Genomic DNA, 55,038 nt, shown 5'->3' with positions numbered 1-55,038 from the left:
TCTAGAAGATACTTAAACCTACCTAATTGGGATGGTCTATTAGAACAATTTTCGGAGTTAGTTCCTCGAAGTTATGACTATTATGTCTCAACGGCAAATAAAGAACTACCTGAAGTTGCAAGACTAATAGCTCAAGATTTCCACCCGATTTGGTGGGATGATGATAAATACCTAACAAGCAGAGAAAAATTTAAAGGTAAAATCAATACTATAGAGAGCCCTCTAAAAATTGAGATTGCCCAATATCTAAGGGGTATTACCTATGAATACGGTAAAAACGAAAATAATGACAGAGAAATCGATGCTTTAAAACAAGTTGTGATAGACGGCATTATTACTACTAATTGGGATACTTTTTTAGAGCAGGTATTCGTAGATTCCGATATAAAAGCATATATTGGCCAAAAAGAACTTTTATTTTCCCAACCTTTTGAAGTCAATGAGCTCTATAAGATACATGGGTGTAGTACTAACCACGAGTCGTTAGTACTAACTTCTAATGACTACAAACTTTTCAATCAAAAGAACCCATACCTTGCAGCCAAATTATTAACAATTTTCATAGAACACCCTGTCATTTTTCTCGGTTATTCAATATCTGACCCTAATATTCAACAAATTTTAGATTCTATTACTGCATGTTTAGATCAAGAAAACATAGATAAACTTAAAGATCGGTTAATTTTTGTGGAGCGTGCAGCTGGTGCAACAGACGCTTTTGAATCTTCTTCTTTTACAACCAGTAACCGTGTTACAATTCCGATTACAAAAATAAAAACTGATAACTACGAATTAGTTTATAAAGCACTATCGAAAAACAAAAGAAAGTTCAGCATGAAAACTATGCGTCAGATTAAATCACAAATTTATGAATTAGTAAAAACGAATGATCCAAGTGGAAAAGTAGCAGTTATTGATGGAGAAAATCTAAATGCTGCAGACATTGAATTTGTTATAGGTGTTGGGGTAACTAAAGCAGCGGAACAACTTAGGGCGGCTCGAGATGAAATGCTGGATACAGGTTACTTAAATTCAATAGGGTACCAGTCTATTCCACAAATAGATATTTATAAAGAAATTTTAGCTGATCCACCTTCATATGACTATGATGCATTAATTAGCCAGACATTACCGCAATTGTTAGGAACAAATCATAGACTTCCTGTTTTCAAGTTTATAAAAGAATGCGGAATTGAAACTGAAGAATTACCCGTACAGTTAAAAAGGAAACTAGGAAAGAAACTAACCATGAATTACTTTTTAACTCAATCACAGAGAGATATCAAAAAGTCGCAATTACGTTTGTATAATAATATCCCCGAAACAATAGAGGGATACGCTGATTTTACAAAAGCCCTCCAGTGTATTCCTCATTTAGGAGCAGATGGGATTAACCTCGATGAATTACATCATTTGTTAAAACAGCATATAGATAAATTGGACGCAGATACACCTGCGTCCATGGAACTAAAAAGACTAATACGAATTTATGATTGGTTAAAATACGGGAAATCATTACTACCACCAGCAACTAAGATTAAACTACAAAGACGTCAAGGTCAGGCAACATTGAAAAAATAATACTTATATGTAATCTAAAAGCATGCTCCTATATAGAAGCATGCTTTTAGATTATTTTTGTTAATCAAGCTATTATTTTGTATAAAATCCTTTGAATCCATTAGCATTTATCCATGCTATTTTGTAATATATTTTACTTTTCAAATTTCACATATCCACCTGAAACCCACTGATCACCACCAACATTATACCAACCATCTTTACATCCCCACGATTGATATTTTTCACCTTGGTACACATTTTTTACGATACCATAGTTAGTTCCTGGACCAGTACGAACGCGTAAAACATCAGCTGTAATAGTTACTACACCAATACCATCATTTGAAGTTTTAGAAGGTGCTGGTGCATTTCCTCCTGTATAACGAATATATGATGGATCATTATATACCCACTGATCACCACCTAAGTTTAGCCACCCATTTGACTCACCCCATACTTGATAGCATTCTCCTTTACCTAACTTACGAATAACTGCATATCCAGTCCCAGGTCCTTTTCGTAAATTCACGTTATCACCGTTAATATAAGCAACTTCTGTACCATCGTTTGAAGGTAGAGTAGGTTTTTGTATTACTGGATTGTTACTTCCGTTATATGCATTTTGGACTCTTTCAATAAAGCTAGTCCAACGTTCTTCTGCTAACATACGATGAGGACAATACTTTCCACTCCATGATTGGTGTGTGCGAACTTTACTAATTGGAATATTGTACTGTTTCATTAGTTGAGCTACAACGATAGTTGCATTGTCTTCCGCTTTGTAATATCTCTCTCCACCACTTAAAGAATAACAGATTTCTACACTAATAGACTCTCGATTACCCGAACCGTTTCCATCACCACAAGCCCATGCATTACGCTCTAAAGGCAGACCTTGTACAGCTTCTTTATCATCTACCGCAACATGAAATGAAACTTGGTTATCATTACGAATCATATAGGCTACTTCATTTTCTGCTGTAGCATCATTATACGTATTATGAACTGTAATAAATTTTGGATTCATTGTATAAGGACACTTTATACCATATTTACTTGGGTCAACTAATTTTTTTCTAATTTCCATTACTCAACATCTCCTTTTAGTGTAAGTTATTTTTTTCTAATACATCTTTTTGTTGTAATCCTTTGTTGCTCAAATAGTTGTTCTTCCAAGCCATATACAAAGTAAATGCTCCTGTAATTACGGCTACTAAATCGTTTGTAATTTTGTCATCAATCGTTTGGTATCCCATCAGATTTAAGACACTATTAATCACAGCAATTACTAATACGACATAACGACTAATTGAAGCTACATCAAAGTTCCCCATGCTCTCACCCCCTCTCATTTAAAGAAATTTAAAATATTAAATAATAAAAGGACTGCCAATGACAGTCCTGAAATCCACATAGATATATGAGCTTTTTTGTTACTTTCCAACTTTTCTTGCGCTAGTTTTAAGTCTCGTATTTCTCGATCACGGAACTTGAACATTTCATCAACTTCAGTCCTTTGCATATAATTTTTTTGATTGTAGTCTAGCTTTTCCTCGATTCGTTTAACTGCGGCGTTCATTGTTTGAAGATGCACTTCTAATTTCGCAATACGTTCGTACTCTTTTTGCTCCACCGCCATCACCCCTTTTAGACAATAAAAAAAGACCAGCTTATGGCTGCTCCGGTTTCTCGTTTATTAATTTTTGAACTATATCTTTCAGCTCAGCTATATTGGTTTCGAGCGTTTCAATCCTTCTTTTTGATTGTGCGCTTTCTTCTTTCAATAACTTATACTCATCGTAAAACTGTTGGAAAGCTGCAATAAATATTGAAACAGTATTATATAAATTTATGGCCCGTTTCTCTTTATCTGTAAATATATCTTCCGTATCATCTGCAATCATACCGAAATACGTTTCAATTTCTTTTGTTGTATATGGTTCTGTTTTTTCTTCCGGCTTGTTTACACGCATTTGATACAGATCATACATATCATCCTTGAAGTTGTACTGTTTGATAACTAAACTCATGATTTTATCAAGAGCTGAGAAAGGAATATCTTTTATATTTTCTTTCATATTTCTAGCTGATGTCGGATTAAATGCTTTCGCCCACATTTGACCATTAGCATTTATATTTTCTTGCGCTCGTAGTGTTCTTAATTCTATATCTTTCCATCCTTTGCCCATCATATCTTTAATCTGTAAGCCGTTGTTATAACCTTGTACAAAACTTGATCTTATCATTGCATTACCCATGATTAAATCATGATCGGTGGCGCCGTTTACGAAATGTATTTTATAGTCACTGCCTTTTCTTTTGAAAGTAAACTGACCCGAGTTATTTGTAAAAATATGCGGCTCAGTTGTAGTTACAGAGAAGTAACCATATCCTGGAGCCCATCCTTCAGATTCAAAAATAATATTATTCAAGTTTTGAAAACGAAGTTGTCCATCTGAATATACGCTCAGATGTCCACCGTCATTATGCATTTGAATATAGTTTGACCAAATATTAGTTCCTTCTGCATTTTCTCCTTTAGAAATCCCAAATTTTGCATATGCTTTAGAGGGTTGATCGACTCCATTAATTCGCGGCATGACTTGATAAATATAAAATGATCCTGTACCAGCGTATTTTCTATTATCAGAACCAAGGACTAATGAAGGTTGAATACTTCCATCATTTGTTTCCATAAATCCTATATAACCACGTGGCTTATCTGCATCGAAAATCTTCATGTCTTGCTTATTTATTTCAACAAATCTGTTTCCACTCGTTTTAAGTGTTACTCCTTCTAAAACTTTCCCTTTGATATGCTCAGCTGTTACATATCCTATAAGATTAATTCTGGACCCCTGAATTAGAATTTCCTCAGCTGATTGATTAATCTGGGATATAACATCGCCTTTTTTAACCCTAGAATTAATATTTTGATTTGTTAAACTAAAAGCCGCTTCCATTTCTAAAACATAAGCAAATTTTTTGTCGGCATCCGTCTTTGAGTACACTTCAGTCGCTTTAGCACGAAAACCTATTTCTTCAGTATTCTGCCGGATTTCTGTCTGCATGTTTGTAGTTACTGTATCAAAATCACTTTTTGCAACCTTGTCCGCTACTAAATCCACTAATTCTTTATAGTTGGTAATGTCTTTTGGGTTTGGTATGTATACAGATGGTTCTTTTCCTTGCTGTAGCTGCGGTTGAGATACCCACATTGTGCCATTACGGCGTACCCATATATCTCCTTGCAAACGAGTTACAGGAACGTCAGGAGCTTTAATGGTTACACTAACTAGTATCCAGGAGCCATTAACTAATAACTCTTTTATTTCAGTTTGCTCATAACCTAATGCGATTGAACCATTAAAGAATTGAAGCTTAACGCACGCTCCTTGGTCTAATAAGTTTTTATCTACTACATAGACCCATGCAGACAATACGTAGTCACCGCTATTTTGTGAGGCTCCAATACTTTGAGCAATACCAGTCCAGCTATTTGCTGTAACCCCCGCATTTGCAATTCTGACTGAGTTATAACCGTCATGACGTCTGTCTGTTACTGGTGTTACTGTAGCACCTGATACAACTCCTGCTACTGTCCATTTATCGGTACTAGCAACTTCATTTGTTATATTGCCATTAGCATCAACTGTTTTTTTCTTAAACTCTGTATTGAAAAATTGATTTATACTACCAAGTGCCCCTACATAAGCTTTCATTTGCTTTTCCGAAATCTTTGAACTTAATGAGTCTTTTGTTTGCGTAATTTCATTCTTGTTTTCTTGAATGAGCTTTCCTTGATTTGTTTGTGTTTCTGTTAGCGTTTTAATATTAAGAGAATTCGAATTTGTGGTCTGCTTCACTTCATTTAGAGTTGTTTGCATTGTACCTTGATCTTGTTGTACTTTCGAGATTGTTTTTGAGTTCGTATTTACTGTTTGTTGAATTTCATTAGTTGTTTGGGTAAAATCTGCTTTAGAGGTAACTTCATCGTTAGAAAGTTGCCATGTAGTTCGTATGTTACCCTCTTCAAATTTAGCGTGATGTGAGTTTAAATTACCATCAATATTACGACCAGAATAATAAAATCTAATCAGAGTTATGTCCTTATCTTTTGTTTTGAACGTGACTGATAGAGGTTCATCTTTATAATCCACATTAATCTTTAATTGCGAGTCAGCACGTACAGATTGCCATTCTTGCTCTCCATCTGCATACGTTATCGCTGTTTCTACGCCAAACCAAGCATTTGTATTGATTTTTGTTATTTTACCAATAAACAAAAATGAGATAGTAAAAATTTTATTTCTATAGTTGACCTTATCCGATAAAGTCATTTGTTTACTGTCTGACCAGGTTCCAGTCATGTTCTGTTTATTTAACCCTGTTTCTGAACCGCTAGCTAAATTGATTGAACCTACAGAAATATTATTTACAGTAGTTTTTAATTCTGTAATGGTGTTAGTGTTAGATTCGGCTGTCTGTTTAGCAGTATTAGCAGTTTGACTTACTAGTTTAAGATTATCGTTTAGAGTTGTTATCTCCGTTTTCTCTGCTTTATTTTTAATTTCTTCAGCTGTACGTTCAGCAGTCGTTTTTGTTTCATTTAATACTTTTATATCACCTTTACGGTTTGTTTCGTACACTTGCTTTCCAATAAGGTTTTCGTTTACCCAATCTTTTGTATAAACACCCTCTTTGTTGGCCTTTCCTTCAAGTTGCTGATTTAACCAAGTCTTATCAGGTATATCTTCAATTGTCTCTTTTAAAGTATCAATTTCTGTTTGTGCATTCTTTATATCTTTTTGTAATGGTCCTGTATCCGGAACAACCGATTCCCAAGTTGTACCTGTCCATATTTTTAAAATACCAGGCTTTCCATTACTAATATCACGCCATAGCGTTTTGTTTGGCTTAAGATCAGTAGTTGGTGGTTCTTTACTTTCTATAATGTTAACCATATTATTTTCAATATTTTTTTTTAGTTGCTCTGATATATCTTTAGCCTCTTGTGATTCCTTTACAGCTTTTCCCGATTCTTTCTTTGCTTCTTCGGCCAACTTTTCTAGTTGTTCTAACAGTTCCTTGTTAGCCTTCCCCTCTAACCAAGCACGCATTTTGTTATATAATTTTCGTAATTCCTCGTTCGAATCTATAATCTCTCGATAGTCTCCAAATACATATTTATCTTGCGAAGGATCCGTATATGATTCATCACCAGCGATTGCCCTTGCTTCAAGGTATAACTTAGGTGTAAAGCCTGTATCTTTGATTCGGATTGTATCGCCTTCATTGATTAGTTCATGTGCTAGTCCGAAAATGCGACCGATTGATTGTGCCTCTACTTCATACGAAACTGAAGTATTGACACGCTTCTTTAATTCCGTCTTCATCAAAGTCATTAATCGTTTTGGTGTCATATTTTGGTCTTCTGTTTCTGGAGTGTAAAAACCAAATTTATGTTTACCATGTGCATTCCAACGTTGAAAGGCATCACTATCTGTAATATAAACAAGTCCGTTATTGATGCTCTCAACCGTGATAATTTCATCACCTTCACCTCGTACAAATCCGACTAAGGCGGTACAAATATCCCTGGAATGCTCAATGCGTCTAACGCCTACTAAGTCTTTTCCCAGGGTTACTTCCTTCCCTGTTTCTCTCCCTCGTTTATTTATCATATCGACGTACCATCCAGTAATTTGAGAACCAGATACTTCAACTCGATATTGGATTTCCAATTCAAACAAAGCTGCAATTTTCTTTAAAAAAGTAAGGGGATCGATGAATTCATCGATCGTCATCGTGTGGAACGAAGAATAATCCGTTATTCCACGTTGCCATTTTGAATCGGCAAGAGCGATATCAATAAACGTATTAACTGTTTCGCTCTCTATACGTTGAGGTTTAATAATCCCATCTTTGGCGATTTGAACCCAGGCACCGGAAGAGTGTACAGTTAATGATCTATCCTTTGAATCTTTTTCTACTTCATTATTAATAACATACGGAACAATTCGACCATCACGTACTTCCTTTAAAACCAAGTTCTGCTGTTGTAATGTAATTGCATGTGGAGTACCGTCAAAAATTTTGAACTCAAGCATATCAATGTTATTCTTGATTTCCCAATGACGCTTATCTTCCCAGTAGTCCTTTGGTTGAATAGCGGATAGAATTTGATCTGTTTTGAAATCAACAACATGAAGTAATCCGCTTGGTGTTCTCATCGAAATCGCTCCCTATATTTAACTTTTGCTGTTCCGATATTTGCTGGCATAATTTCAAGTTTATTCTGGCCCTTAGTAATTTTAGGATAATCACTGAATAATTCCTTCAGATTAATTGCACTTGAACCATTAATACTAACTAGACTTTTAGCTGTATCGATTTGCACTTTATCTCCTTTTCCAACAATATATGGAGGATTATTACTTGTATTTTGGTTAACTTTCCAAATCTTAATATCATCAACTGTCATAAGTACAGCCGGATTATTATTCCACCATTGACAGATAGAAATTTGTACCTGTGCAATTTTATTCATCAAAATCCCATCTTTGTCTACCCAACGAGCTTTTGCTCCAGCATCATCAATCTCAGTACCGTACGCAAATTTCGCAATATAAAACTCCCATTCATTCCCAATACGGTAAACACATAACTTTCCGTAAAAATTATTCCACGTCCAAGGATACATACCGCGCGTATGGATCATCATTTGTTCAGCTGGATGCCCTGGATAGGCAATCTTAGCAACACCAAAGGTTTCTTCAGCCTCCCAATATACATCGTTTAGCGACAATCGAACTACAGGTTTACTAGTCTCATCCAGTAGGGCCACTTCTACTTGCCCCATTTGTACATAACTACTGCAGTTGAACCTTACATAAGCATCCATTATAAAATCTTGTAATGGTCCGCTAGGAATGCTTTTTTTAGCAATCGCTCCATGATTCCCTTTGTAATTCTGATCACCATAATCTTCTACATAAAATTGATGTCCATTAGATTTGAATGTACCTCCACCTTTAGTGTTTTCAAACTGTGATACACTTGTCCATCCAACTGTAGTAGACATTTCATCCCACATTACACGTTGTTTCCACTCTACTGGAAGTTGGTTTACTTGTAACGGGTAACCAATCCGAAAATAATCTTCTTTGTTTGGAAGATATACGCTCTTATTCCGAACATCTAAAAATGTAGAAGGGTTTTCAACTTCAATTTCGATGATAGGTTCTGACTCCGCACTGCCTTTATTTTGAATGTTGGCTATTAACCCTCGACCGTCATTTTCAAAGTCCACCGTTTTCTCATTCCCTAACTTATACGGCATTGGACATATTAGTGTAATAGTTGCTTGATGAATATTAGATTTTTCTAAAGTCTCCTCTACAGATTCCTTAATCCCGTAATACACAATATCCGGTTCGTCTGTGAAGCTAATTTTCACAGGTTCTTCTGTATCTAATAAACCATTCAATTCATCTATCCGTTTCCTTAGTTCAAAAAGAGAGACTCCCTTAAGAGAGAAATCTACTTCTAATACTCTCTTGGGAGTCCTTTTATTTAAAAAATATGAACCTGGGCGGTGAGGTACCGTTAACTCATTAATTTCGTCACTTAAAATTCCGCGACCTCTTATATCGTTAACCATAAAAAATCCTTTTTCGTATTTTTGCCCGAAATATTCTTCTAAATTAATCCCATTAAAAACTAACAATCTACCGCCCTCCTTTAAAATACTTCTTTCCGTTTTTTCACAGCCTCTTGCTCTCCAGTAATATCATCAACGAACCTATTAAACTCTTGTCTACCAAGCTGTATATTAATATACGCGGGTTGTCTTTCACTAGCTGTAGAATTTGAAGCAATTCCGGAATCCTTATTTCCTGAGCTTGCTTGTGGTCTAGCTGTCTGGTACGCACCAAGTCCTCTTGGCATTCCGTATACAGTCTCTACTTGTAAAGCTTCTGGTTTCATCCATTCAGTCATTTGTTCGGTTGTTCTTTGTATAGCACCTTTCATTGCATCAATACCATTAATCCACCCTTTCATCATATTGACACCAATGAAATCCCTGAACCAACGACTCGGTGAGTGAATCGATAAAAGTCCTGAAATTTTATCTTTAATTCCATTTCCGATGTCCGTAATTTTGTCCCAAATAGCCCCAGCCATAGAGCTTATACCGTTTAAAAGCCCCTGCATCATATTTTTCCCTATGCTTCCTAAATCGATTCCGCTTAGGAATGACTTTACATTGCCAAAAATTTGAGTCACTGTGTTATAGATAGAATTTAGGATGTTAGATGTCGCTGACTTAGCCGCATTCCAAATTGAGGAAATGATGCTACCTGCTGCATTCATAACAGATGAAATAACCGAGCCTATCCCCGAGAAAATTGAGCTTACTAGAGAACCTATCGCTGATAGAACACTAGAAAAAATAGATTTCACTAAATTTAGCCCACCAGTCACGACCGCGGAAATTAAATTTATCGCCCCTTGGATGATATTTCCGATTAATGACATTACACTCGACGTAATGCCTTTCACCGCGTTCCACGCACCACTCCAATCTCCTTTTAAAACTGAAGTGAAAAGCTTTATTATGTTGGTGATTATCCCAATAGCAGAGGTTATTACGCCCATAATAGCTGGAAAAACTGCCTGGACAATCGACAAAATAAATTGAATCGCCGGGATCACTACGCCTTTTATTATTGACGCTAGACCTTCAAGTATCGCAGTGGCTACGGGAATCGCCGCTTGAATTATCGAAACTATTACCGGGAAAACCGCCTGAACGATTTGTAAAATTAAAGGGATAACTGTAGTCGCTATGATAGAGATTACCTGGCCTAATAATTGAATAACAGGAATCGCAACGGAAATCGCAGCAGCTATAATCCCAGCTATTACTGGGAAGACCGCTTGTACCGCCTGGAGAATAATCGGAATTACTGATGTCGCTATGATAGATAGGACCTCTCCAAATCCTTGAATCAGCATTCCTGCTATACTAAACACCGTCTGGATTACTTGTAAAATAATAGGGAATGCCGTTTGAAAAGCTTGAGCGAATATCGGTAAAACTGTAGCTGCTAACTCAGTAAAAATTTGAGCTACTTGTTGTATAGCCTCCGTTATCACTGGCATAATTTCTATTGTCGTATCAGCAAACATCTGAATTAATTCAGTAATCATAGGCATTACTTCTTGTATCACTTGACCGAAAAGTTTGAATAAATCAGATGCTAAAGGTACCACAGCTTGTATTGTTTCTCCGAACAAACGGAATAAATCGAGTGCTATCGGTACTACAGCTTGTACTACTTCACTAAACAAACTAGCTATTGTAGAACCTAACTCACCAAAGGCCGCGCCTAGCTCAGAAAGAGCAGGTCCAAGTGTGGCAAAGCTTTCTGCTATAACTTGTCCTGTTTTCGCAAATTCAGGAGCAAGTGGTGCAAATGCTTGTGTAATCCCTTGAGCTATTGACTGAACAACCGGCAAAATCGCAGATATCACAGAACTAAAAATCGATTGTATAGACTGCCAAGCCGACATAAAAGCAGACTTCACTTGATCATTTGTATTGATCAATTTAAATATCGTAGCACCTAAAGAAGCTACAATAGCGATTACCCATCCTACGGGGCCTGAAACACCTAAAAACGATAAACCTAAACGTACAATTAATGGTGTTAAAGTGGCTATCGTATTTCCTATTGAGGAAAAAGACATTTTGATAAAATCAATTACTGGAGAAAGAGCTGACCCAATTCCGGCAAATGCTGAACCAAGTCCTGATATTGCTGAACTAAATGCACCACTTATCCCCTGACCAAATTCGCTAAATTTCGATTTTATTACAGTTAGCGAAATCTCTACAGCTGTTGCAAAACCAGAAAACACTTGACCCGCTTTAATTAACCCTGCCTCTAATGCTGTGCCGATTGCTGTACCCATTGCTGAAAATTTTTCCGGTATTGTCCCAAGATAAGAACCTAAAGAATCAAAGGCAGATTTCATAGCTTCAACGGCCGCTACTGTCCCACTTTTTATTGATTCCCACGCATTATTAACGGCATTTCGAAAAGTCTCATTATGTTTGTATAGTTGAACTAGTGCTACCCCCACTAAGCTTAGAATTGCAATAGCCGCACCAACCGGTCCTAACAATAAAGCAAATCCGGCTCTCAGTGCTGACAAAGCAGCCCGCAGCATTACCGCACCTTTTGATGTTCCCGACATCCATAGCATAAGTTGACCGAGAGTGATAATTGCACCGCCGATTGCGTTAATAACAATACCCGCTACCGTTGCTATAACTAAAAAAGCCGTAGTAAATGCTACTACGGAAGCAATCACCGTCTGCACAGGAGCTGGTAATTTCATAAACGCATTTGCTAAGGTTCCAACTACTCCAGCTACAGCCATTAATGCAGGAGCTAATGCATCAGTAAACGCACGTGCTGCAGCATCAAGAGAGGACTCCATTTTCGTCAGTGCTCCGGCCCATCCTTCAAGCATGGAGTCCGCAGCTTTTTTAGAAGCACCGTCCGAGTTCACTAAGGATTGTGTTAAAGCATCAATCTTTTCAGGCCCCGCTGCTACAAGTGCCATCATACCTGATACAGCTTCTGTACCAAATATTGTTGCTAACGCCGCACCTTTTTGTGCACTTGTCATGCCTTCCATTCCCGTTTTTAATTCACCAATAATTTGAGACAATGGTTTCATATTACCTTGTTGATCCGTAATAGATACGCCAAGCCGTTTTAACTCATTTGCCGCTGCTTTTGGCGGCTTAACTAAACGTAGTAAAGATGCACGTAATGCTGTACCAGCGGTCTCCCCTTTAATACCGCTATTTGACATAATACCAACAGAGGCCGCTAATTCTTCCATCGATATGCCTAATTGAGCTGCTGGACCCGCCGCATATTTAAAAGCGTATTGCATATCCCCTACACCTGCAGCCGTTGCGTTTGCGGCTGTTGCTAGAACATCAGCAACATGTGTACTTTGACTTGCCTCCATACCAAATGAGTTTAAAGCTGACGTAATCGTATCAGCAACCATCCCCAGGTCTTCGCCTGACGCAGCCGCTGCACTCAACACACCAGGTAATGCGGACGTTGCTTGAGCCGAATCGAAACCTTTCGCACCCATTTCAGCGAAAGCCGCTGCTACCTGCCCTGTTGAATACACAGAATCCTTTGCCATATCAAGAATCGCTTTCTTTACTTGACCGTAGTCACCTGCAGTTAAAACTGCCGCTTTACGAGTTTGTGATTCAAATTCTCGTGACTTTTGAATCATACTCCCTAAAGCAAAAGCCGACGCTGCAGCTGCTGGACCAAATGCATTTTGCATTGTTTGCCCTGTTTGCTGTACACGTCGGCCCATTTCAATTGCTTGATTACCTACTTCTTGAAATCTAGAACGCCACCCTGAATAATCAGGAGGCGGTGGTGCTGGTGGCGCTGGCGGTAATGGTGGAGGTGACGGTGGTTGCGGTGCTGGTGGGATAGGAGGTGGTCTACTAATCTGCTGAAAAAATGTATTCCATGCTTGTGTAGCTCTTCCAAGGTTACTTATTAAATTAGATATGTCTGCAATCACCTGAGTTTCTACCTTGTTCTGGCTCATTCACCTCACCTACCCTTCCACTTCTTGTATTTGACTTCTAATCATTGATTCTATTTGATCAAAGAACGATTCGTTTCTTTGAATTTTTTCAACTACTTCTTTCCGTTCATTTGCTTGTTTTTCAATATCACGAACACTTTCTGGACGGGTATATATATCCGCTAATGACTTGATTTTTTCACTTTGAGCATTTCGATTAAACAAAGCTTGTACACTTGCAAACTCGTACTTATCAAGTAGTTGTTCCTTATATCCGTTCAACATAAGGTGATACTCCTTAAGACTAATACGCCAAGATTGCAAGGTGGTCATATTAAAAAAACGAAAACATTCACCTTGCAATTCATCAATATTTATGCGTACAGGTTCTCGAACGATTTCTGTTGTTCCGCTGTCATTGTCCCTAGAAGTTTCTTCACTGTCTTCTGGAAGAAAAAACTATTTAGCACAACTGCTTTGTTGTACTTTAGAATTTCATCAAGGTCTAGTTTTTCAGCATTAAACATATTTTCAATCTCTTTCTGTACAGCTTCATACGTGATTCCCTCATTTGTATGAATCAGTGCGTAATAAACCACATCCGTAAAATTAGTAATTCCGCCCTGCATGGTTTGGGAAACGAATTGCATCGGCCCACCGTTTTCATCTAATAACCTCAGTGCCTGTAAACAGAATTTCAGTTCTTGTTCTTTACCATTAATTACGAAACGCGTATATGATTTTTCAGCCATAATAATTACCTCCAATTATTTTTTGTTCAAAATAAAAAAGCGTCTATATGAACGCTTATTCAAATCTTAATTATTTATTTTCCACAAATTCATCCATTGTTTTATTAAGCAAATTAATCATTGCTTCTCTTCGCTCACGCGGGGTTGTATTATCGTATAACTCATTGTGAATATCACTTACTTTGGCCAACTTCTGAGGATCGACATAATTAGTTACCTCTTCATGCCCACCAAGCATCATAATTGTATTGCCTATAACGACCGCTTGCTCTTGTTTGCTTAATTTCATTTGTTATCACCTTCAATAGCGAGTTTATCGGCTCTAACCAAAATCCGTTCTACGTTTTGATCCACAACTGAAGTTTTACTATTGTTGTTAATGGTCGTTATTAGACTATGTTTCATCCCCTCTTCATTCCCTTGCATTTTTTCTGATAAACTATCAATAATTTTATTTAAAACACTAATTGTCGCTTCACCACATTGTCTCGCTGTTGAATTTCGAGTCGATTCCTCACATAATTCTGATAAGCGATTTAAATCAACGTGAGGAGCCAAAGCATCCTCTCCGAATGTTGAAAGAATTGAAGATGCGATTGCAATTTTTTCGATTTTAGATATATCCAAAAATCCCCACCCCCATAACCATTCTTAATTATTAATAAATAGACTTACTATTACGCTCCTGGTGTAGCTACATCACCAGAAGGCGCACCTTCAGGTACTTTATTAAGCGTCCCTTTAGAAATTTTTCCATTTAATTTTAAGCCAATAGAATACTTTGAGTACTCCTCATTTTCATGAGAAAGTTCCAAACTATTCAACATGTATGTTCCTGATTTAACTTTAAACTCAGAAGCGGTTGCACTACGTAGGTTAACTTCATGAATTCTTACTAAAACTTTATTAAGAATTGCTTCTTCTACATAATCAAGTCCCTCGTCACCTTCAGTACAAATCCCTTCAATGCTAGCTGATTGTGTTACGTCACCGTAATCAGATCCACTCTTATCTTTTGTTTTCAACTCGATTTCTCCAGCCTCAATTGATCGTGAACCTGACGTTTGGTTAAAAAATCGAACTGTTTTTGTAGTTTTCCCATCAGGTTGCGGAATGTCAATCAAGTAAAGCGTTTCGGCACCTTTAAACTCAGGTGCATTACTTTTTTTCACTTCTGCCATTTTTAGTCCCCCTCTAATTTCTGATTGTTATAGTAATAAAACTCAAATGTTTCGCTGTTAAAATCTCAACGTCTTTTTGAGACAGTGGTTCAAAATCCTTTACTTTTGCATTAAAAAAACCGATTCGTTCTGGATTCTTTTTACTTGTATCGTACAAGTCAATTGAACCCTTTTCGAATCGGTTAATTATTCTATCTTGCAAATCGTTCCTATCAAAAATTTTATCTGCATACACACCTACTTGTATCAGATGATTACGTGAGAAATTCTCCTTTGAATACCTGCTAATTGTTCCTGACAAATCCTCAATGGTAATGAAGGGTTTGTCTTTTCCTGATACAGAAACACCATCGTATATCCATGTAGTAGGTGCAAAAACATCCAGCAATTTTTTTAATGAATACATTACATCATTCAACATAATTAATGCCCCTTCGCTACACGTTGAACAGTTTTGTTTATATCCTCAACAAATGGTTGCTCACCTTCAAAAGCTATTTTACGCATAAAACCTTTTTTTGTTTTGTGCGTAAATTCTTGTACCGCCGCGTAAATAAGAGGAGATCCATACGTACCAATAATTCTCGCACCGACTACCATCTTTACACTTGCAGGAATACTTTCAGATAAAGGACCGTGTAATATCGGTGCTCGATTAGAGGCTTGATTAGCTTGTAAGCGTGTATGTTTTTCTACCGTTTGCTCAATTGGTGTTTTGTATCTATTGGGATTATGTGCTTTTAACACATTTAATTTTCCTTTAACAACAACTCTAATTCTCATCAAATTACCCTCTTTACAATGACCTCACGACGATTTACGCCACCAAGCCCTCGTTCATCGATAAGTTCGATAACGTAAAAAACACCTTTACGTTCAATTTTTTCAATGTTCTCTAAGTCCACATTAAGAGAAAATGTAACAAGCGCCTCTCCTTTTTTAACATCAAGATCAGCGAACTTCGTCTTTTCCACTGACGTGAATTTCTTCCAAACTAATTGAACAGTTTCTTTTCGGGGGTCACCTTGGATTTCTTCTCCTGTAATTGGATCCTTTTCAGAAACCCCTTTAATGTATAAAATCACCGGTTCTCTACGTCCCTGCTCAATCATTTCACGATTTTCGCGAATCTCTTTAATATCATCTTCAGTAAGCAATTGCTACACCTCCTCGCTTATTAAGTAGTTCAGCCGTGACGAACATTGTGGATGTGGGCTTATTAATTGATTCATAAGGCTTTCCGGAATATTTTTCGGATACTTTCCAGCCCCTAAACCGTATGCATCACGTCTCGCTAGCTTGTAACACATATGCTTTGAGTGGTATCTGTGGCGATGGCCATTATCAATAATTTGATAACCTGTCACAATTTCACTTTCTAATCCATTCTGTATAGTAGCTGCTCGGTACGTGTTAGTACTCTCAGAAATTGCTACACGCTCAACCTTCCATTTCTCATTGTCGTGTACTTCCTTTATCTTTTGAGAAATCATTGTAATGCTCTCGCCCCTTAATACAGATGGACGAATGACACTACTTAATCGATCTCTCATATCTCCAGATAAATTCCATACACGATCAGACAGAACTAAGCCATCTTCACCAGGTCTTTTTATAACCCCTTGAATAATTTGCTTATTTACTGTAGTTATAGATTTCACGTCCAAACCTGCTTCTGATAATTTTGATGTGGTCCATTTCGACGTGTTTTCAATCAATGTATGGAATGACCGCTCTGCTTGTTTACGAAATTCTTTTTCGTATAAAGTAAGGTCTCGTAATAACGCATTTAACCTACTGCGCTTCACGATTCCATCCTTTTGATAGTCATTCAATAAATCAACTAAAAACAAACGGATTAGGATAATGGCCTTTACAGTATCAGAAACTTGTTTTTCATGCTCCTCTTTAAATTCTCCGGAAATGGCATCAAGTACTTCATCCATATTTTTTTGAGAATCGCTCATGTAATCATCTCCCATCTGCTCGCTTAGCAAATGTTTGGTGAGTACCTTTTCCACGTCTATATTTTCTATATTTTTTAAGCGCATCTGCTGATAATTTCTTATAGTTAGCAAAGACCATCGATTTATCAACCGATTCTTCACCATCTGTATAAGAAAAATAGCGCGCTGCGTCTGCCGCAATCGATTCATAAGCAAATGACAGAGCAAGATAAAAAACAGCATTTGCGTTTAATTCTTCGGTTAATTCTGACTCAGTTTCGGCTTCAGCTAGCCAATTTCCGATGTCTTCAGGAGTTACTTTTGGAACTTTTGCTAACCGACTCTCCAGCCTTTCCGACACCTTCATTTGGCGTCACCTCCGTCACTGTATTTTGTTAAGGCATCATGATTCCTGCAGCTTTTAATTTTGCAATAAGTGCATTTAAGTCTTTCACTACACCCGCTACGTCAGTCGCTGTACTATCTGGTTGTTTATCAACCTTTTTGGGTATTAGAGCTACTTTTTCTTCAAGACCTTTAATAATATTGCCAAGTGATGTGTCTTTCGCAATCGGCATCGATCTGTTTAAACGTTGTGCTTGATTTTCAGAAATAGACATGCATAAAACTCCTTTTAAGCCATTGTTTTAGAGATATTTTCAAGAACAGCAATAGACTCTTTCGCATTCTTAACTTCAAATCCAAATTCCCCACGAATGACACGAGAGAAGTAGTCAGCACCATTTGGTGTAGCATCTTGATCATAAATTGGAGTTAAGTAACGTGCCTTTACTTTTTCCGTATCAAGAAGTAATGCACGATCTTTAGGCATATTTAAATCGACTACCACACTAGAAATTGCTCCACCGGGTAAGTCGGAAACAAATGATAAGATTTGGTAACCTGCTGCGGTATCTTGGCGTGTAGTACGAATTGTATCGCCACCAAGCTTTGTAATTTGTCGCGCGATATTTGGTCCACATAAAATTGTGTTTGCTGAACCGCCTCGCGTAAACACTTGCTCTACAGCGTCATTCAGTGGTTTAGCCGCGATTTCGTTCCCTTTAAAATCTTGCTTATGAGAACCTTCAATACCTGTAAATGCAAATAAACCACCTGTAGTACGCGGTTGTGTCGGAGAACCGCCATTTCTACGGCCATAAATTAAAGACGTGTTCGCTTCACGAATCATCTCTTGTAAACGCAGATTTACTTGATAATCTAATTCGTTTGATACGCCGTATGTGTTCACTTGTTGTTGTGTACGTGAAACAGATGCGTATCTTGAAAAAATTTGTGAGAAGTTATGTGACACTAAACGGTCATTGATCTCATTCTTACGGAAAGCATCTTCACCTTCTGGTCTCGGTCTTGCGATGACTTTTAATTCACCACCAGCTGTAATTGCCTCCGCTTTCGTACTATCGTAACCACGTTGCACAGTGATTTTATCCGCGTTTTCATCGACACTTACTACACGTAACACTTCTAAGCCGTTTTGTACCAGAGCATTTTCAGTGAATTTACGAGCCTCGCCTTTTTCTAAAACTAGGTCCGTATCCCCAACAGCTGCGGCAGTTTTTACAATACCTGTATCAGAGTTTAAATAGTCGTTCTGCCATTCAAATTTAGTTTGTGTTAAAGCGTCTCCTACACCAATTAATCCGAAAAGAACAGGTGCTTTCGTAAGAATTAAATCCACATTCGCTTGCATTTGTCTTACTTGTTGTTGAAATTCGTACGTAGTTGGTACTGGCATATTTGTAGCCCCCTCAAATTTTTTAAATTAAAAAATCGCTGACTTTTAATCAACGATCCGTTATTTCTTCGATTTTGCTTCTAACAACTTGTTATAAATACGAGTTACCTCGCCCGCATACTTTGAATCTTTTAACGCTTTTGTTTTCGCTTCTTCCAGCTCTTTTTCTAAAGCAAGAATTTCATTCGCTCTCGGATTTGTTCCTGGATTCGCGCCACCAGCCGCATCTGCTCCCACAACTTTCTTGAACATCCAAGGTTTGCTTTCCTTTAGCGCATTAACAGCCTCTTCAACTCCTTGATAATTTCCATTCTCATCAATTTGAATGGTCGACTTATCTAAAAGCGCCAATACGTCACCTGGATCATTCGCATCTAAAGTACGGGCAATACTCTTAATTTCAGTGTTCAAAATACGAGCATTTGCTTTTTCCTGCGCTTGTTGTGCTGCTTCGGAAGCTTCTAGTGCCTTTTTGTCAGCTTCTTCTTTTTCAGCCTGCAAACGTTCGATTTCCGTCATTTCTTGCTTTTTACGCTCTTCTTCAGCTTTTTCGTATTCTGCTAATTTTGCTTTAACGTCATCGTAGTCGCCGTATTTTTCAGCTGACTTTTTACGTTCACGTTCTAAGCGTTTCTTAACAAGTTCATCTAGCTCTTCTTGTGATTTAGGTAGATTGGTAGGATCACCAGGGTTGTTATCAGGATCATCCTCAGGACTACCACCATCAGAGAAAAACTGTAGGTCTAATCGAAGTGGGAACTTAGGTGTTTTTTGTACTTGTCCTACAAAAAATTTTAATGCTGTAGCTTGTTTTGCGTATTCCATTTGCAAATCCTCCATTTTGAGCCTGTCGGCTATAATTTCCGAAAGTTTATAGCGCCATTTCGTAAGGCAAGTATTACTTTTCGTTATACGGATCCTGAGATTGTCTTTTCAACATCCGCTCTTGCATAATCTCCATGAACTTTTGTTCCGCATTTTCTTTACCACTTCTCGTAATTGCACCTTTAATTGATTCGATTTCGTTAGAAATTTCATCACCAAGCTGTTCGATAAGTGCTTTTTGATCTTGCGGTAACGGTAAACCGAAAATAATCTTACTAGCATAATAGTTATCTACTTTTGCTAACATTTCTTTATCGTATTTGAATTTGGAGTCATCCTTCCTAGCTTTCATATAACGTAAAATATACTCATTTAAGGTTTGTAGACGAGACTGCCATATCACCCATGAGCGTTGTGTTTTCGAGATGATGTTACTGAATAAAAGCTGTACAGCCATATCATTTATACCGCCCGTATTCATGTCCGCAGTGTTCACCATCGGTACCTCTGCTTTTTCATGTAGGCGTTTCTGCAATCGGTCCAGATACGCTTCAATAGTTTCTTTAAATCTAAATCCACTTTCCAATTTCTTAGCACTTGGTTCACCGGTCTCTTCCGAACCATCACCTAAATCCCATTTCGCACCTGGCGCTACTTGAAGTGGATTCTTAGGATCTTCATCTACATTCGTTAACAACGTAATAGCAAACATTTCAAAACGTAACGCATCCGAGTAATCGGACATCTTTTTGTCAATTTCATCAGACAACTCAATCGTTTTCTCCAATTCACTATAACCTGTAGTACGTTTACTTAGTTTTTCAGTCGGTACAGGTACAACGGGAATAAAATCGATGCCCATTGATGAGCGTTCAACCCTATTCTCTTGCTTTTCTAAGTCACCGTTGTATACAGCCTCTTCAATTTCACAGTCGTACTCACCAGCTTCTTCATGCCAAACTAAGTAATACGATAACTTCCACATTTTCGTTTGTTCTTCATCAAGCCATGCAATAAAATGAATCTCTTCCAGCTGATCTATATCCCAGTAGCTATACTTTGCAATAACTTCTGTGGATGGATGCCAAATAATCTTAAATTCACCACGACGTTTATCATAGTGAATACGAGCATACACACCAGTTTTTGAAATAGCCCTGTCTTTTGCTGCTGCTAATAACTTCTCATGCATTCGATTGTCATCCCAAACCCATGTTAATAGCCTTTCTTTCGCTTTCGCTCTACTGTTTTCCGCTTGCTGCTCCTCACTAGGCTCGTATCCTGATTGAATCATAAGTGCCGGGTCGTCTATCACATCAGGAGGAACTGTGACTTTCGGTTCTTTTTCAAATTGCCACGCTGCAATCATGTTTACAATTTTTTGAGGATAATCAAGTTGTATTTTCGTAGGTTCATAGTCGAGATTGTCTGGTTTTTTATAATCAGACCATACGTTTAAGTCTCCTTCATAACGCTCATACAAACGAACCTCGGACATAATGCGTGTCCACTCAGAATCGCCAAGTGCGGTACGAACTGGCATTACAATTTCCACAGGATTCATAAAATTACGATCACCTTGTACTCTCATTCAAGCCCCTCCTTTCTCAATATCTTGAATTCCCTGTAGTCCCCGCTTTACGTCTTGCACGTTTATATGCAATAGAAAAAGCCATTTGAACTGCATCCGGACCATCATCATGCGGATGCATCGGATACATTTCAAATTGCTCCAATAAAGCACGTAAATGTTTCATAAAACGCAATTTACCGCTCTGTATATCTGGTAATAACGACTCGATACGTAATGCCTTTCTCGTACGTTGCTTAATTTGTTTTAAGCGAGTCGATGACGGATACCCTTTCTTCTGCAACGCTTCCCCAACTTTCTCAGCAAACCACTCCTGTGCTTGTTGTGCCTCTACAGCGATTGATTCATATTGATATGCCAGCGTGTATTCTACAGCCTTTTCTAACAACGTATTTGGATGCACACGCTCCATAAAAATATCGATAATATAGCACGTTCCTGTTTCCACGTTTTTCGCAAGTGTAACTACTACGCTGTAGTCACCTTTTTCTTTTCCCATTGCGAAATCAACCGCACCGTAATACAAAAGTTTTTTGTCTTTTAAATCATCTTCAGTACAGTACGTGAAATATTTAGGTTTAAATATCTGTCTTTCCTCGTCAGTCGGATTACATAGATACTCCTGGTTAAACGCTTTGGTACCGTCATCTTCTCTAATTTCCATCAAATCGATGTAAGGGAAATGTGATGGCCATAACGTTTTTGTACCACTTAACATCTCTTCTTTATTCTGTTCATAAAATTCGCGAGCACGATCTGCCGAGTCTGGATCATCGACCTGACGAATCTCACGCCATTCTTGCCATAAATCTTCACGCTCTGACCATTTTAGGATTGCCGGAAATGATCTCGATACGAAATCACGACGGTTTTTAATCACGTGATGCAACAAACTGTCGTAACAAACGATGGTACCCATATAGATACAGGCACCTTCTTGACGACTTAAACCTGGAAGCAATTCTTCCTTGAACCAGCGTTTGTTTTTGGCAATCAAGTCAACCGTCGCGGTATTTTCTTTACTCTCCAAATCATCCAAAATGTAGAGCTGAACCCTTTTTGAACCGTGACGTAAACCACGTACCTGTGTCCCTATACCTTTTGCTTCGACTTTCGTGTTCGTTAACGTAACAAATTCTTTGTCGTTATCTACTTCATTTCGGCTTTTTTGCTCATAAAGTAAGATTCCGAAATCCTCGCGTAATTTTTCGTTATACTTTAACTGATCACGTGCCCAGGAGATAAAGTCACCGGCTACATCAGATGTTTCAGAAATCAAAACAATATACTGCTTTAATCGATACACGACTTGATGACACAAATAACCATTACTCAGGTATGCGGTTTTCGCATGGCCACGACCTACACTCCAGGCTACTTTTTTCTTTTTCTCCCTACCTGTTGTGATGTCATCTAACAAGCCACATAAGGTTTCGTGAAATTCAGCCGCATCATCCATCGTTACTCCAGCTGGGATTAAGTTATCTGGATTCCCTGGATTCCCTTCTTCAGAGAAATACTCATACATGAAGTACAGCATGTCATGTTCTCCACGATGTACCCTTTTTAACTTTTCTAGCTCATCGATGTCAGCAAGTAGTGTATCCATATAATATTCTGTAGCCTCGCCAGTTTCGTACAACTCCTGTAATTTCTTTGCTCTTTCTGCTACAAGATTGATACGCTCCTGACGTTCTTGACGGGCTAACCATTTACCGTCTATATATGCCATGTAGCCCGCCCTCCTTTTACTCGCCTGTCAATTTTTTTAATTTCTGAAGCTGTTCTTCGATTTCCGCATTTGTACGAGTCGCATTTCCTAGATCACCCTCGATTACTTTCTTATCAGTCAGTAAACCGAATCGCTGCATATACAACTGCATGGCTTTTACACTCGGTTGCGGCCCTAAAATTAACTGCATTAACTTGCTGTACACCTGCTCGCGCTTCTCTGCAAGGAAACTGTCGGCCACTTCACTCTTGAATGCAATGAAGTCCTGGTTCTTAGTTCGCCACTCCCAAAGCGTTGTCCGATTTATGCCTAGCTCGTTGGCCATTTCGTCTTGGGTTCTTTTTTCCTCGTTGTTCGATTCCATCAATTCGTTTTCTACAAGCAGGTACGCCGCTTGAATTTGTTTAGCCGTAAGTTTCTGCTTTAATTCGTCTAACTTCGCCATCATTTCGCTCCCCTTTCTTCGTGAAATAGAAAAAGGCAACCGATTTAGTATCGATTGCCTTGAAATTCGTATATTTTGTATAGCCCCCCCGAGTTTAAAAATTCTGGCGGAACGTTACGAGCGCCTGCCAGCCCCTCACCAGATTTGACCTCCCCCGGGGGATTAAAACAAAACCAAATGTTTAATAATCTAAAATACCTATTTTGAATAACGATGAATATCGTATTAATAATGACTGCCTATAACATTGGTTATGTAAACTGGATAGAAACGGAACCCATTGATATCAATGATTCTTTCTTTTTTCAATACGTAACCAATATACAATTATTATACATCGTTGTTATATCAACGTTTGTAAGTCATACACACAGCTTCAATCATTTGAATTAATGCATAAGCTTCACTTTATTAACTAACTGAACATTGGATCATGACCCCCTGAGTTTCAAAGGGCCGTCTTCTCCAGGAGAGAGCGACTGGTGAAATTACCCTCAGGTTTCTCTTTCGCGTTGCCTACAGTTCATAGTATGTTATACAGCTTCTCCTATTTCCTACTTACTATATGTGACGCAACCAGTCCAATCCAACGGACATAAAAATAGCCATGATACCCTCATCAAGGGCCTCATGGCTATGCATATTATTTAGTACTGGAGTAGGACACAATTTCACCATCCTAACATAAATTGTACCTACTATGACCACATCTTGTCAAGCCTCGTACAACTTTTTTATTAAGCTTCTTATGCCAACCATGTCACCGTTAATACTCATGTGTAATAAATCCACGGCTTGTTTACAGCGTGTGTAATATACTTTCGGAGTAATATTCATAGTCCTTAATGTGTTCCTTCTAGGAATCTTGTACACATACCGAGCAAGCACTATATATTTCATGTTCTTCGGTAATTGTTTAATCGCCTGATCCAGCACAATCTTATTCAACCGTCCATCACTTTTCCCGTCCTGTGCACCAGGTCCCGTAAAGCTAGGCGGTGCATCAGGGAACCGATCACCTACAGCCAGTGATTCGTAATTCTCCAGCCACAGTTGTATCGTCTTCTTCGAAACATAGCCATCAATTCTGGTCATCTCCGAACCTCCTGACTCAGAAAATCAAACCCCTAAAACAAACACCTTAAACCATTAATAGTATTACATACTATATAACTATTAATAAATAATACTATATATATAATATATAATTATTAGTTTTATATTTATATTATATATATAAGGTATATTTTTTTAAGGGGGGTTCTTTTTTATTTTGTTTTTCTTTTTTTAGTACTGTAGTGTATTAGACCCCCTCCTAAAAACTTTTCTTTTATATATTTTTGTTTTCGTGTAAACAGCTGTGACTCTCCGAATCTCGAAACACGTGCCACGCCGCTGTTGTCTCATACCCACGTAGCACCGACTTTCCAGCTAAGAGAAACCGTTCCTCAGTCACTTTCGCAATCAATCCTTCTCCAGCATATATATTGCCCTGCTCTATCTCGATATTCACATCACGTAACTGGTTCGTGGCCACAAATTCACTTGCCCCATAATCCACAACATGGAGACTCCATGTGAGCTTACCCGTAACAACTCCTTCTTGTACCGTCACATACCCATCGTAAAACGGAACGTCCAGACCATCGATTTGTAAGTTACGAATTTCTTCAGACGTCATGTTCCTTGCTCCTTGCAGCCACACGTTCTACGAATCTCAATTGTTGTCCGATATACGGGTCGTCCTCTTCCCCGCCACTTACGATCCAATCCTTAATCCGGTTCATCACATCTTCTAAAACGACCGTCGGTACTTGTGTGGCTAATTCAGTGATACGATCTATATAATTCACTTGTGCCTCTCCTTTACCTCACTACTAAGAACATATATTCCCACTTTATTACTACCTGCATTCTCTAAAGCAATAAGTGTATCAACTGTATAATCACCTGTCGTAGAAGTATCAGAACTGTAGTAAAGCGTGACTTGTTTACCGTGAAGATCTTTCTTATGGAACTCAGGAACCTCTGGAATCAGTTGATTTTTTACAGGCTCTAATTCCGTCACACCTTCCATACGATATTCGAGTGGTTCATCTGAATTAGAATCAATACTTGTAAATATGGCACGTCCCTGACGTATATGTCCGTTTTCCTCTGTGATTTCTACTAAGACAGACACACGATTTTCTAAAGAATCAAAGAAATCTTTACGAGCATACGTGACGAAATCGATGTACCATGTGGGGTCCTGTTTTTGGAAGATACCTTTTCTCGGTATAAACGTAGCAGCTGACGGTTCATGTAATATAGGGCAGTCACACATAATTTTCTCCCCGTTAACTTTTAACGTTTTAATCGGTGTTTCTTTTTTCATTATTTAGGAACCTCCAATGTTCTTACATTCCCATCCAGTTGTTCCACCTCAAGCATCCAGCGCCATTTTATCCACGTTTCTCGGTAATCTTCTTCCCCATCTGTCTCATAAACATCAATTAGTAAATTACCGCCGTCCTTTGCCTTGACTGTGCATTTATATACAACCTGTCCATTATCCTCATCTAAAATGATAATCTTGTATTTTTTTCCTATTTCAAACAAATTCATTACTAAGGTCCATACATGTATTTTCACCTTCACTTCACACCCTTCTTTACTAAAAACTGTCTTGCGGTATCCGTAAGTCGGTAATAATAAACATGATCATCATCTTTCATGACTTGCTCCAGTAATCCTAATTGAGAGAGTTGTCCCAGTCACGTATCAAACTGCGTAGCCGGGATTTCTCCTCCTACCTGGTGCATCGCTCGTAAGATTGCTTCCGAACCTTTCACTCTATACCACGTGATTTTACGATTTCCAGTGCTTGTTGCTCTGTAAAACCTTCAGAAACGAGCGCATCAAAACGAGCTTTAATTAATTTAGACATCTCGCGCTGCATTCGTATTTGCATCGGTAACGCCTTGACAAAATTGTCCAAAATCATTTCCAGTTCGATATATGTATATTGCTTATTAGGTTCGCTCATTTTATCGCCCCTTCAAACGTGCTTCGAGCTCCGCTAATACCTGATCAACCCCTTCAGGACTTAGCACGAGTTTACCGCCAGCTAGTTCAATATTTTCTTCTGAAACCTCTCCTGTAATTTGGCAAGAGTTATTAGGATTATACTTTTGTAGAATAATAGATTCACCATCTACGAAAATCTCCATAGAATCCTTTACCTGGATACCTAATGTACGGCGTAATTCCATCGGAACCACAATACGTCCTAATGGATCAATGTTACGAATAATACCTGTTGATTTCATTTCTCTTCAGCTCCTTCTGACCAACTAGATTGATATTTTTGTTTTCCTTGTTCTACAAGAAGGTTAACTTCATATTTTTTCGTAGGGATTGGTACCAGCCTCCGCGGATCACTTTTCTTATCGATATAAACACCTGGTACATAAGTCAACGCTTCTGCTACAGCATAACTACCATCTGGGTTCTTCTGCTGCGTCGTCACCTGCATCACGCAACCACCATCAACATTACAAACCTTAGTTGATTTCATCCAACCTTGTTCTTGAGAACTCGCTTTGCAAAGTAACGCGAACGTATCTCCATCACCATAAACTTGTAAGTCTGAAATGTTCTTTTTCGCACCACGTACTTCTGAAATGTTTAAATCTTTTTCTTTCATTTCTCTTCAACTCCTATTCTTTTATCAATATTCAAACTTAATCGCAGAAACATGCTGCATATTCACAATTCCCGTAATACGCCCATCATCATCAAAAGTATCTATCGCATTTCCTTCCGCAAATAACGCCCCTTCTAGCTTTTTGTATCCTTCAAAAATAAAATCTGCTTCCTCTACAGTGTGTACAGAACCGTCAATCGTTTTAATTACAGCTCTCATTTCTTCCATCTCCTTACTTCTTAATCGTTTCTATAACGCTAGCTAAACCGAAAAATATTACACAGATGAACCACGTTGTCCAAATCGGATAATCATATATAATTTCCATCCAATCACCCCTAGTCTTTATTAATAAGAATCACAGCCGGTCCCTCAACCGTAATACCAGCTACTTCAATCTTTTCATGGGGACTTACTTGTACTGTTGAGACACCTTCACGTGTCTCCAGTTCTTCACTTATGTTTTTTGTAGGTATATTCTTCATCTTTACTCACCATCCAAAATAACGCTGTATTCATCATTAGCTACGTAAAAATTACCAAATGCATCGCGTTCAGGGAATCCATTTTTCGTTGCCTGTACTATCTTGAGTTTCGCATTACATTTATGACATTTCGTGAATTTGTTCTCCTTGTACTCGTATTGATTCCCACGATTTCCGCACATGCAGCACTCATAGCGTGTACGATATCTCGGATTTCCTTCTTCGTCATATTTAATACCTGTTTTCCAATGAATCGGATCAGCTTCTTCTTTTTTCGTAATCTTTACTATCTCTTCAACAGGAAACGAGCTACGATTTACGTCTACGATTGGCAGTTTACGCGTCTGCTTATCCGTGGTCATCTTAACAGCCGATTCCTGAATCTGTTCATGCGCAACACCTAGATCTACAGCCTTATGAACCTCCGCTTTTGCCATTGCAACACCTAATGCCGATACATCCACTTCCGGTGGGTGTTGATTATTAGTTTCTACAAGTTCTGCTGCTGTGTTGATAAAGGAAAGTTCATCTGTTTCTTTTTTAAATCTTAGAGTGGCAGGATCCGTATCAGAGTCATAAAATTCTACATTTGTTTTTTCTGGACATTTAAGTAATAAATACTGATACCCTACAAAACTGGAGATACCACCACGAATATTGTTCTTAATAAAGTCGAAGAAGACTGTAGTTAGTGCATTTACATTCACTTCTTTATTTAAACGATCCAGTCCATATTCATACAGCATTGCGTGGATCGCTTCATGAAGTACGTTTTTCATTTGCCCTTCATGCTTCGCTACATTGTCCGAAATCTTGATTTGTTGTTCGTGATACGTTACTTCAGCAATTCTTACTTCTCCGTTTTCTTTTTCATCAATCCAGCCTTTTACAACTTCCACATCGTACGGAACACTACCAATCATCAACTGCTTAGGTATACTCATATAACTTTGTCCCCCTTTAGTTTGGTAAATTATTTTCAATCTCCGTCCGCAATTTATCTCGTAACCACTTAAACTCTAAATCTTTTTTATCGATTTTCGCTTGGATCACCTTTGCCTGTTCCTTCGTATAACATGTACGGAAACCTTTGTATAAATTCGAAATTTCTTTCTGCAGCTGCCTCATTTCACGGTTCGAATAATAACTTATAAATTCCGTTTTACAACTAGGACAAATGAAATAGTGCTTGTCCACACGGTTCGATAATCGTGCTGTGAGCATCTGGACACGAAACACGTGCTCACATACTTCACATTTCGCTTTTACGGGTTTCATAGTATTGGATACACCTCTCTACCTCGCAATCTAGGCAATTCTGATAAAGCGTCTATATCAACTAGTACCACTTTTCCTTTAGGCATATGTGAGTTCATTTTAAGATTATCTGGGATAAATCCCAGTGCTTTTACAACCCTTTTATATGTTTCTTCATCCGCAAATCCAACCATGTTCATTTATTGAACCTCCTCTAATCTCGAAACCAATAGATATTAGGGGATAACAAGTCTACTCGTAATCCATTTTCATAATCAGAATAATCATCGTGACCCCAATGGGCAGGAGCTTTGAATACAGGAATACCGTCTGGTTCAATCCACAATTCATTCTCTTCATTAATTCTTATTATTTTAGCTGGTTGATTCTCATACCAAATCTTTCGTCCAATAGCTTTTTCTTTCCAATTTCTCTCCGATAACCAAAGTGGACACTCTTCTAATAGTTTCACTAAAATATACTGTGCCTTTGCTAATCCGTAATCCATGTAACGTGCAGGAATGCTGTAAAATTTCTTGCCATTTCGTGTTATCCAGCAGATACCGTTACATTCGACTGACGTTTCATCCCACTTTGTTTTTGTATAATTAGAACGATCAAATACTACACCCCAGGTTGGTGCATCACCGTTAAACTCAATCAAGTTTTTATAAGTAGGTTTCTTTCCTGCTGGACATGCCCAATAACAATTCTCTGAGAATTTACCGCCAAGGGTATGATTGTACCCATCAATGCGATACACGTCATATGGAACACCATTTACTTCTAAGTCCCAGCCGATAGGCCTTCTTACTTGTGATAAATCTGTTGTTTCATCGATTAATTTAATACGCGCCATTACTCATAGCCCCTCCACTAAATACGTTTTCTTGTCTTGCTAAATAGCTTTTCGCTTCATCATAAAGCCGACCAGTTGGAACAAAATTGAAACCATAAATTTTAAAAAACGCATCATTAGACATCTGAAAAAAGTCTTTTGCTAAATCCCATTGATGATGGCCATTATATTCACCGTATTTTATACGTCTGAGCGATTCATTTACAGTTATTGGTGCGCCTGCCTGCGCTCGAATACCGTTCATAAAACCTGTACTGATTAATTGCCCAACTTCCGCTGTATCTTTTGGTAATTCACTTTCTATTCCTTTTAAGCTCTCAAGTACTTGATCTAGTACCTTTGTATCGCCTATAATTCCGCGGTTATTTTCAATGTGCCAAACGATGTTTCCAAGCTTTTTCTTCAGACTCATGTTTACCAGTCCTTTCTACTGAAATGAAATTCTCATTTATTTTTCTTTCGTTCCCCAATCTTCTTGTAAATATCTGCTATTACAATTCCTGCTCGTGTTAAGTCCGCATCGTTTTGTATCAATTGATTTTTGTTTAATATAGCCAACTGCGATTTAGATACTAGTATTAAATTGTCTTGTTGAAAGTTACGCCGATTACCATCACCAAAGATAATTACGTATCCCTTAGGTATTGGTCCATTTTCTTCTTCCCATAGCAATCGATGTTTTGCTCTCCACTTATTCGGATCCGCGATTTTAACATCTACGTAACCATCCCCATTTACTCTTTCACTACCAACAGGTTTGTAATTATGCGGTTTCTGACCTTTTTTAAATTGCGTCTGTATTCCGCCGGCACAAATTCCTTTTGCCCCTTTATTCCATGAATCTTGCCCTTTCGTAAACCTAGTATCAATTCCACTGTTTAAACCATTATTTTTTATATAAGCCGTGATTTGATTTAGTCCTAAGTTTAGATTGAAATGCTCATTAAACATTTCGCATAATTCTTTACGTGTACGACCTTTTATGTTCTTTGTTAAAAAGAGTTTCTGTTCTTCTGTATAAAAATGCTTCATCTTTACCCTTCCAGCATCTTTGGTTTTTTTGCGTTTGCATCTAGTAAATCGTCATACACTTTTTGTGCTTTTAAGACCAGAGCGCCATTTTCAATAATTTGCGACGCTACATCGGTAACTGCACGTGCTCTACCGATTTCTTCAATTAACTTATCACCTTTTAATTCCTCGTCGCTTAAACGTTCTAGCTGCGCAAACAAGTGGTTATTTAAGTCACCTAATGTATTCCTCATCCCTTATCTCCTCCTTAGCTACTCAAATAGCGTGTTTGTTCAAATTTATTTATCTTTGTTTCCATACGCTAACTTTTCATAGCATGAGTTACAGTAATTATCGCCAGTTTCTGTTGATACTCCACGTTCAATCGTTTTATCGCAAACCTCACATAATACATCCCAATTTTCACGTTCTCTCATGATTTTTGTCTCCTCATTAATAAAGATTTTGTTTATTTTTTAACATCCAGGGATTGTCATAACCATTACCAATCACTTCAAATTCATTCTGATCTTCAACTAAATGCGGTAATAATAATCTAGAAAACTCTTCAGTCTTAAGTATCAAAGTGGAGTATAACCAACCAATATTCCCTTGAATTACTTCTGTACTTTCAATTTCTTCTCGACTACAATCCGTATATATCACCCTTGTCCACCTTACAAAATCACCAAGATAAATATCGTTTCCATTCTTATCTATTAAGCCTGTGCATTGTTTGGGTTCAGAACACATATTCCAGCAATCATTTTCATTATCTAAAATCCACCAAACATCTTCTTCATCTCTTGATACACATTCACTATAAATCCACTTTTCACCATCATGAGCCTTGAACTTAATTTCTTTCATTCGCATTCTCCCTTTCGTTTTAAAATACGGCTTTTGTTTAGTTTTCTTTTATGTCATAACCAACTATTTCAGCGTCATCAAAATCCAAGTCTGTTTCTTCTATTTTTCGCACTTTCAAACCAGGTATTTCTTTTTGCACCAAATGTACAACATCATCTGCACAATCCGAACGACTTTCTACACGGGCAATTATGATATTCATCTGATTTTCAGATACATGCTCTGGCAAGATAAAATCATAAAATATTTTTCTTTTAATTCTTTCTTCTACTGTGATTTCTACTTTTCTCATTTTCCATCTCTCCTCGTACAATTCAAATTGTTTGTTAATTGATTGTGAAGATTGTTGATACTTATTTCTTTTAATAAAAAAACAATATATAATAAAAATGCAAATCATCGTTTTGCACACAACTAATTTTCTGTGCGACATACCTTTTATTGATGCTAGGAGAAATCCTAGTCTTTTTTATTCAAAGTCTAAAACACGGGATTCTCAGGCTTTATCACCATTTTTGCTCTGAATCGATATCCCTTACTTTCAAAGTAACCAACAAGTGTTAACGCACTTTTCCCAAATCTTTCTGCAATTGCATCTACCGTATAACCTTTTTCAAATAGGTCTAAACTAATTCGTATTTCATTTTCTGTATAAGATGCCTGACTTTCTACAGGTCTCTCGAGTATCCCAAGCTCCTCCAATTTTTTCTTTATTGCACTTTCTGTTCGCTGGAGTCGTTTCGCGATATACAAATACGTATAACAATTCGCTTTAACCATACTTCTTAGTAATAATTCATCTTGTTTGGTCCAAGGATCTCTCTCTTTTTTCCTTCTATACACATCCGCATCACGTTTGTCTTTCATCCATTCTGGTTCAGGTCCTAAAATCCCATATTCAACCTTTAAAAAATCAACTACCTGCTTATGTCGTTTTAACCAACCCCAAAAGTCCTTATAGTAAACAACCTTTATTTTTTGAGTTTTTGCAAATAACTTTAGTCTTATGGGAAATGCGAATCTTTCATACCACGATTCGATTGTTTTATAACTTACTTGTAATACATCTGCTAGTTGGAGCACTGTAAGCCCATTGAAATGTAACCGTGGATCGCTTAACCCTATACGATTTGCTTTTAGTTTTATGGCATTTACAGTGCGATCTAACTTCTTCGCAATACTTTTAATGCTGTATGTCCCCCAGGAATCCTCCAGATACGCTATTTCTTCTTTTGTCCAAAGAATAACTTTCCCCACTATTTCGCCTCCTTTTAATATCCGGATGCCTGACGATCATGATTGATTTTATTTTTTTCGATATATGCGTTGTAAATTTCAATAGCCGAAAATCCAAGCGCTGCACCTAAGTAAGCCAAGTCATTCATCAAGGTCATGTAATGTGCTGCAGTCCATAATTTGTTTTCATATAAATCGTTAAACACATCGATAATTTCTGTTTTTGTATTTCCTTTGTTATTACGCACTACAAAGGCATCGATATATTTATTCCATTCACGTTCTAATCCAATCGATAAAGCAAAGTGAAGTGCATCAACAAATTCGTCTAATAACGGATTGTAGTACACCTTATCTTCTTCCATCATTTGACCCTTGTTACGTACGCCTTTTGTAATCGGCTTGTTATTTTCGCTCCAAAACTTATGACCACGCCACACATGAAGTAACTCACTTAACTCGTCACGAAATGATAATTTCTTTTCTTGAAACAAAGACACGTTTTGCAAACTACGTTTTTCCACAATCTTGTTATCAAGGTCTTTTTGAAGCTGGAATAAATGAATGATATTCATTGTTTTGCACGCTCCCCTTTTTTAAACAAATCTATAAAACTTCTCACCATTCTTTCTACACTGGCACCAGTTAAGGAATTAACAAAGGGTGCAGTTTCTGCGAATTTTAAAGAGTCCTTTTCAGGTATTCCCGCACAAATCAACTTTTCTTTTACGGCTTCAATAATTTTCACTCTTTTCTCGTTCTTACTATTGAACTGAGCCTCCACGACCTTTACAGCCTTATCCTTATAGCAATCATGCTTTTCCATGTAGTAATACACTTCTTTCCAAAACTCGTTGTCTTTCACCACAGACATCTCAATCGCTCCCTCCTTATCTAGCGATCACGAAGCTAACAATGACCGCTACCACCATATAAGAAACAAATAATGAAATAGACTTTTTACGTAAACTTTTAATCTGCTTCCGTAATTCGTTATTTTCTTTCAATACACGCTTTGCGTAATTATCTTTCACTTTCACTTGTGATTTGTATAAATCAACTGCTAACTGCAAATCACGATTTTCTTGCATCACATCTTTTAACTGTTGCTCCGAATTGTCCAAATACACTACCGCCTTTCGTGGCTCACCTTTTGCTACTTTCCTTTTTTGCTTAACCATTTCACGCTTTAATCTTTCCATCTTCCGATCACTTTTCCGATTTTCGTACCCCTTTCCTTGCTGTCTACCACCCACAATCGCACATCCTTCCTACAGCTTTTTATTTTCTTAAATGCTCTAAAAATAGTTCATTGAAATTCTCGTTTTCTATTTCTTCCAATCGCTTCTGTACACGTTCTAAACGTACTGAACCCAAACCTAACACTTCTTTTACTGCGCGTAATGCTAATGTTCGGCCATCTTTATACGATAAAAGGGATACTTGCTGCACTTCACCTCTGTGAAAACTTTGCCGCTCCCTTGTTTTCTTTCTCTCACGTTCACTCGCCCGGCGTTGTTGACGGTTCAAGGCGTTCATCGTCTTCCCTCCATTTTTTAAAGCAACTGCTAAATAACAATTCTGCGTATGGATCTTGTGGTACTGGGTCTAACACACCAGTCTTTTTATCTTTTCTTAATGAACTTACTACCCAAACCATGTTGTATGGTTCTCCGGCAATGCTTCCCACAATTCTTGCTGGTTTTACACGTGGTAATGCTGTTGCATGACGCTTTGTAAATAACGATTTACGCGGTCCCTCTCCTCTTCCCACATGCTATTCCTCCCTTTGTTTAAGCCAGGACTCAACACTCATTTTCTCGCCCCATCGATACCCTACACTTCCTTCTGCTTCAATCGGAACTGGAAATCCTGGTACTGGAGGTTGCTCCATAACTTGTTTAATTTGTTTTTCTACTGCAACTACAATTTCCGGATCATCATCTATTTCAAAAATGATTTCATCGTGAATTTGTGCAATCATATCGGCACTTCCATGAGAAAGTACGCCTTCTTGTTTACCGATAGATTCATAAATTTCATTTTGTACTTTCTTCATAATGTCAGCGGCACTACCTTGCACTGGTGTATTCGCTGCTTGTCTTTCAGCTGAGCCACGATCTCTTCTATTCGCGCTGTTAATGCCAGGTAGTAATCTCATATATCCATAAATCGTTTGTACATAGCCTTGCTCCCGCGCTTCTAAAACAATCTTGCGTTGATACTCTGGTATGCGTTTGTACGCTGTTTTAACAGCATTTACAATCTGCGCACATTCATCTAATGTTTTACGAATCATGTACTTCGTTTTAAATGTGAACTGTAAAGCGTGTTCCGTACCGCCATAAGAAATACCGAAGTTGCCCGCCTTGGCATCTGTACGTTCTTTCTTTACAATTTCAGCCTCAGACTTTCCAGTCATTACAGATGCGGTTCTACGGTGCATATCGCCACCTGTATTAAATAGCTCCGTCATGACCTCATCGCCTGATTTCCATGCCATTAAGCGAAGCTCGAACCCTGAGAAGTCAATGAAGAATAATATCTTTCCTGGTTTAGGTACAAAGAAGTTTCTAATCTTAAACTCATCATTATCTGGTCTCGGTACGTTTTGTCCGTTCGGATTAAAGCTGTTTAAGCGTCCTGTTTCTGTAAATGGGCTATACCCGGCATGGATCCGTCCACTCATAAAGTTCAAGTACTTTTCACGTCCTATGATGTGCGAAGAAAGTAATGTCGTGTATTTTTGGATTTTCTTCAGCTGATCGATAACCTCCAACGCTTGTTCCTTATAAGGATGCGGTTCACGTTTTGCGATACGAATCGCTCCACGCTCTAACTTATCTAAGGTAGGGTCCTTGTCAGGATCAATACTTTCCCAATTTTCAGGCAACGAAATGCTGAGGTACTTTTCTTCATCGATATCGTTTAACTTATTCTCAAGCATAAATGCCATATCGATAAGTGCCTCTTGATCAAGACTCGCACCTGTTTTTCCATACTTTGCTACCGGTATTTTTAAGTAATCAAACATTAAACTTTTCACTTCGTTTGTCTTACCTGATTTACCGGTATTTATATCAATATTGAACGTTTCTTTCGCGATTTGTTTAATACGTTCAGCCGCTTGCTCTTGCATAATTTCCGCTTCTTGTTTCTTTTGCGTTGCAAGGTTTGGATCCCAATTCATTCCCCAATATTCCATAAGGCCGGTAACACGTGTGAATGGCATTTCAATCTTATGGAGCCAGTCCTCATATCGCGGAATTTGAGCTGCAATTTGAGACCAATATTCGTAATGCTGCAGTGCGTAATCCGCATCTTCTGCTGAGTAAAGCAGTCCTTCACCTTTACTAGCATCAATTTCATCAAAGAAATCCACTTTGTATTTCTTTAAAAGAGCTGCAAAGTCGTTCATTGTTACACCAAAAATGTGTTTCGTAGCTGGTTTTAAACCCCATCCGCTTGTAGGTTTTTTCGGGTTATTAATCTTTTGAGGTGCTGCGATTTGTAAACACCGTACCCACATAATCAATGGATCTGCTACTTTTCCTAAAATGTATTTACCGTACTTCGCTGCATATTTCGTTTCAAAAGACAAATTGACCGCAATCTTTAATACCTTTTCATTTTTAAATAGGTATTCATCAAGCAAATCTAGAACCAATTTCCTAGCTTCATCTCTATCCATACTCGGTTCAAATACTTGGCCAACTTTATGAGAGATTGGAACAACACGTGATTCGTGTGCCGCTGCTGATAGTGAAACCGTACAGATTTCACCTTTCCACGGATCAAGTGGTGTTTTTAAATATGCTTTTTCTAAACTCTCCCTGCGTTTTTCCGCTTCCTGCTCATCAATAACACCTGTATCACATGCCTCTTCTATACCTTCAAACGCCTTTTTATAATGCGTTCTAATTTCTTCACTTGCTGCAGTCTCCCAGTCGAATCCTGCTATACCTGTTTGTATACAACGCTCAAGGTATTTCTTTAAATCTGAGACTGTAAGAATAGCTTGATAGTCTTTTACTTGCTGCGGTTCCACTTTTGGCCAAACAATATCGAATTGCCCTGGTTTCTTCTTTTTCTCCATCTCTACCGCTAGTTTTGATTCTTTTACCGGTACCTGCTTTTTACTACTTGCTAATGTTTTCGGTCTTCCAAATAAACTTCCAAGTTTCATATTTTCACTTCCAGTCATATTTGTAGTGCTTGTCCATATACTATTAATAGATCCTTACAGGTAAGATGCCCACAGCTACTTTTGCCCCGTAATTATGGACTAGAAAAAGACGTGTGTTTGTTAACATATCTATTTCTACCTCATCTACCCCTAAATCCTTAAATAGCTGTAGTGCTTGAAGCATGTACTCCGCTTTGTATGCCAACTTAAAATTTTGACCGTTTTCCTGTACGCTAGTATCTATCGGTGAACCAACAAACCACTCAAATTCCGACACTGTCGATTTACCGCTAATGTTTACACTTTTTACTGATGTATTTTTAACACTTTCAATTGTTAGAAAAGCTACAGCTTCTTTCTTTGCACGACCACCATCTTGTAATGCTGTAACACTTGGAATCACTTTATGAGCTTCAATTGCTTTTTCACATCTAACGTAATCCTATGTTCATATCCTTCAGGGATGAGACGTGTTAGATCCGGATAACTCCCGTCAAGTATCTCGCCATCTACAGTACTTATTACTTTTTCTTCTTTAAATGAGTGCGCTTGTTCTGCCATAATGTAGCGGTGACTATCTGTAGCGATAATCGTGCCATCTGCTTTATGAAGCGCACCTTTTAGTATTGGACGTGATTCTAAACGAGCAATACTGCACATTTTCTTTGCATGTTTCATTACAATTTCATGCCTTTCTTCTACTGTTAAATCCATATTTTCGCCTCCTAGTAGTATTCATCTTGTATATGATCAAAGAGACCCTTCTTCATGCAATACGCAATGTATGCATTAAAGCGTGGCGTTTTCCGATAACCACCGCTGGTTAAAAGAATCATCCTCATTTTCGCTAATTGATTTACAATTGCTTTCGCTTCTTCTTTATCGATGGAAAGCATTGCTTCCACATCACCAAGTCGTAAGTATTTCTGCTGAGCGAATAGCTTGATAAACTCGTAGAATTTCATTTCACCTGTTAACGTATCTATTTTCTTCAGGTCTGCCGTAAACTTTTGATATCTTTCTTCTGTCATTTCTTCTTCTTTTATAGCCAAACGAGCATAGTAATTTAAGCCACAACCCGGAGCATTGTATAACGCTTTTAAATACTCCCCGATAAACTCAACGTGTCCTGGCCAAACTTGAATTCTTTCGCCTGATTCATCAACTGAATGTGTAAGAGCTGCAAGTGCAACTGCTAATCTTGCTACTTTATTCCGCTGATCTGAAGGAGAAACAAGTGGTATGTCATTCGCATTTCCATATACTTTCGCAAGGTCTGTCGCAACCTCCAGTACTTTATCAATCGTACCGTCTGTAAATAGCACGTCCTCCGGCTTACGTGACCAAGCATATAAGATGTTATTTTTCAAAGTATCCTTCTGTATAATCGATGGATACGTAGCAAGCGTTTGGTTGTACAACTCAGGATCCACATCACTCGCTCTCATAAAAACTGCAAAGTCAAAACGACGTATATCCTCGTTATTGAAAATATCTTTTAAACTTTCTGCGCCTTGGGAGTAATCAGCAAGTCGTTTCCCTTTCGGTACGTTCCCTGACATGATGGCACGTACTCTACAAGGTGTTTCAGCTGTTACAGCTCGTTTTACTTCCAGCTTCCCGTCAGAACGAGCAAGCGTCATTTCACCATAATCATCTTTCGTAATACCTGTATCTTCATCAATCCAAATCATTTCTTTGTCCGCTAACGGCCATGCACCCCAAACGATGTACCATGCACCTTGAGCACCTGACTGTTCCATTTTGTATGTTAGACCTGTACGAGAAGTACTTTCCGCATTCACTCGTGTTCCAAGTCCTGAATATTTCATTACTTTTTCAATGAGCGCCGACTTACCAGTACCTGTATCACCAACGATTTTCAATTCCACCCAACCACGTAACGGATTTAAATCCCACGGTACTTTAAAGCGAAGGACACTATGAAGTGTTAACAATACTGCAAGTAGCGTTTCATCGCGTTCTACGATGTGTGTTACGTTGTACGTTAAATCGTTACAAATAGCTCCTAACTTTTGTTCAATCGATTCTGCTGTATAATCTGCCGGCTGAAATGTTGCTAAATCTTCTTTCACTTGTTCATTTAGCTCAAAACTTTCAACCACATCCTGAAGCGGTGTCGCACTCTTAACAAGTAGTGTTGACTCTTGATTCTTTGGATGCGGGTATACATAACCGGTTAATTCGTAGTACTTGTTCTCACTTACATTTAGTCCATTTACGGCGTACACTTTTCGTAGTACATAGTTCCCTTTATGCTGCTCTTGCTTTTCGTCATCTTCTTCAGCCATCGGGATTACAAGCAACTCTTCCACATTCATGTTCTCTAAAATATCGGTATTGTATTTCGGACAATTTGGAATGCCTGATATTTCACGTAAAATACCTTTAATATTATCGTCACCTACACCAGTCATTTGAATGACTTCCCGATCACTGACGCCTAAATCTTTATAGCCGGTATGCGTATGAATGTCGTATAACGGGCAATGTACTTTTTTACAACTTTCTCTGCCCCAGCAATGGTACTCAATGTTTTTCGGAATAATGTAAGGCGTATGCTTTTTACCCGCAACCATGACACGTGTTTTTACAAGCTTTCCAGTAAGATCTGCATTTCCTGTCTCTGCTAAATGAAGTAGCTTCGCATTTTCCTCTTCTTCTGCATTCTTCTTAATGCAGTGACACATATCACCGGCACATGCTACACGTTCATAATCCTTGCTTCCTGGTTTCTTTTCGCCATGTAGGGAGCGAATAAACGCACAACCAAATTTGTATGTATTATCATCGCTGTATACCGCGTCAATCACACTTCTTGTATTTGCTACACGTTGTTGCTTACCGTACTCATTAGCTTCAGAAGTGAATTTCAGTACCCATTCTTCCAGCTCTTTCATTGTTTCTTCTCTCGTGTAGCCAGCGTCTTTGAAGTAACATGCAAGCTGTACTGTTGCCTGATTTCGGTCGCCGTCTTTTTTCCAGCCACCATTTAAAATATCAACTACACATGCTGGTGGTTTGTCCTTCTTAAACTGAAATTCTTCTTTTTCATAACGTCGTGCATTTGTTGCTGCAGCTTGTTCGTATTCTTTTGTTTTATCAATTAACAAGTATCCGGTACGTGGTCTGTATTTCATTGCTTTTTTACGTTCTTCTGGCGTGTAAGGTAAATCGTCAGGTTGTCTCGGTGCCCTTGCTAAATCTTTTATTTCTTCCAGTGTTAACTTGTTTAATTCATCTACACTAATTTCTGTCTTAAATAGGTTTGTTTTTTGATGCATACTATTTGGCAAACGAATCATTCGCTTTTCTGTATACACCACAAGATCTAGTGACGTGAGTCCTAGTCGATGGACTAAGTATCCAGCCATATGTTTGAAGATTTTATGAAGGTCGTTTCTCGGTTCAATCCCGAGCGCATCGGAGCTTATTAAGATGTGGAACCCTTTTGATCCAGAAAAGTAAATCCACATATCCGATTCACGAATGTCCATTTCTTTCGTAAAAAATTCCACCAGCTTAATTGCATCCTTCTGGCTGACTGATGGATCTTCCGCATGGTCAAGGTCAAAATATAGGGGAGCAATAAATGCCTCCCCCTTTACTTTTGTGTCGTTCGCAAATCGTTGAACTGTAGCAAAGCAATTGAAATTGAATGCCTCTCCCGTTTGGAATTGCTTCACTTCAGAAGAAGGGATTCGTTTCCACGGAATGCTTCTACCGTTCTGATTGCTGTACCATGCGTCTACATATTGATACTCACTTGTTTTATCTTTCTTTTTTGCCATTTGTAGACGCCCTCCTTAATTATTCTGAAGCTTGTTCTGTTTCTTCTACGTTAATCCCGTAATCTTCTGGTTTAAATACACCAACAGGTTGGAAGTCGATACCGATCCATTGGTTACTAGCGTTTGTACGACTTTTACGTTCTGTTGTTACTAAGCGTGTAACAATTTTATTGACACCTAATTTAGAAGGAACACCTAGAGCTTTATATTTCCCTGTATACACATTCATCGCAAAACGACCGAAAATAATTGTGTCTGTTGGGCTAAAGCTCATTAAATAGATACGAGGGAAGTCTTCTGGGCTTAACGTTGATACTGGAACAACTGACGCCATATAGCGAAGTTGAATATCATCTAATTCATAACGTTCTTCTGCTTGAGGGTTTTCAGCTAGCCATTGATTGAATACAACTTCCGCATCCTCTTTTGTTTTTTCCGCCACGATCAACTGACCATCTTCAGGAGAATCCTGTTTCCCCCATACAGACCAACGTTGCTCACCGTATCCGATTACTACATCAATATTGTCACCGTACATTACATTTTCATCATCTTTTTCTACGAAATTCCCTTTCTTGTTAACCGTTAACCACTCGCCCATACGGACAAAATCCATATCAAGACCGTTATTCGCTTCAACGAATCCCTGCTTTGTTTCTTCTAAAATTGCTGAAATATAATTGCTGCCATCGTTTCTTTTTGCCACCGCGTTATTTTGTACCACTACTTCATTTTGATTTGTTTCTTGTGTCATTATTTTTTCCTCCCGCGCCCCTGTAGGCCATGTTTTTTCCATGCTTTTCGTTTTGCTTGGCTTTTCTTTTTTCGATAGGTTACTTTTCTGTTATACGAAATCTCGTAATCTTTCGAATCGTATTCCGGAACCTCAACTATTATCGGGATTCCTCGTTGAAGAGTTAAACTTTTACCGGATCCTCTTGCAAACACCCTTATCACTTTTTTAACGATTTTTTGAACTGTTTCTTTCAAACCCACTTACTTCACCTCTTTCGTTGAAGCAATTAGTTCTGTGATTTCATAAAGCGCCCCCACATATTCGTACTTTTCCATCGTTATCACCCCTTTCACCAAGGCATATCATTTAAGAAGTCAGCCACTGTATCGCGTTCTGTTTTCGGCTTTCTTGGTACCGTTAACCCGATTCTGCTGTATACTTTCCTACGGCTGTGATATTGGTCCTTAAATACTCCAACATTGTAGTCAACGTAATCGAACCAGTATGCTTCTTTATCCGGATTGTTCCGATCTGGACGCATGATACGCCCAATTTCTTGCTCTACTGATGAACCACTATTACTCTCACGGGAGTCACCACGTTTCGGCATTACCATGTGACCAACTACTAAATGCTGCATGTCCAGTCCTTCACGCGCTAACTGAGTGGCAAACAAAATATCTACTTCTTTTCGGTCGCAAGCTTCTAAAATGTCTTTACGTTGTTGTTTTGTTACTTGCCATTCACGAATTTCTTTTTCTGAATACTGAGCAACCTTTACCTGCCAACCGTACTTACCTTGCTTTTTAACTACCGCATGACCACTATTGATAAGCTGTTGTGCATGTTTTTCGCTTTTTGCTTTTCTCCAGGTATAACGACTAATACCCCCGTGTACTACAGCTGTTCTAACATCGATACCGAATCTTGCTTTTGCCATTCGTTTTACGAGCTCTTCAAGTACGAAACAGTAGCGAACTGATTCTGTTATAACAATGGATGGCCCTAAACTTGCAGACTCAACAATATTCTCAGCAACTAACTTCGCACGCTTTTTATCAGAAATGAGGTGCCTTATTAGATCTGTGTAATCAAGATCTTCTCCACCAGCATCCACACTATCAATCTCGTTACGGTTACTTGCCGTCTCGTAATTGAACTCGGTATATACGAATTTTACTGTCGGTTTTACCAGTCTCCCAGCTTCATACATTCCGTCTCTGCTAATCTCATACACTTTTGGACCTACACCGTTGTACATATAGATTTCTAATCCATCTTTTCGGGAAGGTGTTGCGGTGAGACCAATCACATTTTCAGCCGTTAACTTCCCAGCCGTTTCAATGAATTGTATTGCCGGAAAATGATGGGCTTCATCCACTACTACCGTCCCGATAAAATCATTTAGTGCATCGATTATTTGTGGATTTCGCTGCAAGGTTTGTACTGTAGCAACAATTAGTTTACCGTCTCCCCAAGCATGTACACCGTCACCGAAAAAGCCGATACGACCAATACCAGGCATTGTATCCTTAGCTCGCTTTGCGGATTGATACATTAAGTCTTTTGTATGCGTAAGCCATAATGCTGCTTTACCCTTTTCGTAAATGTAGCGCAGGCCCATTACGGTTTTACCTGAACCAGCCGGTGCTACACCTATTCCATTTTCTTGCATAAGTGCTTCAACCATCGGTGTCTGATCCTCTTTTAATACAAACCCGTCATCCCATTCCCCGAAACTAACATCTCGGCCATATGAAATCTGTGAGGTAATAACTTTACTTGGGTCGTAACCTAGGTTTTTCAGTACCTCTTCTAGCTTTGACAAGAAACCTCGAGGCGTAACAATATCGCCTCTGTCATGTAAAAATAATTCAAGTTTTGCTTGTACGCCCCATGTAGGTCTACGCTGTTTTTTGGCTTTCAAATACGCTGGATTATCAAATGTTAGCGCCTTAGTAATTGCCGCCTTAAGAGGTGTACTAGCACCTCTTATTCGGATGTTGTGTTTTACAAAGATTTGTAGCAAGTGAGCACCTCCGATAGATCGTAAGAAGGTTCATGGTATGTAAGTCTTGGAAGTGGTAAACAGGGAACCGTCTGACTTTGAAATTCTTCAAGTTTTATATGGTTCACGTTTCGTTTTTTCATATGAATAAGAGCTGTAATAAGTCTGAACGCATAAGCCTCGTCAAGCCCTTTGCTATCATTTAGAAAACTGATAAACACTAAACCTAAATTTCTATCAATAATTTGATCAAAATCCCGTAATCCGAGAATCTGATTCGGCCTCATATAATCTAGTGAAAATCTACAACTCTCCGTACGCTTCATTTCTGCTAATATATTTACTTCAGGTGTTAGTACAATCTCGTCACCTGGACGAGTTGCACCTGTACCATCCGCTATTCTCATGCGCCATACATTTGGAACGTGTCTCCAGCTTCTTCTAATTTCTGCTTGAAAATCATCCCCCCGTTGCTGACGCTCACGTTGTTTATTTCTCAGTGCTGTTTGTTTCGGATCCATAGCAACCTCCTATGCCAAAAACTTCAGTAGATTCGCTTGTACATAAGCTTTTGCTTTTACAAGATCCGCTGATTCTTTAGCTGTTTCCCAAGCATCTTTTGTTTGATAAATTTTGATATCAATGGACGCTAACTCTTGCTCTACGTCTGTAAGTTGTTGACGTTCTTCTTTGCTGTAATGCAGGCGGTACGCATCACGTAACGTATCATTCGTGAGAGCCACTTTTTGATCATTCACATAAGCGTATTGGTTACGTCCCTCACCTTGAATTTGCATAAATGCCTCTGCTTCTTTTAGTTCTACTGCAGTTTTCAGCTTCACTTTTTGCTTAATTAGATCTGCTTTTTTCCCATAAGCTTCTTCACGTGCTTTACCTTTTTCAAGAACATCCTGTACTGCAGCATCAATTTGTTGTAGAGACGCTTGTAACTCAAGTGGATCTAATACTCGAACATAATCAGTTGGTACTTTCTTACCTAAAATTTCAGTTGCAGCTTCAAGTAATTTTTCTGTTCCATGTACTTCTTGCAAATTACGAATTTGATTATTTAATTCAGGCATTTATAGAAACCTCCTCGGGATCTGTACAACGTATTGGTCGAACCAATTTTTCAATCGATACTTTTTCTTTTAAAACCTGGTCAATACTGATTTCTACAATTTCGATATCTAAAGCCCACTTCGGTGTGTAGCCAGCAACCTTTAACTTTAGAGGAGTAAAACCAACTACAATACCGTTCCAATTTGTTTTACAGTCTTTCTCTTTTTTACTAGAAATACATAACTGAACCGGCGTACCTTCACCTAATTCGTTTTCATCAAATTGCGGTTTAGTTACAATCATGCTCGTAATCCCTCCTTCGCCTCCGCTATTTTCGTTAACGCTATTTCTACCACGTCAGAATTAATAGACTCTGTTTTAGCAATACTCTCAACAATCGTATTAATATCAACTAACACATCTTCTCCCGTTTCTGTTTGAATCAATGAGGCGAACTCCTCCATTGCGTAAGCACGCTTCTTCTCTGCTTCAATCCGGCTACGATCAAGTACTTCTTCACCGGGTTTTGCACTTTGAAGTGGAATCCGTTCTAAATCAAAAACACCTGGTGACTTCACATCGATAAGAAGTACTTGTATTGATCTACTAATCTCAGCTTCTGAAGCCGATAAACGTGTGATACTGCCGATGTTCGCAAACACTTTTCCATCCGAACGGTTATAGATACCGAATCCTGTATGGTCATGGCCACACAAAACCAAATCCGCCTCCGTTTTTACATCCTGTACTTTTGTGTACCGGTCAAAAGGTGGATCATGATCAAGTAGCATTCCGTGCGCTATGTGTATTTTGGTTGACTCATAATCTTCAATAATCTCTGGTGAATAACCGTACCCAGCTTTATCGATTTGATCACTATAAGGTGTAAATGTTAGCTGTACGTGATTACCGTCTTGATGAAACATTTGAGCTTGCCCAGGATCATTAATAACTGTAAGTTGCGGGACAATTAATTCTAGTACCCTAAGGCTTGTCCGTTCATACGTTGCAAGATTGTACCCGTATATATCGTGATTACCAGCTGTTGTATAAATGGGAACAGGGCTCTCTTTCAGTACCTTCGCAAACTCCAGTAATACGCTTGTTGTAACCTCAGGTCTATCAAACGTATCTCCAGGTTGTATAATTGCTGTCACACCTTTGTATTTCGCTAACGCGAAAATCTCACGTAACTTTGCGATTAGTGCCTCTTTGTAGTTATCCTTACGGTTACGAGGGTTTGTACCTCGTATATGTGGATCCCCGAAATATAGAAACTTCATACTCTCACCTCTGCTTTTTCGTGTTTTATAAGGTACCTTTACTAATTAGTGAAGGTCACTCGTCTCTTTTTCTTTGAAAACTTCTTTTGTAACCTCACCTGTTCCAAGGTCTATCGATACATGATCGTCTTCTTTGATACCTAAAGCATTTTGAATTTCTGTACAAGCCTTATCATGACGCTCAAAAACCGGCTTTAATAGTTCCTCAGTTCGTTTTAGATACTTTTCACGAATCGGTGCAATCTCGGCTTTATATTCAGCTTGAAGTTGTTTTTTAATAGCTTTTTCCGCCTCATCTGCAGCTAGCAATTCCTTTAACTGAGATTCCGTTGCTTTCCCGATAACTTCCTCAGTAATTTTCAAACCTGCAACGTTTGCTAATGCACCTTTTAACACGTTTTTAATTTCGCATTTCATACACATATCCAGATCTCCCTTTCTATAAAGCAGTTACTATGCTTTTCCCTTGTTTTTGAGTCACACCAAGTGCTACGTCACCTATCTCAGCCAAGTGAGTACTGTGCGTAATTAAAATGATTTGACGTTTAAATTTCGTACTGTATTCCTTCAAGAAATACGCCACGTTCGGAGCATATTCTTGACTCACGTGCTTTCCAACCTCATCTAAGAATAATGGTCCTCTTACACCACTAATCTCCCCTACGGCCAATCTGAGCGCTAAGCTAACTACATCCGCTACACCACCGCCGCGATCATAATCAGGCGGCTTTAATTGTGTTCTTACATCTTCAGACTGTAACCAGTACTCTGCTACTGGTTGATTACCTTTTACGGCAATTTCAATTTCGAATCTGTAGTCTTTATCGAAAACAACTGTAAGAGCTGACGTAACAATTTCTTCTATACGACGTTTTGCTTGCTGCCTTGCATAATCACTTGTCTTTTGAAGAAGAATTTGTACTAAATCAAACTCCCCAAGCTGCTCCTCAGCTTTTGCTTTTCTTGCTTCTGCGCTTTTTTGTTGCTTAACTAATAAATCCCGTTGACCGATTTTCATTTTCAATTTATCGCTTGCCTGACGGATATCCGCTCTTGCTTTTAGAAGCTCGTACATAAAAGTAGCCTCCTTATACCTGCGGGATGAGTCGTTCTACATGCTCCAGGTTTTCTTTAACTGATGTATCAAGCTTAGTGATTTCTTCCTGGATCGTTTCAGGCGTTACCCCGTACTGCGCCATTTGTTCAGCGATTTCCGTTAATTGCTTTTCAGCTGAAGACTTTTCAGCCTCTGCTTGGATTTTTGCTGTTTCTGCTTTCTTTAAATTTGCTTTTGCAATTTCAATACGTTGTTTTAATTCCATTACTCATTTCCCCCTTCAAGTTGTTTTGATAGTAAATTTTGTAGCTCTGATTCAAGAAACTTCTTTTGATCTCTTAAACAGGCCAACACAGTTGGTCGGATAGCAAAATCAATACTCTTTTCTCCTATACTTTCTGATTCACTCACTAATAAATTCTCATTTAATTTTTTATGAAATAGAGAGACTTTTAAAACATTAGATGTATCGTCAATAGCTTCAATAACCTCATTAATTTCCATTAATGAATTATTCAGCCTCTCAGCTGTTTGTAAAAACTCGCTCATTTTTTCCGTATCAATCACCACTAATCACCCCTCAATGAGAATGTTCAAAAGACATCGGCGATTCGCATAGCGGACAAACTCCACCAGCCTCGTTCCATGTCTCTTCCAATTCCTTTGTGTAATTTTCAATGTGCTTTTCATATAATTCCAACGTGCTTGTACTATGACGTACTCTTTGATGCCAGATCATATAGTTTCGTAACAACTCTTTTAATTCAGCTAAATGAGTGACATTGTTCTCAGCATTTGCAATCTGTATTACCACTTCTCTCGGAACATTTAAATGTTCCGCACGACTTGTCCAGCTCATATAATAGTTGTGTATATTCTGGTATTTTTGTAAGAGCACACTTATTTGACTTAGTTGTGTAATACTTGTTTCGCATTCTTGTAGTTGATCTGACGCATTACCAGGTACAGATAACCTTTCTACATCCTTACTTGTTTTTTCGTAGCCTTGTTTAACCACGCTATGTTGTACATAGAGTTTCTTTAACTCATCCGTTTTCTTTACTTCCTCTTCAATCACAGCTACATTAATGTTTTCAATTACAGTCAACCTCTCGACCTGTAATTGAGCTTCTTGTAATACTTGACTATACTTCTTATAGTTTTGTGATAAGATAGAAAGCAAAGAATATATTTCTTCGGATTTAGTAGAATCTTGTAACAAGTTACTTACTTCTACTAATCCATCAAATTGTTTTAATGTTTCAGTCAATGTCTTCTTGGCGGTGGACAGTGACTCGTATCTTTTTTGTAAGTCCAGTAGTGTTTGCAGACGCTGCTGGTCTTTTTCTGTTTCTTCAAGTATTTGTATAAGAACTGGCACTTTTGAGAGTCTCTCATCCTCAACAAACGCTACACGGAATTTTTCAAATGCTATCTGTTGTTGAGTTTGTAGTTGCTGCAGTACCTCTTTCTTTTTATACAATTCTTCTACATGTTCCATCAAACTTTCAGCTGTTTTTAACTGCTGTACTTTATCATCCACATCCAAGTACTCGAGTAAGTTACCTGCTAATCTCTCAATTTCTTTTTCAGTTAGTAACCTCTCTTGCCTTGCTGCGTATGTATCTTTTGAAACACTTTTTACCGCGAGATCCACAGCTTCTGTTCCTGCTAACTTACCTAGTACTTTTGCACCCGATGATGGTGTCTCACTTATTAAGAACGGAGCTTCGAGCTGAAATGCAAAGTTTAAAGCAGTAACAAAATCTCCAAATGTTTGCTTTGTGATACCGAGTAATTGCTTTATTTCTTCTGGTACCTCTGACTTCTCAAATACACTTCCCGCATCTCCAGGATCCGTTTGGATTCTGTACGATGTTTTTCCTTTTCTACGGTGCTTTGAAATAATAATGCCGTTATCCATGTGAATCGCTACAGTAGCCTGTCCCACTGATTCGTTTACGAAAGCCTCACCTTGAGGTTCGTTAAATGCTACCCAGCGAACTGCTCGTATAATGGATGTTTTACCACTATCTGATGGTCCAGTAATTACATTCAGTCCGTTTCCTAAATTAAAATGGCTATTTGTATGTGACTGGAATCCTTCTACGAAAATCTCATTAATGTTGGCCAACACGTTCACTCCTTTCCGTTAGCTTTAACATGGTGTTTACCGCTTGTTCTTCTGAGCCATTCTTGAAGTAATTTTTACTTTCGCAACATACAGCTTTTACGTCTTTTGCTTTTACTAATCGAGTCGCATAAGTCACGTAACGTTGCATGTGTATCACCTCCTCAATAATTTAGCTTGCCTGTACTTCTGCTTTCTTTTTTCGTGTAACAGTTACTTTGACATTGAAATAGTGTTCATATACTTCCTTAAACACATCTTCAATTTTCCAGCTCCCGTAAGTTTCTTCCCCAATATACAAACCTGATTTCTTTTTCTTCATGCTTCTCAGTCCCCTACAGTTTTATCTACGTAATGAGGATAGTGTTCTAAAAATTTTTCTTTGGAAGGAAACCCCATCTCAAATGATTGTCTAACTTCTTTTTTACTGGCATTTTGCAAGTAATTAGGTAAATAAAAATGTTCCATAGGGAACCCGAGTACTATCGCGATTTGAAATGCTAGTTTTCCTCCTGGGTCGCGTCTACCAGTCTCTAAATCTGCAATATGCCCAGGAGTCACACCAACCTTATCCGCTAGATCCACCTGTGACATACGTTTTTTACCACGTAAATCTGCTAGCCAAGTCCTTTTCACATGTCCACCTCCAGACAACTTTTGATGTTTTTTATTATACTGGCGTTTTGCAAGTAAGTAAAGTGGTATTTCAACTTTTTTATAAACCTCCATTCTCTTTTACTTGCAATATGCACGTATTTACCATTGTGTAATTGTACAATAAAGTGGTATCTTATAAGTATCAAAGCACATAAAACAAAAAACGTTTTATATATTTTTATAAAATTTATAAAAATAAAACTAAGAATAAATATAAAACAAGAATTTAACGGGGGTAAAAAGTATGGATATAGGAACTCAATTAAAATTCTTACGAAATAGACGCGGTTGGACAATGCAAGAAGTCGCAGATCGTATTGGTAAAAACGATTCTACGTATAGTGGATATGAGACAAATAAAAGAAAACCAAACGCTGAGGTTCTTGTACAGCTAGCCGATATATTTGATACTACTACAGACTTCATCTTAGGAAGAACAGAAAATCCAAACGGTCTTAACTTTAATGTAAAAGACTTTTTAGATCAAGGCAGACTCCATTCTGATGGCGTAGAAATTACTGATGAGCAAGCTGAAATTGCTAATGTTCTATTAAGACAACTCCTACAAAGAAAGCAGCAATAAGTAAAAAAGGACTAGCCAGATGCTATTCCTTTTTTTGTTGCAATATAGTTGTAATTTGATTGTACTGCTCTTGTGTAATCTGTCCTTGCTTATAAAGTTCCCCCATCAGATAATTCATATCACAACTTACATTTTCAGCACCGAATAATTCCTCAATTAAACGTTTTGTTTCTTGTTTTGCAGTCTCTTTTTTCACCTTATTTCCTCCCCTTCATCCAATTAATTATTCAAAAATGTTAAAATAAAGAAAATGAATAACCCCTATAACGTACGAAATGCCACTGCACTCGAAAGTGTAGTGGCATTTCTCTTTTAACAGTTAGCCGATCGTCCCCGGATCCATCCTCATTTGTACAGGTTCTTTAACTTTTGCTTTGCTAAGTTCACTTGATACCGGTGATAACGTCAGCGCAAGAGCACAAACAATAACTAAACCAGCTAGAAATTTTTTCATTTTAACTATCCCCTTATTTTAAAATATCAAAAATTTTTATGTAAAATAAATTACCTTCTTTCAAAAATCGATGATACGCTTTCTGACGCAGCTCAGGATTTTCTATAGCAACAGCTAAGTATAGATCTTGAAAAGCTGTACGATTCTCAATTTTGTACAACATTTTAGCTGCTTCCTCATACTCATTTAAAGAAATTTTCAGCAGCGCTTGCTCAGCTTTATCATGGATATATTCCAATTTTACAGGAAAATTATGAATTATACAACAAAACGAAAATGTATTTTCAACTAATTTCCGCTTCAATAGCGACTTACTGTTTGTTATTTTATCTAACTCCTGTAGTGACTTTTCAAAATATTGAACGGATTTCTCCGCATCTTCGAAAACGTAGCTTTCCCCCAACACACTATATGCTGTAGCTTTTAACAAACGTGGGGCTTCTTGTACCCCCAGTACCTCAAACAGCAAACATCTTGCAGTTTCTACTTCATCCTGCATTAAATACGCGTATGCACATATTGCTTTTAATTCGGCATCAATTAACGTTTTTTCTAATCCTTGCGGCATTTCACATATTTTATCTTTAATCACATCATGCATCGTAGTAAATACGTTGTAAGCCCCCATGTCAAAATACCCATAGACACTTAGTAAGTTTACTAAAACATTTACATTAACCTTATTTAAATTCACTTTTGCTCGAAGATTGTCTAGGCTCTTAAAAAATTCTTTTGAGCGTAGATTTCCAGATTGACGTTCCAAACCAACTTTTAAAATATCTTTATAGTTCTTTGTTACCGTATGTTTACACTTTCTTTCGAGCAATTCTTTTAATATATCTGTATATCCTGCTAAATACACGTAGTACATGGCTGTCCTAATGTCCGATTCTTTTTTCGTAGATTCCAAAAACTCTTGAACTGTTTTTATTTTTTCATTCTCGTTTTCCGTACTCACTAAAATTTTCATCAGTTTCGAAAAATTCATAGGCACCTGACCATTCATTGTTTTCCACAAATTTGACTGGGATAAACTTGTGATTTTAGAGAGTTTAGTAGGCGTTATATCTTTTTCTACCACAATGTTACTTAAGCTTGTACAATTCTGCACGACGGTCCCTCCCTTGAACTTAAGACACCCCTCTGTTTTTCTCAATAGGAAAACATACCACCATGCTAACATGGACTAAGAAGTATGATATACTTGAAGTTGACTCATGGAAAGTTTTACCTACGCACGATAGGGTAAAACGTTACAGTGGTGCGGCGGCACTATTGTAACGCTGTGGGTCTTTTTGCTCTTTTCTTTTATTTTATTATTTTCATCTTATCATAAAATTTAGAACATTCGTTTTGCTCTTCCCCTAAACCATATTGAGAAAGTTTTTTCTAAATCTTCCATAATTCCCACAAGAATATCTTACCATTAAACGAACTAACGTTCTAGTTTGTATTCTGATTTTATCCAAAAAAATTATCGAATATTGTATTTATGCCAAATTTATTGGTATTTATAGTTTAAAAATAATGCCTTATTTATAATATAGGCATGAACACATTTGGAGAAAATTTAAAAAAGTTTAGATCAAATCGTTCTTTAACACAAGCGGAACTTGGAGGTATGGTCCAATTAAGTCGTAGTCAGGTTAGTAACTTAGAGACCAACTTTAACGAACCCGACTTAAAATCTTTAGATCGTATCGCCAATTTCTTTAACACATCGGTCGATGCACTTTTAGGAAGAAATATTCCGGAATCTGAAGAACAATTAAAAATCATTCTCGAAGAGATTCAAACGGTTTTCGCAGGCCTAAATGAATCTCAACGAGAACAATTCTGTAAACAACTCCTTTTCTACATACAATTTCTAAATGAGAAAAAAGAGTTGTTGTGAATCGATTGTAGTAGAAAACTTTTCCATATTCAACGGTAAAGTTTTCCTACAATTAAATCTGTAAAAAGCAGGAGCTTGTTTCAAACAAAAGCTCTTGCTTTTTATTTATATGCATCTTTGTCGCTATTAGTATACCAGACAGATGTCCCACCATGACCACCTTGGTGTAGCCACATTTTACGAGGAACATTATTTTCCGCAAGTGCTTCCCACCATTGCGCGAACTGTTTCGTCTTAACATTCCAATCGTTTAAACCATGAACAACAAATACACTCGCTTTTACATTTTTAGCATCTTTTACATAGTTACGTTTATCCCAAAAATCATTATAATTACCTGTTTTTCGGTCTTGTCCAGCCGTTAATTCTTTTATAACTTGTCCGCAAACTTCAGGATTTTCCCTTGTCAGTACTGCTTCTGCCATATTATCTGTATCTTCTCCTTGATATCCGCCTGGAGCAATGACTGCACCATTTGCACGATAATAATCATACCAACTACTAATTGCTGCGATTGGAATAATTGTTTTTAAACCTTCGACTCCAGTAGTCGCAACAGCATTTGGTAAAGTACCATTATAGGAAACTCCAGTCATACCTACATTTCCTGTAGACCAATTTGCCTGAACTTCCTCACCCTGTTCTGTAAATGCTTTCGCGCGACCGTTTACCCAATCAATAACAGATTTTGTCCCGAGTATCTCTTGTTCATCTCCAGTTGTAGGGCATCCATCTGATTTTCCAGTACCGATACTTTCGCCTAGAATAACTGCATAACCTCTTGGCACGTAATAGTTCCCATACGAACCAAGATTAACCGCTCCATACGGTTTTCCTTCATACGCATACAATTCTTCATCTACATTATATACAGGAACATCTTTTAATCCAGATCGATATGGACTCATTTCATAAATAACAGGAACTTTCACATTCGGATCTGTCTTTGGACGCATAACTTTTATCGATACTCTGTCTTTCTTACCGTCTCGATCACTATCAACTTCTGTCTCTACATATAAATTTTCGATAATAGCTTCATCGAGAGAATAAATCGGTTTTGTCATCCCATTTTCTAATTCAATTTTCGTACTTTTAGTCTCTTCCTTCTTCTCTGCATGCACATCCATAGTAAAGCTAGGTATAATTGTTGCAGATAGCATTGCTGACAGTGTAATTGCCATTTTCTTTTTACTCAAAATGTTCCCTCCCCTTATTCGTTCTCTTTTACTATATAACAAAATAACTGAAAATTCAGTTTTATTTTATATAAAAGTTGAGAAACTCAAAGATTTCTTATTAAGTAAAATTTAATGCAGGTATGAAAGTATTTTCCCACTTCCTCCTTCTTTATAAAGTGAAACTTTAATCAGCCCTCACCAATTGGGCGTTTACGAGCAGCAGGGCCACTTCTTTGTTTTCGCTGGATTTTGAGGTGGGGTCTTACTGCCCGGCAAATAGCGGGATAAATAGAGAAAAAGACAACCGATATTTCTATCGCTTGCCTTACATTCCATTTATTATTTTTCTAACTCTTTAAAGGTATCTTTCAAGTCTTTATCAGATACCTTTATATCTGCATTTTTAAGCAGATCTCTAGTAACTTGTTGATGGAATTGAGGATCTTGTATACGTTGCTGTTCTAATTCTTTACGAATATTCTCTTTCTCTTCCTCATACGGTTTAAGCTCTTTTTTATCCGTTAGCTTAATAATATGATATCCGAAAGAAGATTTAACAGGTTCACTCAATTGACCAACTTCTAACTTATACGCAGCATCCTCAAATTCTTTCACCATCATACCAGGTCCAAATTCAGATAGTTCCCCACCTTTTTCTTTAGAACCTGGATCCTCTGAATATTGTTTAGCCAATGCCGCGAAATCTTCGCCACTATTTAATTTTTCTTTAATTTCTTTTGCTGTCTTTTCATCTTTTACTAAAATATGGCTAACTTGAAGCTTTGGCTTATAATGATCTTTAATATCTTTTTCCGTTACGGTTGCTTTAATAGCTTTTTCAAAAGCAAAAGTAAGCTTTAATTTCTCTTTCAACTGATCTTCATTTTTCACACCATTAGATTCCATATATGTATTAAAATTATCGCCCATCTTGTCTTTTAATTCTTTTAGTTGTTTCGTTACCTCTTCATCCGTAACTTTATATTTATCATTTAATACTTTTTCTACTACCATTTCAGATAAATTCTGTTTACCGTAGTTTTCTTTTAATTTTTTGTTAAAATCACTTTCTGAAATGCTTCCTGATTTTGTCGTTACAATATTATCTGATGAACCACATGCAGATAAAGATAACGTCATACCCATTA

General features: G+C 37.9%; 74 protein-coding genes and 1 pseudogene (1 of these 75 only partly in view). 3 read left to right on the top strand and 72 right to left on the bottom strand.

Annotation, left to right across the window (positions count from 1 at the left end; genetic code table 11):
• Positions 1-1,581, top strand: partial view of an SIR2 family protein gene (locus ACQGS6_RS01315; protein ID WP_426964843.1) — the 3' portion only. It extends 81 nt beyond the left edge of the window; 1,581 of the gene's 1,662 nt are visible here — the last part of the coding sequence; its start codon lies beyond the left edge, outside the window; its stop codon occupies positions 1,579-1,581.
• Between the two features lie 133 nt (positions 1,582-1,714).
• On the opposite strand, the gene ACQGS6_RS01310 is transcribed toward ACQGS6_RS01315, so the two are convergent.
• The 67 genes from ACQGS6_RS01310 to ACQGS6_RS00980 all read right to left on the bottom strand — a co-directional run bounded on the left by ACQGS6_RS01310 (position 1,715) and on the right by ACQGS6_RS00980 (position 49,850).
• Positions 1,715-2,650 carry an N-acetylmuramoyl-L-alanine amidase gene (locus ACQGS6_RS01310; protein WP_325761705.1) on the bottom strand — a complete coding sequence of 312 codons (936 nt, stop codon included), beginning with the start codon at positions 2,648-2,650 and terminating at the stop codon, positions 1,715-1,717.
• Between the two features lie 16 nt (positions 2,651-2,666).
• Entirely contained in the window at positions 2,667-2,897 is a 231-nt protein-coding gene (locus ACQGS6_RS01305; protein ID WP_426964842.1) for a phage holin, read from the bottom strand.
• A gap of 14 nt (positions 2,898-2,911) precedes the next feature.
• Positions 2,912-3,202, bottom strand: coding sequence for a hypothetical protein (locus ACQGS6_RS01300; RefSeq protein ID WP_231122442.1), 291 nt, complete (start codon positions 3,200-3,202; stop codon positions 2,912-2,914).
• A gap of 31 nt (positions 3,203-3,233) precedes the next feature.
• Positions 3,234-7,796 carry a phage tail spike protein gene (locus tag ACQGS6_RS01295; RefSeq protein ID WP_426964841.1) on the bottom strand — a complete coding sequence of 1,521 codons (4,563 nt, stop codon included), beginning with the start codon at positions 7,794-7,796 and terminating at the stop codon, positions 3,234-3,236.
• Positions 7,793-9,292, bottom strand: coding sequence for a distal tail protein Dit (locus ACQGS6_RS01290; protein ID WP_325761702.1), 1,500 nt, complete (start codon positions 9,290-9,292; stop codon positions 7,793-7,795). Before ACQGS6_RS01290 ends, ACQGS6_RS01295 begins: the two co-directional genes overlap by 4 nt.
• 14 nt (positions 9,293-9,306) lie before the next feature.
• On the bottom strand, positions 9,307-13,203 hold the full coding sequence (locus ACQGS6_RS01285; protein WP_426964847.1) for a phage tail tape measure protein: 3,897 nt from the start codon (positions 13,201-13,203) through the stop codon (positions 9,307-9,309).
• Between the two features lie 36 nt (positions 13,204-13,239).
• Entirely contained in the window at positions 13,240-13,494 is a 255-nt protein-coding gene (locus ACQGS6_RS01280; protein WP_243168170.1) for a hypothetical protein, read from the bottom strand.
• 89 nt (positions 13,495-13,583) lie between these two features.
• Positions 13,584-13,961, bottom strand: a complete 378-nt coding sequence (locus tag ACQGS6_RS01275; RefSeq protein ID WP_000818630.1) for a tail assembly chaperone — start codon at positions 13,959-13,961, stop codon at positions 13,584-13,586.
• Positions 13,962-14,031: 70 nt separating this feature from the next.
• On the bottom strand, positions 14,032-14,250 hold the full coding sequence (locus tag ACQGS6_RS01270) for a hypothetical protein (RefSeq protein WP_426964840.1): 219 nt from the start codon (positions 14,248-14,250) through the stop codon (positions 14,032-14,034).
• Entirely contained in the window at positions 14,247-14,588 is a 342-nt protein-coding gene (locus tag ACQGS6_RS01265) for a hypothetical protein (protein ID WP_426964839.1), read from the bottom strand. The genes ACQGS6_RS01270 and ACQGS6_RS01265 overlap by 4 nt, the downstream gene beginning before the upstream one ends.
• A gap of 50 nt (positions 14,589-14,638) precedes the next feature.
• Complete coding sequence (locus tag ACQGS6_RS01260) at positions 14,639-15,142, bottom strand: phage major tail protein, TP901-1 family (protein ID WP_000852561.1); 504 nt, start codon at positions 15,140-15,142, stop codon at positions 14,639-14,641.
• 13 nt (positions 15,143-15,155) lie between these two features.
• Positions 15,156-15,563 carry a hypothetical protein gene (locus ACQGS6_RS01255; protein WP_149185597.1) on the bottom strand — a complete coding sequence of 136 codons (408 nt, stop codon included), beginning with the start codon at positions 15,561-15,563 and terminating at the stop codon, positions 15,156-15,158.
• 2 nt (positions 15,564-15,565) lie between these two features.
• Positions 15,566-15,925, bottom strand: a complete 360-nt coding sequence (locus ACQGS6_RS01250) for a hypothetical protein (RefSeq protein ID WP_426964838.1) — start codon at positions 15,923-15,925, stop codon at positions 15,566-15,568.
• Positions 15,925-16,299 carry a hypothetical protein gene (locus ACQGS6_RS01245; RefSeq protein ID WP_079245417.1) on the bottom strand — a complete coding sequence of 125 codons (375 nt, stop codon included), beginning with the start codon at positions 16,297-16,299 and terminating at the stop codon, positions 15,925-15,927. The genes ACQGS6_RS01250 and ACQGS6_RS01245 overlap by 1 nt, the downstream gene beginning before the upstream one ends.
• Before the next feature lie 3 nt (positions 16,300-16,302).
• Positions 16,303-17,109, bottom strand: a complete 807-nt coding sequence (locus ACQGS6_RS01240; protein ID WP_325761697.1) for a hypothetical protein — start codon at positions 17,107-17,109, stop codon at positions 16,303-16,305.
• A 4-nt stretch (positions 17,110-17,113) separates the two neighbouring features.
• Positions 17,114-17,455 carry a hypothetical protein gene (locus ACQGS6_RS01235; RefSeq protein ID WP_025118134.1) on the bottom strand — a complete coding sequence of 114 codons (342 nt, stop codon included), beginning with the start codon at positions 17,453-17,455 and terminating at the stop codon, positions 17,114-17,116.
• Positions 17,456-17,483: 28 nt separating this feature from the next.
• Positions 17,484-17,708 (bottom strand): head fiber protein, encoded by a 225-nt coding sequence (locus ACQGS6_RS01230; protein ID WP_000027968.1) that lies wholly within the window; start codon positions 17,706-17,708, stop codon positions 17,484-17,486.
• A 14-nt stretch (positions 17,709-17,722) separates the two neighbouring features.
• Positions 17,723-18,847 (bottom strand): SU10 major capsid protein, encoded by a 1,125-nt coding sequence (locus ACQGS6_RS01225; protein ID WP_001145077.1) that lies wholly within the window; start codon positions 18,845-18,847, stop codon positions 17,723-17,725.
• A 60-nt stretch (positions 18,848-18,907) separates the two neighbouring features.
• Complete coding sequence (locus tag ACQGS6_RS01220; protein WP_325761696.1) at positions 18,908-19,672, bottom strand: phage scaffolding protein; 765 nt, start codon at positions 19,670-19,672, stop codon at positions 18,908-18,910.
• Positions 19,673-19,745: 73 nt separating this feature from the next.
• Entirely contained in the window at positions 19,746-21,263 is a 1,518-nt protein-coding gene (locus ACQGS6_RS01215; protein ID WP_325761695.1) for a phage portal protein, read from the bottom strand.
• 16 nt (positions 21,264-21,279) lie between these two features.
• Positions 21,280-22,995 (bottom strand): phage terminase large subunit, encoded by a 1,716-nt coding sequence (terL, locus tag ACQGS6_RS01210; protein WP_000323343.1) that lies wholly within the window; start codon positions 22,993-22,995, stop codon positions 21,280-21,282.
• A 16-nt stretch (positions 22,996-23,011) separates the two neighbouring features.
• Complete coding sequence (locus tag ACQGS6_RS01205) at positions 23,012-23,440, bottom strand: phBC6A51 family helix-turn-helix protein (RefSeq protein ID WP_001086032.1); 429 nt, start codon at positions 23,438-23,440, stop codon at positions 23,012-23,014.
• Positions 23,441-24,154: 714 nt separating this feature from the next.
• A complete protein-coding gene (locus ACQGS6_RS01200) occupies positions 24,155-24,535 on the bottom strand; it encodes a hypothetical protein (RefSeq protein WP_325761694.1) in 381 nt (126 codons plus the stop codon).
• A gap of 235 nt (positions 24,536-24,770) precedes the next feature.
• On the bottom strand, positions 24,771-25,121 hold the full coding sequence (locus ACQGS6_RS01195; RefSeq protein ID WP_325761693.1) for a hypothetical protein: 351 nt from the start codon (positions 25,119-25,121) through the stop codon (positions 24,771-24,773).
• The gene (locus tag ACQGS6_RS01190) at positions 25,111-25,293 is read right to left on the bottom strand and encodes a DUF6877 family protein (protein WP_151617956.1); all 183 of its coding nucleotides are present in this window, start codon (positions 25,291-25,293) and stop codon (positions 25,111-25,113) included. The genes ACQGS6_RS01195 and ACQGS6_RS01190 overlap by 11 nt, the downstream gene beginning before the upstream one ends.
• Positions 25,290-25,817, bottom strand: a complete 528-nt coding sequence (locus ACQGS6_RS01185; RefSeq protein WP_325761692.1) for a hypothetical protein — start codon at positions 25,815-25,817, stop codon at positions 25,290-25,292. The genes ACQGS6_RS01190 and ACQGS6_RS01185 overlap by 4 nt, the downstream gene beginning before the upstream one ends.
• Entirely contained in the window at positions 25,817-26,047 is a 231-nt protein-coding gene (locus tag ACQGS6_RS01180) for a hypothetical protein (RefSeq protein WP_151618011.1), read from the bottom strand. The genes ACQGS6_RS01185 and ACQGS6_RS01180 overlap by 1 nt, the downstream gene beginning before the upstream one ends.
• A gap of 223 nt (positions 26,048-26,270) precedes the next feature.
• Positions 26,271-26,468, bottom strand: coding sequence for a hypothetical protein (locus ACQGS6_RS01175; RefSeq protein ID WP_426964837.1), 198 nt, complete (start codon positions 26,466-26,468; stop codon positions 26,271-26,273).
• Between the two features lies 1 nt (position 26,469).
• Positions 26,470-26,751: an AbrB/MazE/SpoVT family DNA-binding domain-containing protein gene (locus ACQGS6_RS01170; RefSeq protein WP_151617950.1), complete on the bottom strand. Its 282-nt coding sequence runs from the start codon at positions 26,749-26,751 to the stop codon at positions 26,470-26,472.
• Positions 26,748-27,128: a hypothetical protein gene (locus tag ACQGS6_RS01165; protein WP_151617948.1), complete on the bottom strand. Its 381-nt coding sequence runs from the start codon at positions 27,126-27,128 to the stop codon at positions 26,748-26,750. Before ACQGS6_RS01165 ends, ACQGS6_RS01170 begins: the two co-directional genes overlap by 4 nt.
• Before the next feature lie 24 nt (positions 27,129-27,152).
• Entirely contained in the window at positions 27,153-27,347 is a 195-nt protein-coding gene (locus ACQGS6_RS01160; protein WP_042597799.1) for a hypothetical protein, read from the bottom strand.
• 119 nt (positions 27,348-27,466) lie between these two features.
• Complete coding sequence (locus ACQGS6_RS01155; protein WP_151617945.1) at positions 27,467-27,613, bottom strand: BC1881 family protein; 147 nt, start codon at positions 27,611-27,613, stop codon at positions 27,467-27,469.
• 2 nt (positions 27,614-27,615) lie between these two features.
• Entirely contained in the window at positions 27,616-28,557 is a 942-nt protein-coding gene (locus ACQGS6_RS01150; RefSeq protein ID WP_426964836.1) for a hypothetical protein, read from the bottom strand.
• 16 nt (positions 28,558-28,573) lie between these two features.
• Positions 28,574-28,891 carry a transglycosylase gene (locus ACQGS6_RS01145; RefSeq protein ID WP_151617941.1) on the bottom strand — a complete coding sequence of 106 codons (318 nt, stop codon included), beginning with the start codon at positions 28,889-28,891 and terminating at the stop codon, positions 28,574-28,576.
• Positions 28,888-29,070, bottom strand: a complete 183-nt coding sequence (locus ACQGS6_RS01140) for a hypothetical protein (protein WP_153599163.1) — start codon at positions 29,068-29,070, stop codon at positions 28,888-28,890. The genes ACQGS6_RS01145 and ACQGS6_RS01140 overlap by 4 nt, the downstream gene beginning before the upstream one ends.
• 14 nt (positions 29,071-29,084) lie before the next feature.
• Positions 29,085-29,729 carry a hypothetical protein gene (locus ACQGS6_RS01135; RefSeq protein ID WP_426964834.1) on the bottom strand — a complete coding sequence of 215 codons (645 nt, stop codon included), beginning with the start codon at positions 29,727-29,729 and terminating at the stop codon, positions 29,085-29,087.
• A complete protein-coding gene (locus tag ACQGS6_RS01130) occupies positions 29,716-30,141 on the bottom strand; it encodes a hypothetical protein (protein ID WP_000053746.1) in 426 nt (141 codons plus the stop codon). The genes ACQGS6_RS01135 and ACQGS6_RS01130 overlap by 14 nt, the downstream gene beginning before the upstream one ends.
• A 32-nt stretch (positions 30,142-30,173) precedes the next feature.
• Entirely contained in the window at positions 30,174-30,761 is a 588-nt protein-coding gene (locus tag ACQGS6_RS01125) for an HNH endonuclease signature motif containing protein (protein ID WP_000680281.1), read from the bottom strand.
• 2 nt (positions 30,762-30,763) lie between these two features.
• A complete protein-coding gene (locus ACQGS6_RS01120) occupies positions 30,764-30,994 on the bottom strand; it encodes a hypothetical protein (RefSeq protein WP_001246457.1) in 231 nt (76 codons plus the stop codon).
• 45 nt (positions 30,995-31,039) lie between these two features.
• Complete coding sequence (locus ACQGS6_RS01115) at positions 31,040-31,177, bottom strand: hypothetical protein (protein ID WP_001209164.1); 138 nt, start codon at positions 31,175-31,177, stop codon at positions 31,040-31,042.
• 16 nt (positions 31,178-31,193) lie between these two features.
• Positions 31,194-31,610 (bottom strand): YopX family protein, encoded by a 417-nt coding sequence (locus ACQGS6_RS01110; protein ID WP_151617935.1) that lies wholly within the window; start codon positions 31,608-31,610, stop codon positions 31,194-31,196.
• Between the two features lie 37 nt (positions 31,611-31,647).
• Positions 31,648-31,902, bottom strand: coding sequence for a hypothetical protein (locus ACQGS6_RS01105; RefSeq protein ID WP_001233222.1), 255 nt, complete (start codon positions 31,900-31,902; stop codon positions 31,648-31,650).
• Between the two features lie 188 nt (positions 31,903-32,090).
• Positions 32,091-32,867, bottom strand: a complete 777-nt coding sequence (locus ACQGS6_RS01100; protein ID WP_426964832.1) for a hypothetical protein — start codon at positions 32,865-32,867, stop codon at positions 32,091-32,093.
• A gap of 14 nt (positions 32,868-32,881) precedes the next feature.
• The gene (locus ACQGS6_RS01095; RefSeq protein ID WP_151617930.1) at positions 32,882-33,421 is read right to left on the bottom strand and encodes a dUTP diphosphatase; all 540 of its coding nucleotides are present in this window, start codon (positions 33,419-33,421) and stop codon (positions 32,882-32,884) included.
• Positions 33,418-33,720, bottom strand: a complete 303-nt coding sequence (locus ACQGS6_RS01090) for a hypothetical protein (RefSeq protein ID WP_325761686.1) — start codon at positions 33,718-33,720, stop codon at positions 33,418-33,420. Before ACQGS6_RS01090 ends, ACQGS6_RS01095 begins: the two co-directional genes overlap by 4 nt.
• Before the next feature lie 16 nt (positions 33,721-33,736).
• A complete protein-coding gene (locus ACQGS6_RS01085; protein WP_000509448.1) occupies positions 33,737-34,102 on the bottom strand; it encodes a hypothetical protein in 366 nt (121 codons plus the stop codon).
• Between the two features lie 25 nt (positions 34,103-34,127).
• Complete coding sequence (locus ACQGS6_RS01080) at positions 34,128-34,385, bottom strand: hypothetical protein (RefSeq protein WP_151617925.1); 258 nt, start codon at positions 34,383-34,385, stop codon at positions 34,128-34,130.
• Complete coding sequence (locus ACQGS6_RS01075) at positions 34,348-34,620, bottom strand: hypothetical protein (RefSeq protein ID WP_000532406.1); 273 nt, start codon at positions 34,618-34,620, stop codon at positions 34,348-34,350. Before ACQGS6_RS01075 ends, ACQGS6_RS01080 begins: the two co-directional genes overlap by 38 nt.
• A 3-nt stretch (positions 34,621-34,623) precedes the next feature.
• Entirely contained in the window at positions 34,624-37,050 is a 2,427-nt protein-coding gene (locus ACQGS6_RS01070; protein ID WP_426964830.1) for a bifunctional 3'-5' exonuclease/DNA polymerase, read from the bottom strand.
• A 25-nt stretch (positions 37,051-37,075) separates the two neighbouring features.
• Positions 37,076-37,435, bottom strand: a complete 360-nt coding sequence (locus tag ACQGS6_RS01065; RefSeq protein WP_426964828.1) for a hypothetical protein — start codon at positions 37,433-37,435, stop codon at positions 37,076-37,078.
• The gene (locus tag ACQGS6_RS01060; protein WP_426964826.1) at positions 37,432-37,746 is read right to left on the bottom strand and encodes a hypothetical protein; all 315 of its coding nucleotides are present in this window, start codon (positions 37,744-37,746) and stop codon (positions 37,432-37,434) included. The genes ACQGS6_RS01065 and ACQGS6_RS01060 overlap by 4 nt, the downstream gene beginning before the upstream one ends.
• Positions 37,747-37,757: 11 nt before the next feature.
• Positions 37,758-40,844, bottom strand: a complete 3,087-nt coding sequence (locus tag ACQGS6_RS01055; RefSeq protein ID WP_325761682.1) for a DNA primase small subunit domain-containing protein — start codon at positions 40,842-40,844, stop codon at positions 37,758-37,760.
• A 19-nt stretch (positions 40,845-40,863) separates the two neighbouring features.
• A complete protein-coding gene (locus ACQGS6_RS01050; RefSeq protein WP_000191309.1) occupies positions 40,864-41,598 on the bottom strand; it encodes a hypothetical protein in 735 nt (244 codons plus the stop codon).
• Positions 41,598-41,840 carry a hypothetical protein gene (locus tag ACQGS6_RS01045; RefSeq protein WP_426964824.1) on the bottom strand — a complete coding sequence of 81 codons (243 nt, stop codon included), beginning with the start codon at positions 41,838-41,840 and terminating at the stop codon, positions 41,598-41,600. Before ACQGS6_RS01045 ends, ACQGS6_RS01050 begins: the two co-directional genes overlap by 1 nt.
• A gap of 89 nt (positions 41,841-41,929) precedes the next feature.
• Positions 41,930-43,507, bottom strand: a complete 1,578-nt coding sequence (locus tag ACQGS6_RS01040) for a DEAD/DEAH box helicase (protein ID WP_426964846.1) — start codon at positions 43,505-43,507, stop codon at positions 41,930-41,932.
• A gap of 83 nt (positions 43,508-43,590) precedes the next feature.
• Positions 43,591-44,109 (bottom strand): hypothetical protein, encoded by a 519-nt coding sequence (locus ACQGS6_RS01035; protein ID WP_325761681.1) that lies wholly within the window; start codon positions 44,107-44,109, stop codon positions 43,591-43,593.
• A gap of 9 nt (positions 44,110-44,118) precedes the next feature.
• On the bottom strand, positions 44,119-44,670 hold the full coding sequence (locus ACQGS6_RS01030; RefSeq protein WP_267209490.1) for a hypothetical protein: 552 nt from the start codon (positions 44,668-44,670) through the stop codon (positions 44,119-44,121).
• Positions 44,663-44,953, bottom strand: a complete 291-nt coding sequence (locus tag ACQGS6_RS01025) for a hypothetical protein (protein ID WP_325761680.1) — start codon at positions 44,951-44,953, stop codon at positions 44,663-44,665. The genes ACQGS6_RS01030 and ACQGS6_RS01025 overlap by 8 nt, the downstream gene beginning before the upstream one ends.
• Positions 44,950-45,933: a metallophosphoesterase family protein gene (locus ACQGS6_RS01020; protein ID WP_426964822.1), complete on the bottom strand. Its 984-nt coding sequence runs from the start codon at positions 45,931-45,933 to the stop codon at positions 44,950-44,952. The genes ACQGS6_RS01025 and ACQGS6_RS01020 overlap by 4 nt, the downstream gene beginning before the upstream one ends.
• A gap of 45 nt (positions 45,934-45,978) precedes the next feature.
• Positions 45,979-46,356: a hypothetical protein gene (locus ACQGS6_RS01015; RefSeq protein ID WP_000335907.1), complete on the bottom strand. Its 378-nt coding sequence runs from the start codon at positions 46,354-46,356 to the stop codon at positions 45,979-45,981.
• Between the two features lie 16 nt (positions 46,357-46,372).
• Complete coding sequence (locus ACQGS6_RS01010) at positions 46,373-47,008, bottom strand: chromosome segregation ATPase (protein WP_000273132.1); 636 nt, start codon at positions 47,006-47,008, stop codon at positions 46,373-46,375.
• Between the two features lie 13 nt (positions 47,009-47,021).
• Positions 47,022-47,255, bottom strand: coding sequence for a hypothetical protein (locus tag ACQGS6_RS01005; protein WP_000421151.1), 234 nt, complete (start codon positions 47,253-47,255; stop codon positions 47,022-47,024).
• A complete protein-coding gene (locus tag ACQGS6_RS01000; protein WP_000567356.1) occupies positions 47,255-47,557 on the bottom strand; it encodes a hypothetical protein in 303 nt (100 codons plus the stop codon). The genes ACQGS6_RS01005 and ACQGS6_RS01000 overlap by 1 nt, the downstream gene beginning before the upstream one ends.
• Positions 47,558-47,570: 13 nt before the next feature.
• The gene (locus ACQGS6_RS00995; RefSeq protein ID WP_325761679.1) at positions 47,571-49,127 is read right to left on the bottom strand and encodes an AAA family ATPase; all 1,557 of its coding nucleotides are present in this window, start codon (positions 49,125-49,127) and stop codon (positions 47,571-47,573) included.
• Positions 49,111-49,272, bottom strand: a complete 162-nt coding sequence (locus tag ACQGS6_RS00990; protein WP_001190219.1) for a hypothetical protein — start codon at positions 49,270-49,272, stop codon at positions 49,111-49,113. The genes ACQGS6_RS00995 and ACQGS6_RS00990 overlap by 17 nt, the downstream gene beginning before the upstream one ends.
• 21 nt (positions 49,273-49,293) lie before the next feature.
• Positions 49,294-49,443 carry a hypothetical protein gene (locus tag ACQGS6_RS00985; protein WP_325761678.1) on the bottom strand — a complete coding sequence of 50 codons (150 nt, stop codon included), beginning with the start codon at positions 49,441-49,443 and terminating at the stop codon, positions 49,294-49,296.
• 5 nt (positions 49,444-49,448) lie between these two features.
• Entirely contained in the window at positions 49,449-49,850 is a 402-nt protein-coding gene (locus tag ACQGS6_RS00980; protein ID WP_325761677.1) for a helix-turn-helix transcriptional regulator, read from the bottom strand.
• A 172-nt stretch (positions 49,851-50,022) separates the two neighbouring features.
• Between ACQGS6_RS00980 and ACQGS6_RS00975 the strand changes: the two genes are divergently transcribed.
• Positions 50,023-50,361 (top strand): helix-turn-helix domain-containing protein, encoded by a 339-nt coding sequence (locus tag ACQGS6_RS00975; RefSeq protein ID WP_000351123.1) that lies wholly within the window; start codon positions 50,023-50,025, stop codon positions 50,359-50,361.
• Positions 50,362-50,383: 22 nt separating this feature from the next.
• On the opposite strand, the gene ACQGS6_RS00970 is transcribed toward ACQGS6_RS00975, so the two are convergent.
• From ACQGS6_RS00970 to ACQGS6_RS00960, 3 genes are all read right to left on the bottom strand, one after another.
• Positions 50,384-50,557 carry a hypothetical protein gene (locus ACQGS6_RS00970; protein ID WP_000712293.1) on the bottom strand — a complete coding sequence of 58 codons (174 nt, stop codon included), beginning with the start codon at positions 50,555-50,557 and terminating at the stop codon, positions 50,384-50,386.
• A gap of 123 nt (positions 50,558-50,680) precedes the next feature.
• A complete protein-coding gene (locus ACQGS6_RS00965; RefSeq protein WP_000713858.1) occupies positions 50,681-50,815 on the bottom strand; it encodes a hypothetical protein in 135 nt (44 codons plus the stop codon).
• A 13-nt stretch (positions 50,816-50,828) separates the two neighbouring features.
• Positions 50,829-51,926, bottom strand: a complete 1,098-nt coding sequence (locus ACQGS6_RS00960) for an AimR family lysis-lysogeny pheromone receptor (protein ID WP_162280645.1) — start codon at positions 51,924-51,926, stop codon at positions 50,829-50,831.
• A 438-nt stretch (positions 51,927-52,364) separates the two neighbouring features.
• Between ACQGS6_RS00960 and ACQGS6_RS00955 the strand changes: the two genes are divergently transcribed.
• Positions 52,365-52,709: a helix-turn-helix domain-containing protein gene (locus tag ACQGS6_RS00955; protein ID WP_162280643.1), complete on the top strand. Its 345-nt coding sequence runs from the start codon at positions 52,365-52,367 to the stop codon at positions 52,707-52,709.
• A 140-nt stretch (positions 52,710-52,849) separates the two neighbouring features.
• Here ACQGS6_RS00955 and ACQGS6_RS00950 read toward each other — a convergent pair.
• Positions 52,850-53,908 (bottom strand): annotated as a pseudogene (locus tag ACQGS6_RS00950) (CocE/NonD family hydrolase); the annotation flags it as partial.
• Positions 53,909-54,229: 321 nt separating this feature from the next.
• Positions 54,230-55,036, bottom strand: coding sequence for a peptidylprolyl isomerase (locus ACQGS6_RS00945; protein WP_426964821.1), 807 nt, complete (start codon positions 55,034-55,036; stop codon positions 54,230-54,232).
• Positions 55,037-55,038 lie beyond the last annotated feature (2 nt).

The sequence above is a fragment of the Bacillus sp. GMs2/2 genome, assembly GCF_050172095.1.
Taxonomy (GTDB): Bacteria; Bacillota; Bacilli; order Bacillales; family Bacillaceae_G; genus Bacillus_A; species Bacillus_A cereus.
Note: the sequence above shows the minus strand (reverse complement) of the source record. Positions and strands in the feature narration are given on the sequence as shown.

Coding starts and splice junctions, on each gene's coding strand:
- ACQGS6_RS01035 (WP_325761681.1), bottom strand. CDS start 44,109: ATGGATCCGAAACAAACAGCACTGAGAAATAAACAACGTGAGCGTCAG.
- ACQGS6_RS01255 (WP_149185597.1), bottom strand. CDS start 15,563: ATGTTGAATGATGTAATGTATTCATTAAAAAAATTGCTGGATGTTTTT.
- ACQGS6_RS01090 (WP_325761686.1), bottom strand. CDS start 33,720: ATGTCTGTGGTGAAAGACAACGAGTTTTGGAAAGAAGTGTATTACTAC.
- ACQGS6_RS01060 (WP_426964826.1), bottom strand. CDS start 37,746: ATGGATTTAACAGTAGAAGAAAGGCATGAAATTGTAATGAAACATGCA.
- ACQGS6_RS01025 (WP_325761680.1), bottom strand. CDS start 44,953: ATGATTGTAACTAAACCGCAATTTGATGAAAACGAATTAGGTGAAGGT.
- ACQGS6_RS01070 (WP_426964830.1), bottom strand. CDS start 37,050: ATGACTGGAAGTGAAAATATGAAACTTGGAAGTTTATTTGGAAGACCG.
- ACQGS6_RS01150 (WP_426964836.1), bottom strand. CDS start 28,557: ATGAGTATACCTAAGCAGTTGATGATTGGTAGTGTTCCGTACGATGTG.
- ACQGS6_RS00965 (WP_000713858.1), bottom strand. CDS start 50,815: ATGAAAAAATTTCTAGCTGGTTTAGTTATTGTTTGTGCTCTTGCGCTG.
- ACQGS6_RS01310 (WP_325761705.1), bottom strand. CDS start 2,650: ATGGAAATTAGAAAAAAATTAGTTGACCCAAGTAAATATGGTATAAAG.
- ACQGS6_RS01115 (WP_001209164.1), bottom strand. CDS start 31,177: ATGAGAGAACGTGAAAATTGGGATGTATTATGTGAGGTTTGCGATAAA.
- ACQGS6_RS01175 (WP_426964837.1), bottom strand. CDS start 26,468: ATGAGCGAACCTAATAAGCAATATACATATATCGAACTGGAAATGATT.
- ACQGS6_RS01260 (WP_000852561.1), bottom strand. CDS start 15,142: ATGGCAGAAGTGAAAAAAAGTAATGCACCTGAGTTTAAAGGTGCCGAA.
- ACQGS6_RS01230 (WP_000027968.1), bottom strand. CDS start 17,708: ATGTCTATTTCTGAAAATCAAGCACAACGTTTAAACAGATCGATGCCG.
- ACQGS6_RS01225 (WP_001145077.1), bottom strand. CDS start 18,847: ATGCCAGTACCAACTACGTACGAATTTCAACAACAAGTAAGACAAATG.
- ACQGS6_RS01120 (WP_001246457.1), bottom strand. CDS start 30,994: ATGAGGAATACATTAGGTGACTTAAATAACCACTTGTTTGCGCAGCTA.
- ACQGS6_RS01130 (WP_000053746.1), bottom strand. CDS start 30,141: ATGAGTCTGAAGAAAAAGCTTGGAAACATCGTTTGGCACATTGAAAAT.
- ACQGS6_RS00990 (WP_001190219.1), bottom strand. CDS start 49,272: ATGCAACGTTACGTGACTTATGCGACTCGATTAGTAAAAGCAAAAGAC.
- ACQGS6_RS01200 (WP_325761694.1), bottom strand. CDS start 24,535: ATGACCAGAATTGATGGCTATGTTTCGAAGAAGACGATACAACTGTGG.
- ACQGS6_RS01005 (WP_000421151.1), bottom strand. CDS start 47,255: ATGGAATTAAAACAACGTATTGAAATTGCAAAAGCAAATTTAAAGAAA.
- ACQGS6_RS00955 (WP_162280643.1), top strand. CDS start 52,365: ATGAACACATTTGGAGAAAATTTAAAAAAGTTTAGATCAAATCGTTCT.
- ACQGS6_RS01095 (WP_151617930.1), bottom strand. CDS start 33,421: ATGAATATCATTCATTTATTCCAGCTTCAAAAAGACCTTGATAACAAG.
- ACQGS6_RS01165 (WP_151617948.1), bottom strand. CDS start 27,128: ATGAAAGAAAAAGATTTAAACATTTCAGAAGTACGTGGTGCGAAAAAG.
- ACQGS6_RS00945 (WP_426964821.1), bottom strand. CDS start 55,036: ATGGGTATGACGTTATCTTTATCTGCATGTGGTTCATCAGATAATATT.
- ACQGS6_RS01195 (WP_325761693.1), bottom strand. CDS start 25,121: ATGACGTCTGAAGAAATTCGTAACTTACAAATCGATGGTCTGGACGTT.
- ACQGS6_RS01105 (WP_001233222.1), bottom strand. CDS start 31,902: ATGAGAAAAGTAGAAATCACAGTAGAAGAAAGAATTAAAAGAAAAATA.
- ACQGS6_RS01305 (WP_426964842.1), bottom strand. CDS start 2,897: ATGGGGAACTTTGATGTAGCTTCAATTAGTCGTTATGTCGTATTAGTA.
- ACQGS6_RS01180 (WP_151618011.1), bottom strand. CDS start 26,047: ATGAATTTGTTTGAAATAGGAAAAAAATACAAGATTATCATTTTAGAT.
- ACQGS6_RS01135 (WP_426964834.1), bottom strand. CDS start 29,729: ATGGCGCGTATTAAATTAATCGATGAAACAACAGATTTATCACAAGTA.
- ACQGS6_RS01050 (WP_000191309.1), bottom strand. CDS start 41,598: ATGACACAAGAAACAAATCAAAATGAAGTAGTGGTACAAAATAACGCG.
- ACQGS6_RS01235 (WP_025118134.1), bottom strand. CDS start 17,455: ATGAAGGTGTCGGAAAGGCTGGAGAGTCGGTTAGCAAAAGTTCCAAAA.
- ACQGS6_RS01205 (WP_001086032.1), bottom strand. CDS start 23,440: ATGGCGAAGTTAGACGAATTAAAGCAGAAACTTACGGCTAAACAAATT.
- ACQGS6_RS00975 (WP_000351123.1), top strand. CDS start 50,023: ATGGATATAGGAACTCAATTAAAATTCTTACGAAATAGACGCGGTTGG.
- ACQGS6_RS01270 (WP_426964840.1), bottom strand. CDS start 14,250: ATGAAATTAAGCAAACAAGAGCAAGCGGTCGTTATAGGCAATACAATT.
- ACQGS6_RS01170 (WP_151617950.1), bottom strand. CDS start 26,751: ATGAAATCAACAGGTATTATTCGTAACATTGATCCATTAGGACGTATT.
- ACQGS6_RS01015 (WP_000335907.1), bottom strand. CDS start 46,356: ATGTGTATGAAATGCGAAATTAAAAACGTGTTAAAAGGTGCATTAGCA.
- ACQGS6_RS01055 (WP_325761682.1), bottom strand. CDS start 40,844: ATGGCAAAAAAGAAAGATAAAACAAGTGAGTATCAATATGTAGACGCA.
- ACQGS6_RS01155 (WP_151617945.1), bottom strand. CDS start 27,613: ATGAAGAATATACCTACAAAAAACATAAGTGAAGAACTGGAGACACGT.
- ACQGS6_RS01160 (WP_042597799.1), bottom strand. CDS start 27,347: ATGAGAGCTGTAATTAAAACGATTGACGGTTCTGTACACACTGTAGAG.
- ACQGS6_RS01030 (WP_267209490.1), bottom strand. CDS start 44,670: ATGCCTGAATTAAATAATCAAATTCGTAATTTGCAAGAAGTACATGGA.
- ACQGS6_RS01240 (WP_325761697.1), bottom strand. CDS start 17,109: ATGAGCGATTCTCAAAAAAATATGGATGAAGTACTTGATGCCATTTCC.
- ACQGS6_RS00980 (WP_325761677.1), bottom strand. CDS start 49,850: ATGGAGGTTTATAAAAAAGTTGAAATACCACTTTACTTACTTGCAAAA.
- ACQGS6_RS01145 (WP_151617941.1), bottom strand. CDS start 28,891: ATGAAACCCGTAAAAGCGAAATGTGAAGTATGTGAGCACGTGTTTCGT.
- ACQGS6_RS01250 (WP_426964838.1), bottom strand. CDS start 15,925: ATGAGAATTAGAGTTGTTGTTAAAGGAAAATTAAATGTGTTAAAAGCA.
- ACQGS6_RS01010 (WP_000273132.1), bottom strand. CDS start 47,008: ATGTACGAGCTTCTAAAAGCAAGAGCGGATATCCGTCAGGCAAGCGAT.
- ACQGS6_RS01300 (WP_231122442.1), bottom strand. CDS start 3,202: ATGGCGGTGGAGCAAAAAGAGTACGAACGTATTGCGAAATTAGAAGTG.
- ACQGS6_RS01295 (WP_426964841.1), bottom strand. CDS start 7,796: ATGAGAACACCAAGCGGATTACTTCATGTTGTTGATTTCAAAACAGAT.
- terL (WP_000323343.1), bottom strand. CDS start 22,995: ATGGCATATATAGACGGTAAATGGTTAGCCCGTCAAGAACGTCAGGAG.
- ACQGS6_RS01280 (WP_243168170.1), bottom strand. CDS start 13,494: ATGTTGAACGGATATAAGGAACAACTACTTGATAAGTACGAGTTTGCA.
- ACQGS6_RS01080 (WP_151617925.1), bottom strand. CDS start 34,385: ATGAACGCCTTGAACCGTCAACAACGCCGGGCGAGTGAACGTGAGAGA.
- ACQGS6_RS00985 (WP_325761678.1), bottom strand. CDS start 49,443: ATGAAGAAAAAGAAATCAGGTTTGTATATTGGGGAAGAAACTTACGGG.
- ACQGS6_RS01215 (WP_325761695.1), bottom strand. CDS start 21,263: ATGAGAGTACAAGGTGATCGTAATTTTATGAATCCTGTGGAAATTGTA.
- ACQGS6_RS01140 (WP_153599163.1), bottom strand. CDS start 29,070: ATGAACATGGTTGGATTTGCGGATGAAGAAACATATAAAAGGGTTGTA.
- ACQGS6_RS01275 (WP_000818630.1), bottom strand. CDS start 13,961: ATGGCTGAAAAATCATATACGCGTTTCGTAATTAATGGTAAAGAACAA.
- ACQGS6_RS01110 (WP_151617935.1), bottom strand. CDS start 31,610: ATGAAAGAAATTAAGTTCAAGGCTCATGATGGTGAAAAGTGGATTTAT.
- ACQGS6_RS01185 (WP_325761692.1), bottom strand. CDS start 25,817: ATGAAAAAAGAAACACCGATTAAAACGTTAAAAGTTAACGGGGAGAAA.
- ACQGS6_RS01125 (WP_000680281.1), bottom strand. CDS start 30,761: ATGAAGCATTTTTATACAGAAGAACAGAAACTCTTTTTAACAAAGAAC.
- ACQGS6_RS01220 (WP_325761696.1), bottom strand. CDS start 19,672: ATGGAATACGCAAAACAAGCTACAGCATTAAAATTTTTTGTAGGACAA.
- ACQGS6_RS01020 (WP_426964822.1), bottom strand. CDS start 45,933: ATGAAGTTTCTATATTTCGGGGATCCACATATACGAGGTACAAACCCT.